45 protein-coding genes and 1 riboswitch (2 of these 46 cut by a window edge) are annotated in these 57,671 nt (G+C 59.9%); of the genes, 13 read left to right on the forward strand and 32 right to left on the reverse strand.

Annotation, left to right across the window (positions count from 1 at the left end):
- Nucleotides 1-1,381, forward strand: partial view of an AhpA/YtjB family protein gene (locus FQ187_RS14835; protein WP_149630056.1) — the 3' portion only. It extends 152 nt beyond the left edge of the window; only the last 1,381 of its 1,533 coding nucleotides appear in the window; the start codon falls outside the window, past its left edge; it ends in the stop codon at nt 1,379-1,381.
- A gap of 238 nt (nt 1,382-1,619) precedes the next feature.
- Here the strand turns inward: FQ187_RS14835 and FQ187_RS14840 are convergent, their stop codons facing one another.
- The 9 genes from FQ187_RS14840 to FQ187_RS14880 all read right to left on the reverse strand — a co-directional run bounded on the left by FQ187_RS14840 (nt 1,620) and on the right by FQ187_RS14880 (nt 11,052).
- A complete protein-coding gene (locus FQ187_RS14840; protein ID WP_149630057.1) occupies nt 1,620-2,333 on the reverse strand; it encodes a membrane integrity-associated transporter subunit PqiC in 714 nt (237 codons plus the stop codon).
- A 176-nt stretch (nt 2,334-2,509) separates the two neighbouring features.
- Nucleotides 2,510-4,777, reverse strand: coding sequence for a DNA topoisomerase IV subunit A (gene parC, locus FQ187_RS14845; RefSeq protein WP_149630058.1), 2,268 nt, complete (start codon nt 4,775-4,777; stop codon nt 2,510-2,512).
- A gap of 7 nt (nt 4,778-4,784) precedes the next feature.
- Nucleotides 4,785-5,309, reverse strand: coding sequence for a TIGR02281 family clan AA aspartic protease (locus FQ187_RS14850; protein WP_149630059.1), 525 nt, complete (start codon nt 5,307-5,309; stop codon nt 4,785-4,787).
- Nucleotides 5,306-6,295 (reverse strand): esterase-like activity of phytase family protein, encoded by a 990-nt coding sequence (locus FQ187_RS14855; protein ID WP_149630060.1) that lies wholly within the window; start codon nt 6,293-6,295, stop codon nt 5,306-5,308. Before FQ187_RS14855 ends, FQ187_RS14850 begins: the two co-directional genes overlap by 4 nt.
- Nucleotides 6,295-8,199 (reverse strand): DNA topoisomerase IV subunit B, encoded by a 1,905-nt coding sequence (gene parE / locus FQ187_RS14860; protein WP_046045699.1) that lies wholly within the window; start codon nt 8,197-8,199, stop codon nt 6,295-6,297. Before parE ends, FQ187_RS14855 begins: the two co-directional genes overlap by 1 nt.
- 55 nt (nt 8,200-8,254) lie before the next feature.
- Nucleotides 8,255-8,863 (reverse strand): YqiA/YcfP family alpha/beta fold hydrolase, encoded by a 609-nt coding sequence (locus FQ187_RS14865; protein WP_149630061.1) that lies wholly within the window; start codon nt 8,861-8,863, stop codon nt 8,255-8,257.
- Between the two features lie 214 nt (nt 8,864-9,077).
- Complete coding sequence (gene cpdA / locus FQ187_RS14870; RefSeq protein ID WP_149630062.1) at nt 9,078-9,893, reverse strand: 3',5'-cyclic-AMP phosphodiesterase; 816 nt, start codon at nt 9,891-9,893, stop codon at nt 9,078-9,080.
- Between the two features lie 98 nt (nt 9,894-9,991).
- The gene (locus tag FQ187_RS14875; protein ID WP_008153350.1) at nt 9,992-10,444 is read right to left on the reverse strand and encodes a DUF1249 domain-containing protein; all 453 of its coding nucleotides are present in this window, start codon (nt 10,442-10,444) and stop codon (nt 9,992-9,994) included.
- The gene (locus FQ187_RS14880) at nt 10,435-11,052 is read right to left on the reverse strand and encodes an NUDIX domain-containing protein (protein ID WP_149630063.1); all 618 of its coding nucleotides are present in this window, start codon (nt 11,050-11,052) and stop codon (nt 10,435-10,437) included. The genes FQ187_RS14875 and FQ187_RS14880 overlap by 10 nt, the downstream gene beginning before the upstream one ends.
- Before the next feature lie 228 nt (nt 11,053-11,280).
- Between FQ187_RS14880 and FQ187_RS14885 the strand changes: the two genes are divergently transcribed.
- A complete protein-coding gene (locus FQ187_RS14885) occupies nt 11,281-12,027 on the forward strand; it encodes an RsiV family protein (protein WP_149630064.1) in 747 nt (248 codons plus the stop codon).
- On the opposite strand, the gene cytX is transcribed toward FQ187_RS14885, so the two are convergent.
- On the reverse strand, nt 11,996-13,288 hold the full coding sequence (gene cytX / locus FQ187_RS14890; protein WP_149630065.1) for a putative hydroxymethylpyrimidine transporter CytX: 1,293 nt from the start codon (nt 13,286-13,288) through the stop codon (nt 11,996-11,998). The genes FQ187_RS14885 and cytX overlap by 32 nt on opposite strands.
- Nucleotides 13,289-13,448: 160 nt before the next feature.
- Nucleotides 13,449-15,338, reverse strand: a complete 1,890-nt coding sequence (thiC, locus tag FQ187_RS14895; RefSeq protein ID WP_149630066.1) for a phosphomethylpyrimidine synthase ThiC — start codon at nt 15,336-15,338, stop codon at nt 13,449-13,451.
- Nucleotides 15,339-15,501: 163 nt separating this feature from the next.
- Nucleotides 15,502-15,607: riboswitch (TPP riboswitch) on the reverse strand.
- 191 nt (nt 15,608-15,798) lie between these two features.
- Between thiC and FQ187_RS14900 the strand changes: the two genes are divergently transcribed.
- Complete coding sequence (locus FQ187_RS14900; protein ID WP_149630067.1) at nt 15,799-17,232, forward strand: TolC family outer membrane protein; 1,434 nt, start codon at nt 15,799-15,801, stop codon at nt 17,230-17,232.
- A gap of 82 nt (nt 17,233-17,314) precedes the next feature.
- On the opposite strand, the gene waaA is transcribed toward FQ187_RS14900, so the two are convergent.
- The gene (gene waaA, locus FQ187_RS14905; protein ID WP_149630068.1) at nt 17,315-18,592 is read right to left on the reverse strand and encodes a lipid IV(A) 3-deoxy-D-manno-octulosonic acid transferase; all 1,278 of its coding nucleotides are present in this window, start codon (nt 18,590-18,592) and stop codon (nt 17,315-17,317) included.
- 11 nt (nt 18,593-18,603) lie between these two features.
- Complete coding sequence (locus FQ187_RS14910) at nt 18,604-19,506, reverse strand: LysR family transcriptional regulator (RefSeq protein WP_149630069.1); 903 nt, start codon at nt 19,504-19,506, stop codon at nt 18,604-18,606.
- Nucleotides 19,507-19,609: 103 nt separating this feature from the next.
- Here FQ187_RS14910 and FQ187_RS14915 point away from each other — a divergent pair, with 103 nt between their 5' ends.
- From FQ187_RS14915 to FQ187_RS14930, 4 genes are all read left to right on the forward strand, one after another.
- Complete coding sequence (locus tag FQ187_RS14915) at nt 19,610-19,942, forward strand: multidrug efflux SMR transporter (RefSeq protein WP_008027887.1); 333 nt, start codon at nt 19,610-19,612, stop codon at nt 19,940-19,942.
- A 67-nt stretch (nt 19,943-20,009) separates the two neighbouring features.
- Entirely contained in the window at nt 20,010-21,185 is a 1,176-nt protein-coding gene (locus FQ187_RS14920) for an FAD-binding oxidoreductase (protein WP_149630070.1), read from the forward strand.
- Complete coding sequence (locus FQ187_RS14925) at nt 21,182-21,994, forward strand: aldo/keto reductase (protein ID WP_149630071.1); 813 nt, start codon at nt 21,182-21,184, stop codon at nt 21,992-21,994. The genes FQ187_RS14920 and FQ187_RS14925 overlap by 4 nt, the downstream gene beginning before the upstream one ends.
- A gap of 32 nt (nt 21,995-22,026) precedes the next feature.
- The gene (locus tag FQ187_RS14930) at nt 22,027-22,995 is read left to right on the forward strand and encodes a metal ABC transporter ATPase (protein ID WP_134419771.1); all 969 of its coding nucleotides are present in this window, start codon (nt 22,027-22,029) and stop codon (nt 22,993-22,995) included.
- A gap of 101 nt (nt 22,996-23,096) precedes the next feature.
- On the opposite strand, the gene hldE is transcribed toward FQ187_RS14930, so the two are convergent.
- The 3 genes from hldE to FQ187_RS14950 all read right to left on the reverse strand — a co-directional run bounded on the left by hldE (nt 23,097) and on the right by FQ187_RS14950 (nt 27,641).
- The gene (hldE, locus tag FQ187_RS14935) at nt 23,097-24,521 is read right to left on the reverse strand and encodes a bifunctional D-glycero-beta-D-manno-heptose-7-phosphate kinase/D-glycero-beta-D-manno-heptose 1-phosphate adenylyltransferase HldE (protein ID WP_149630072.1); all 1,425 of its coding nucleotides are present in this window, start codon (nt 24,519-24,521) and stop codon (nt 23,097-23,099) included.
- 123 nt (nt 24,522-24,644) lie between these two features.
- Entirely contained in the window at nt 24,645-26,453 is a 1,809-nt protein-coding gene (gene msbA, locus FQ187_RS14945; RefSeq protein WP_149630074.1) for a lipid A export permease/ATP-binding protein MsbA, read from the reverse strand.
- Nucleotides 26,454-26,468: 15 nt separating this feature from the next.
- Nucleotides 26,469-27,641 carry an O-antigen ligase gene (locus FQ187_RS14950; protein WP_149630075.1) on the reverse strand — a complete coding sequence of 391 codons (1,173 nt, stop codon included), beginning with the start codon at nt 27,639-27,641 and terminating at the stop codon, nt 26,469-26,471.
- 150 nt (nt 27,642-27,791) lie between these two features.
- Here FQ187_RS14950 and FQ187_RS14955 point away from each other — a divergent pair, with 150 nt between their 5' ends.
- On the forward strand, nt 27,792-28,358 hold the full coding sequence (locus tag FQ187_RS14955) for a toluene tolerance protein (protein WP_256667317.1): 567 nt from the start codon (nt 27,792-27,794) through the stop codon (nt 28,356-28,358).
- Here the strand turns inward: FQ187_RS14955 and FQ187_RS14960 are convergent.
- The 15 genes from FQ187_RS14960 to glnE all read right to left on the reverse strand — a co-directional run bounded on the left by FQ187_RS14960 (nt 28,353) and on the right by glnE (nt 46,762).
- Nucleotides 28,353-29,447: a glycosyltransferase family 4 protein gene (locus FQ187_RS14960; RefSeq protein WP_149630076.1), complete on the reverse strand. Its 1,095-nt coding sequence runs from the start codon at nt 29,445-29,447 to the stop codon at nt 28,353-28,355. The genes FQ187_RS14955 and FQ187_RS14960 overlap by 6 nt on opposite strands.
- 215 nt (nt 29,448-29,662) lie before the next feature.
- The gene (locus tag FQ187_RS14965) at nt 29,663-30,619 is read right to left on the reverse strand and encodes a glycosyltransferase (protein ID WP_149630077.1); all 957 of its coding nucleotides are present in this window, start codon (nt 30,617-30,619) and stop codon (nt 29,663-29,665) included.
- On the reverse strand, nt 30,616-32,046 hold the full coding sequence (locus FQ187_RS14970; RefSeq protein ID WP_149630078.1) for a PIG-L deacetylase family protein: 1,431 nt from the start codon (nt 32,044-32,046) through the stop codon (nt 30,616-30,618). Before FQ187_RS14970 ends, FQ187_RS14965 begins: the two co-directional genes overlap by 4 nt.
- 8 nt (nt 32,047-32,054) lie before the next feature.
- Nucleotides 32,055-32,951: an antimicrobial resistance protein Mig-14 gene (locus FQ187_RS14975; protein ID WP_149630079.1), complete on the reverse strand. Its 897-nt coding sequence runs from the start codon at nt 32,949-32,951 to the stop codon at nt 32,055-32,057.
- On the reverse strand, nt 32,951-34,081 hold the full coding sequence (locus tag FQ187_RS14980; RefSeq protein ID WP_149630080.1) for a glycosyltransferase: 1,131 nt from the start codon (nt 34,079-34,081) through the stop codon (nt 32,951-32,953). The genes FQ187_RS14975 and FQ187_RS14980 overlap by 1 nt, the downstream gene beginning before the upstream one ends.
- Nucleotides 34,065-35,822 carry a carbamoyltransferase gene (locus FQ187_RS14985; RefSeq protein ID WP_111449307.1) on the reverse strand — a complete coding sequence of 586 codons (1,758 nt, stop codon included), beginning with the start codon at nt 35,820-35,822 and terminating at the stop codon, nt 34,065-34,067. Before FQ187_RS14985 ends, FQ187_RS14980 begins: the two co-directional genes overlap by 17 nt.
- A 172-nt stretch (nt 35,823-35,994) precedes the next feature.
- Nucleotides 35,995-36,330 (reverse strand): YceK/YidQ family lipoprotein, encoded by a 336-nt coding sequence (locus FQ187_RS14990; protein WP_149630095.1) that lies wholly within the window; start codon nt 36,328-36,330, stop codon nt 35,995-35,997.
- Nucleotides 36,331-36,571: 241 nt separating this feature from the next.
- On the reverse strand, nt 36,572-38,023 hold the full coding sequence (locus FQ187_RS14995) for a lipopolysaccharide kinase InaA family protein (protein WP_149630081.1): 1,452 nt from the start codon (nt 38,021-38,023) through the stop codon (nt 36,572-36,574).
- Nucleotides 38,023-38,775 (reverse strand): lipopolysaccharide kinase InaA family protein, encoded by a 753-nt coding sequence (locus tag FQ187_RS15000; RefSeq protein ID WP_149630082.1) that lies wholly within the window; start codon nt 38,773-38,775, stop codon nt 38,023-38,025. Before FQ187_RS15000 ends, FQ187_RS14995 begins: the two co-directional genes overlap by 1 nt.
- On the reverse strand, nt 38,772-39,506 hold the full coding sequence (locus tag FQ187_RS15005) for a lipopolysaccharide kinase InaA family protein (protein WP_149630083.1): 735 nt from the start codon (nt 39,504-39,506) through the stop codon (nt 38,772-38,774). Before FQ187_RS15005 ends, FQ187_RS15000 begins: the two co-directional genes overlap by 4 nt.
- The gene (gene rfaP, locus FQ187_RS15010) at nt 39,506-40,312 is read right to left on the reverse strand and encodes a lipopolysaccharide core heptose(I) kinase RfaP (RefSeq protein ID WP_149630084.1); all 807 of its coding nucleotides are present in this window, start codon (nt 40,310-40,312) and stop codon (nt 39,506-39,508) included. The genes FQ187_RS15005 and rfaP overlap by 1 nt, the downstream gene beginning before the upstream one ends.
- The gene (locus tag FQ187_RS15015; protein ID WP_149630085.1) at nt 40,312-41,433 is read right to left on the reverse strand and encodes a glycosyltransferase family 4 protein; all 1,122 of its coding nucleotides are present in this window, start codon (nt 41,431-41,433) and stop codon (nt 40,312-40,314) included. Before FQ187_RS15015 ends, rfaP begins: the two co-directional genes overlap by 1 nt.
- Nucleotides 41,433-42,494, reverse strand: coding sequence for a lipopolysaccharide heptosyltransferase RfaC (gene rfaC, locus FQ187_RS15020; protein WP_149630086.1), 1,062 nt, complete (start codon nt 42,492-42,494; stop codon nt 41,433-41,435). The genes FQ187_RS15015 and rfaC overlap by 1 nt, the downstream gene beginning before the upstream one ends.
- A gap of 1 nt (nt 42,495) precedes the next feature.
- Nucleotides 42,496-43,530 carry a lipopolysaccharide heptosyltransferase II gene (gene waaF, locus FQ187_RS15025; RefSeq protein ID WP_149630087.1) on the reverse strand — a complete coding sequence of 345 codons (1,035 nt, stop codon included), beginning with the start codon at nt 43,528-43,530 and terminating at the stop codon, nt 42,496-42,498.
- 292 nt (nt 43,531-43,822) lie between these two features.
- A complete protein-coding gene (gene glnE, locus FQ187_RS15030; protein ID WP_149630088.1) occupies nt 43,823-46,762 on the reverse strand; it encodes a bifunctional [glutamate--ammonia ligase]-adenylyl-L-tyrosine phosphorylase/[glutamate--ammonia-ligase] adenylyltransferase in 2,940 nt (979 codons plus the stop codon).
- Nucleotides 46,763-47,145: 383 nt separating this feature from the next.
- Between glnE and aceE the strand changes: the two genes are divergently transcribed.
- The 5 genes from aceE (at nt 47,146) to msrA (ending at nt 57,056) form a co-directional block, all read left to right on the forward strand.
- Nucleotides 47,146-49,791 carry a pyruvate dehydrogenase (acetyl-transferring), homodimeric type gene (gene aceE, locus FQ187_RS15040; RefSeq protein WP_149630089.1) on the forward strand — a complete coding sequence of 882 codons (2,646 nt, stop codon included), beginning with the start codon at nt 47,146-47,148 and terminating at the stop codon, nt 49,789-49,791.
- A gap of 11 nt (nt 49,792-49,802) precedes the next feature.
- The gene (aceF, locus tag FQ187_RS15045; protein ID WP_149630090.1) at nt 49,803-51,776 is read left to right on the forward strand and encodes a dihydrolipoyllysine-residue acetyltransferase; all 1,974 of its coding nucleotides are present in this window, start codon (nt 49,803-49,805) and stop codon (nt 51,774-51,776) included.
- Between the two features lie 280 nt (nt 51,777-52,056).
- A complete protein-coding gene (locus FQ187_RS15050) occupies nt 52,057-53,451 on the forward strand; it encodes an alkaline phosphatase D family protein (protein ID WP_149630091.1) in 1,395 nt (464 codons plus the stop codon).
- A 194-nt stretch (nt 53,452-53,645) separates the two neighbouring features.
- The gene (locus FQ187_RS15055) at nt 53,646-56,339 is read left to right on the forward strand and encodes a bifunctional diguanylate cyclase/phosphodiesterase (RefSeq protein ID WP_149630092.1); all 2,694 of its coding nucleotides are present in this window, start codon (nt 53,646-53,648) and stop codon (nt 56,337-56,339) included.
- A 69-nt stretch (nt 56,340-56,408) separates the two neighbouring features.
- On the forward strand, nt 56,409-57,056 hold the full coding sequence (gene msrA / locus FQ187_RS15060; RefSeq protein WP_046045665.1) for a peptide-methionine (S)-S-oxide reductase MsrA: 648 nt from the start codon (nt 56,409-56,411) through the stop codon (nt 57,054-57,056).
- A gap of 150 nt (nt 57,057-57,206) precedes the next feature.
- Here msrA and FQ187_RS15065 read toward each other — a convergent pair whose 3' ends face one another.
- Nucleotides 57,207-57,671: the 3' portion of a 23S rRNA (adenine(2030)-N(6))-methyltransferase RlmJ gene (locus tag FQ187_RS15065; protein ID WP_010464314.1), read on the reverse strand. It continues 375 nt past the right edge of the window; the window shows 465 of its 840 coding nt (coding positions 376-840); its start codon lies beyond the right edge, outside the window; it ends in the stop codon at nt 57,207-57,209.

Consider the following 57,671-nt stretch of genomic DNA (forward strand, 5'->3'; position numbering starts at 1 on the left):
TTTGCAGTTCAAGCAGGCCATGCACGAGCAGGCAGATGCCCTGGGCGAGAGCCTGACCACCCAGACTGCCACGTCCGCCACGGAGCTGTTGGTGTCCAACGACATCCTCAGCCTCAACGTGCTGCTCAATAACCTGACCAAAAACAAGCTGGTGGCTCACGCTGCCATCTACAGCGTGGATAACCGCATCCTCGCCGAAGCCGGTCAGCGCCCCAAGCATAGCCTGCTGGGCGAAGCCGAAGGCATGTACCAGAGCAAGATCACCTTCCAGGACGTGACCGCCGGGCAACTGCGCATCAGCCTGGACATGGATCAGTTCCAGCAGCCGATGACCATCAGCCTGCAAAGCATGGGCATTTTGAGCGCGATTCTGCTGGCGCTGTCCCTGGCCTTGAGCCTGCGCCTGGGTCGGCACATCTCCACGCCGTTGCTGCAATTGCGGGTGTGGCTGCGCCATATCGACGAATACACCCCGGCCACCGAGCGTCAGGATGAGATTGGCGATCTGGCCCGCCAGCTGCACGCCGACTTTGCGCCAGAGCTCGCCGAGCCGGAACCTGTTCCCGAGCCTGAGTACGACGAAAGCGACTACGAAGACGCGGACGATAACGAGCCGACCTTCGAAGTGCGCAATTTGCGTGACCCGAGTTTCGATGAAACCAAACCTGTGGCCGGCCTCAAACCTGCGCCACGGCGCATTGTCAGCACCGTTGAAGACGATGATGACGACGATGCATTTGCCGACCTGCGTGATGAATCAGCTTCGACCGCGCCGAAACCGGTAGCCAAACCGCAACTATCGAACGTGCCGCAGCACAGCGCGGTGCTGGCCGTGCAACTGGGCGCTCAGGATCAACTGCGTCGTCTGCCCCGCACACGCCTGGAAGAACTGCTCAAACGCTATCGCGACTGCCTCGATCAGGCCGCCTCGCTCTACCAGAGCGAGCTGCATACCCTGAACGATGGCAGCACGCTGATGCTGTTCCATACCGAAGACAGCGGCGATGACTACCTGACCAATGCCATCTGTTGCGGTGAGTTGTTGCGGGCTCTGGGCCATCAGTTGCAGATCGAAGTCGCCGACAGCGGCATCACCCTGCAATTGCAACTGGGCCTGACCTTGGGTGACGAGCTGTTCGGTCTGAGCCAGATTGATCTGCTGCTGACCGAAACCGCTCAGGATGCGCTGGCCCTGTCGCAACACAGCCGTAACCTGCTGCTGGTGGAGCGCAAGATCGGTGACGACGCGCTGATCCGCCAGCGCGCACGAATCCGACCGATCGCAAGCCCGGAAGGCGCTTGTTGCGTAGAGCGACTGATGGAGCCTTATCCGTCGATGCTGGAGCGGCAACTGGCGCGGATGCATGAGCGCCGGGCGTAAATAGCCCCGCTATGAAAAAGCCCGCAGACGAGTAATCGTCTGCGGGCTTTTTGTTGCCTGTCCCGACGCCTTCGCGAGCAAGCCCGCTCCCACATTTAATCGCATTCCCTCTGAAGGAACTCAATCGAATGTGTGCGGGCTTGCTCGCGAAGGCGTCAGGACAGGCAACGGAGATTTCCAACCTGCAGAAACAACAAAGCCCGCACATGGCGGGCTTTGTTCTTGGATCAATCCAGGCTTAGAACCTGAACACTTCCATATCGGTCCGGATCGGCGACGCCATCGGGATCTTCGGCTGTTTCTCTTGCTCGGCTGCCGGTGCCACAGGCTTGGTAGCCGGTTTTTTTGGCGCTTCGGCAATCGGCGGCTGATTAGCCAGCGGCTTGAGGGCCACCGAAAGCTGCTCGGCCAGACGCTGCAGCAATACACCCTGAGCCTGAACCTGAGCCGCTGTGCCACCGGCATGCTGTTCCTGCAGGTGAATAATGCGGTTATCACGAACCTGGCCACGACGGTCGATCAGACGCCATTGCGCATCAAGGATCGCCGGTTGCGCCTCACCCGAGTCCAGGCGAGTAATCGTCAGAAGAACCTGCACATCAGGCCTGAAGCCCACTGTCGCTGGCGCCAGCACTACGCGCTGGCTGTCCAGATGACCGGCGACCTGACGCAGCAGCAACTGATCGATATCCGACGACAGGCTACCCGCCCAACGACCATCAGCCGACGCTTGCAGGCTGCCATCCGGCTGTCGCTGCAACAACGTTTCGCGTTGCAGGTAATCAGCGACTGTTACCGGGCCCAGTAATACAGCCATGCCCGCGCTTTGCGCAGGCGGAGCCGGACTTCCGCTGTCCAGCTGATACAGCGACACCGGTTGGTGAACGCTGCAACCCGCCAGGCCAAGAACGCCAGCGAGCATCAAAATAAAAGGAAGGCGCAGAGCAGTCATCGTCCCATCCAGGTGGTTGCCACAAGGCTCACCACAGTGAAAATACTCAATAAATATGAAGAACGCTCGGCCACGCCGGCGCTTGAAAGGCCATATCATCCGTGAATATGCGTTCCGACTCCAGCGCCAAAGCGTCGATCTACGCGTTAAATCGTAGATCGAGCGCTCTAGGACACTTAATTGAGGTTTTCGACGAGCAGCGCATCTACCCTCTGAAAGCCACGTGGCAATTTGTTACCACGACGTCCACGCTCACCTTTGTAGTGTTCGAGGTCGTCTGCTTTCAGTGACAAGGTACGTTTTCCGGCCTGAAGCACCAACGTGGCACCATTCGGCAATACGGCGATGTCCGTGACATATTCTTCGCGACTGGCGACACGCTCACCGGAGATCCCGATGATCTTGTTGCCTTTGCCCTTACCTAATTGTGGCAGATCGCTGATCTTGAAGATCAGCAGGCGACCTTCGGTGGTCACCGAGGCCAGCCAGTTTTGCTCACGATCAGCCACTGGGCGCGGCAGAATCACCTTGGCGTTGTTCGGCAGGCTCAACAGCGCCTTACCCGCCTTGTTCTTGGCCTGCAGGTCTTCACCCTTGACCACGAAACCGTAACCGGCGTCGGACGCTATCACGTACAGCGAATCGTCTTCCGGCATCAGCACACATTCAAAGCTCGCCCCTGGTGGCGGCGTCAGACGGCCGGTCAACGGTTCGCCCTGGCCACGGGCCGATGGCAGCGTGTGCGCGGCCACCGAATAGCTGCGACCGGTGGAATCGATGAACACCGCAAACTGGTTGGAGCGGCCAGGCGCCAAGGCCTTGAAACCATCCCCGGCCTTGTAGGAAAGCCCGGTGGCGTCGATTTCGTGCCCCTTGGCAGAACGAACCCAGCCTTTTTCCGACAGGACGACGGTCACTTTCTCATTCGGCAGCAGATCGTGCTCGGTCAAGGCCTTGGCTTCGGAGCGCTCGACGATTGGCGAACGACGATCGTCGCCGTAGGTTTCGGCGTCTTTGATCAGCTCGGTGCGCACCAGCTTTTTCAGCTTGGCTTCGCTGCCCAGCAGGGCTTGCAGCTTGGCCTGCTCCTTGAGCAGTTCATCCTGCTCGGCACGCAACTTCATTTCTTCCAGTCGCGCCAATTGACGCAAACGGGTATCGAGAATGTAGTCGGCCTGGATTTCGCTCAAGGCAAAACGGGCGATCAGCGCGGCTTTCGGGTGCTCCTCGGTGCGGATGATGTGAATCACTTCATCCAGGTTGAGGTAGGCGATCAACAAACCGTCCAACAGGTGCAGACGACGCTCGACCTTGTCCAGGCGGAATTGCAGGCGACGACGCACGGTGTTGACGCGGAACTCGAGCCATTCCACCAGCAGCGCACGCAGGTTTTTCAGCTGCGGCTTGCCGTCGAGGCCGATGATGTTGATGTTGACCCGGTAGCTCGACTCCAGCTCGGTGCTGGCGAACAGGTGTTGCATCAACGCATCGTGGTCAAAGTTTTTGCGTGCGCCCGGAATGATCACGATCCGGCACGGGTTTTCGTGGTCGGATTCGTCTCGCAGGTCAGCGATTTGCGGGGCCTTGGACGGTTTGGCCTGCATCATGGCCGCGATCTGCTCCAGCACCTTGGCGCCGGAGACCTGATGCGGCAGCGCGGTGACAATGATGTCGCCGTCTTCGATGTGGTAGACGGCGCGCATGCGCACCGAGCCCTTGCCGGTTTCGTAGATTTTCAGCAGATCGGCACGCGGCGTGATGATTTCCGCTTCGGTGGGGTAATCCGGGCCCTGGATATGTTCGCAGAGCTGTTCGACCGTGGCTTTGGGCTCATCAAGCAAACGCACGCACGCCGTCGCGACTTCGCGCAGGTTGTGCGGCGGTACGTCGGTGGCCATGCCCACGGCGATACCGGTGGTGCCGTTGAGCAGGATGTTCGGCAAACGCGCCGGCAACACCAGCGGCTCGTCGAGGGTGCCGTCGAAGTTCGGGCCCCAGTCCGCGGTGCCCTGGCCCAGTTCGCTGAGCAGCACTTCGGAATAACGCGACAGCCGCGCCTCGGTGTAACGCATGGCGGCGAAGGACTTGGGATCATCCGGCGCACCCCAGTTACCCTGGCCGTCGACCAGCGTGTAGCGGTAGCTGAACGGCTGGGCCATCAGGACCATGGCTTCGTAGCAGGCCGAGTCGCCGTGCGGGTGGAACTTGCCGAGCACGTCACCGACGGTACGCGCCGACTTCTTGTGCTTGGAATCGGCGTCCAGCCCCAACTCGCTCATCGCGTAGATGATGCGCCGCTGTACCGGTTTCAGGCCGTCGCCGATATGCGGCAAGGCACGGTCCATGATCACGTACATGGAGTAGTTGAGGTAGGCATTTTCGGTGAAGTCAGCCAGTGACCGGCGTTCTACACCGTCCAGGCTGAGATCAAGGGAGTCGCTCATGCGGGCCTCATTGGTTCGTTGTCTGGCGCAGCAGCATGGTGCCACCGCGCTGGGTAAATTCAAGTTTGTTCAGCGCGCTCATTCCGAGCAGCACTTGCTTGCCATCCAGGCCTGGCACGACGAGGGCGCGCACATCACGCAGCACAATGTCGCCCAGTTGCAGCCGGTCGACGCGGGTTCGGTAACCCTGGGTGCGACCGTTGGCTGTGCTCAGGGTCACCCCAAAGCCTTTTTCCAGTTTTAGCCGTTCGGCCATTTCCGCCGGGATCGACACGTCGGTCGCCCCGGTATCGAGCATGAAATCCACCGGCTGACCGTTGATCTGGCCGCTGGCGACGAAGTGACCCTGTGTGTTACTGGCCAGTTTCACTTCGATAAAACCTTCGCCCTGCTCAGAGCTGACGACGGTGTTGGGGTTCTGCTGACGCACCTCCCACTGACCGAAAAACCGCGTCGCCAAAAACAGCGCCGCGCACCAGGCGAGCACCATAAATACCCGACCGGCGCGATTGCCCGGTGGCTGCTGACTCATGGCTTGGCACTCCAGCCACCTTCAGGTGCGGCAAAGCGCCAGACGATCGGGCGCTCCTCGCCATCGGCGCGGACATCGTTGTTGTTGTCGGTGCCAATCCACGCGCCCTCGGCGTCAACAATCAACGCTTCGGTCAGGCCGTAAGGACTTGAATAGCGGCGATGCGCCTGCAAGGCTTCATCGGCAAACGACCAGCAGCGCTCGACCTTGGCCGTCACCGAATCACGGCGGCAGATCTGGTAAGCGTTGCGCTCAAGGGTAAACAGCTTGCCGTTGAACAGCGACAGGTCGGCAAAGTCTCGGGACACTGCTTTGGCTCGGGGAAACTGCGCCGGCTGCATTTCTTTCCCGGCTTCGCTCAGCAACACACAGCCACCATCGCAATCCCATACCGTTTGTTTGCGCTTGATCAGCAACAAGCCACGGCTTTGACGCTCGGCGGCGAGCCACAATTGATCACCCGCCGGATTGATCGCCAAGCCTTCAAACAACGCATTGAAGTGCAGCAGCATGCCGCTGGCGCGCGCTTCGCGAATCAGAATCGGCGAGACTTTCAGCCAGGACGACGGCCCAACGGGTGGCACTTGCAGAATCGCGGCATGGGATTCGCTGACGATGTAGCGATTACCGGCGCTGTCGCAGGTGATGCCTTCAAAATCCAGATCCCCGCCACGGACAAACGACGCCAACCAGGTCCGCGAACGCAAGCCCCAGGGCAAACCGCTGTCTGGCACCGGTGGCACGCCGATGCCCACGGTTTCGGCTTGCCATACCCTTTCGCGGGTATCGAGCCGGTAAATCTGATCGTCGTCGCGATCCGACACCGTCCACATATCCTTGCCACACTGGGCGAGCCCGGACAGGTTGCCGCCGCGCATACCGTCAACGGGATGCTCGGACAACAGGCGCAGTTCCGGCACCGGTTCGGCAAACACCGAAACCGAAGTCAGAAGTAACGCACACGCCAGGGCAAAGCCAACCCGCATCAGCCAAGAACCTCGGCCAGATTGCCTTTGGATTCCAGCCAGGATTTGCGGTCACCGGCGCGTTTCTTCGCCAGCAGCATGTCCATCATTTCCGAGGTCGCTTCGAAATCGTCCAGCGTCAGCTGCACCAGACGCCGAGTGTTCGGGTCCATGGTGGTTTCGCGCAGCTGCGGCGGGTTCATTTCACCCAGACCTTTGAATCGTGTGACCTGCGGCTTGCCGCGTTTCTTCTCGGCCACCAGACGATCGAGGATGCCATCGCGCTCGGCTTCGTCCAGGGCGTAGTAAATCTCTTTACCCAGGTCGATACGGTACAGCGGCGGCATCGCGACGTAGACGTGACCGGCATCCACCAACGGGCGGAAATGCTGGACGAACAACGCGCACAGCAACGTGGCGATGTGCAGACCGTCGGAGTCGGCGTCGGCAAGGATGCAGATCTTGCCGTAACGCAGTTGGGCGATGTCTGCCGAGCCCGGATCGACACCGATGGCCACGGCGATGTTGTGCACTTCCTGGCTGGCCAACACTTCGCTGCCGTCGACTTCCCAGGTGTTCAGAATCTTGCCGCGCAACGGCAGAATCGCTTGAAATTCTTTGTCTCGCGCCTGCTTGGCCGAACCACCGGCGGAATCACCTTCGACCAGAAACAGCTCGGAGCGCATCGGGTCCTGCCCGGCGCAGTCGGCGAGTTTGCCCGGCAATGCCGGCCCGGCGGTGATGCGTTTGCGCTCGACCTTCTTGCTGGCCTTCAGGCGACGGCCGGCGTTGTTGATCGCCAGTTCCGCCAGCAGCATGCCGGTTTCCGGGTTGGCGTTGAGCCACAGGCTGAACGCGTCCTTGACCACACCGGAAACGAACGCGGCCGCTTCACGGGACGACAGACGCTCTTTGGTCTGGCCGGAGAATTGCGGCTCTTGCATCTTCATCGACAGCACGAAGGCGATGCGTTCCCAGACGTCTTCCGGCGCCAGCTTCACGCCGCGTGGCAGCAGGCTGCGGAATTCGCAGAACTCGCGCATCGCATCGAGCAAGCCCTGACGCAGACCGTTGACGTGGGTACCACCCTGCGCCGTCGGGATCAGATTGACGTAGCTCTCCTGAACGCTGTCGCCGCCTTCCGGCAACCACAGAAGCGCCCAATCGACCGCTTCTTTGTTACCGGCCAGGCTGCCACAGAACGGTTCGTCCGGCAGGCGTTCGAATCCGTTGACCGCGTCGACCAGATAGGAGCGCAGGCCGTCTTCGTAATGCCATTCGACTTTCTCGCCGGTGGCCTTGTCTTCAAAACTGACCAGCAGCCCCGGGCACAGAACGGCCTTGGCCTTGAGCACGTGCTTGAGACGGCTGATGGAGAATTTCGGCGAATCGAAGTATTTCGGGTCCGGCGCGAAGAATACGCTGGTACCCGTGTTGCGCTTGCCGACGGTACCAATGATTTCCAGCTCGGTTTTCTTGTAACCGTCGGCGAAAGTCATCTGGTATTCGTTGCCGTCACGCTTGACGCGCACCCGGACTTCGTTCGACAAGGCGTTGACCACGGAAATACCCACCCCGTGCAGACCGCCGGAGAACTGGTAGTTCTTGTTGGAAAACTTGCCGCCAGCATGGAGCTTGGTGAGGATCAGCTCGACGCCCGACACGCCTTCTTCGGCGTGGATATCCACCGGCATGCCGCGGCCGTCATCGCTGACTTCCAAGGAGTGATCGGCGTGCAGGATGACCTGCACCGAGGTCGCATGCCCGGCCAAGGCCTCGTCGACGCTGTTGTCGATGACTTCCTGGGCGAGGTGGTTCGGCCGACTGGTGTCGGTGTACATGCCGGGGCGTTTGCGCACCGGGTCGAGGCCCGAGAGGACTTCGATGGCGTCTGCGTTATAAGAGCTAGCGCTGGGAGTGGCCATGGGGTCTCGTCGTCCGCCTGTAAAAAGAGTATTCATTGAAAATAGGGGCGAGGACTCACAGTGCAGTGAAATCGATCGCCTGATACAAATCTGCGCCAATACCGGCAAAACTCAGCATTGCCGGAAGTTGCGTGGCAAAACCCTGGAAACTGTGGTCGCCTCCGGCCTGGATGCGCAAGACACAGGCCCGGTAGTACTGCTGGGCGAGGCGATAGTCCAGCGTTTCATCGCCGGTCTGCAACCACACCTGATACCGCTGCGGGTCTCGGGGTGCCGGCACTTCCAGCTCGGCCAGGGCCGTCACGTGGTCGTGGGTCAACTCCCAGGCCTCATCGGTATACAGGTTTTTCTGCGTCCCCAGATACCCGTCGAACATCCGGTGCGGACTGACGGCAGGGTTGATCAACAGGGCCTTGAGGCTATGGCGCTCGGCCAAGTGAGTCGCATAGTAGCCGCCGAGTGAGCTGCCGACCAGCAGTGGCCGCCCAAGCTCCTCAATCGCCTTGTTTAGCTGACCGATGGCCTCACGCGGATGGTGATGCAAGGCCGGAACGCGCAACTGATCGCTCAAGCCCAGACGTTCCATTACTTGTACCAACTGCGTGGCCTTTTTAGACGAAGGCGCGCTGTTGAAACCGTGGATATATAGGATCGAACCGGACATTTGAGCTCCCTGTGCGTCGGGTAAAGAGGCGCAGTTTACAGGGAGTCGAGTGGATCGGGGATATCCTCGGAATTCAAGGCGCCTGCACTGACGCCTTCGCGAGCAAGCCCGCTCCCACATTGGATCTCGGGTGCTCACAAATCTTATGTACGCTGCAGATCTCCTGTGGGAGCGGGCTTGCTCGCGAAGGCCGCACTTCGGTCTTTCTGAGTGATCAGTAGCCGTTCGAGCCGTAATCAACATGAAAATCGAACCCGGTAACGCGTTCTACGCCGGTTTCGAGCTGGCCATCCGGCAAAAGCCGCAACCAGCGGTACCCCGGCGCCTGGTCACTGACCTTGAAATCATCACTGCCCGGTTCGAACTGAATACACGTCGAAGGCGAGGCAATCAGCCGCACACCATTGCGAATCTGGTCGATCTCTTGATGCACATGCCCCCATAAAACTGCACGCACCTGCGGAAACCGATCCAGCACTGCAAACAAAGCGTCTGGATTGCGCAATCCAATGGGCTCCATCCACGCACACCCGATAGACACTGGATGATGATGAAAGCACACCAGATGATGCCGCTCCGGCGCCTCACTCAATGAACGGGCCAGCAACTGTAGCTGCTCATCTTGCAAATACCCCGGCACCGAACCCGGTACGGCCGAATCGAGCAGCGTGACGCGCCAGTTGCCGACATCCATCACCGGCTCCAGCAACGCACTCTGCACGGCAGCCTCAGCCATGATCCGCGGCTCATCGTGGTTACCGGGAATCCAGCGCGCCGGCGCATCGAGCTGCCGCGTCAGGTCGCGAAACTGCTGATAGGACTCCAGCGTCCCGTCCTGAGAAAGATCGCCACTGGCAATAATCAGGTCGATCTGCGGCTGCTGAAGCCGCACCAGCTCGATGACTTTTTGCAGGCTGTCCCGGGTATTCATGCCCAACAACGTCCCGTCCGTCTCGGCAAACAGATGACTGTCGGAAAGTTGCACCAGCAACGCCGAATCGGCGGTGGTCAAAATGGATACGCTTGGCAAGGCGTTCTCCCAGGGCTGAATCACGGGATGGATGAGTGCCGCAATTATGCTGGGGGACGATCAAAAGGGGAAACCTGTGAACCTGACGCAGTTCACATCTACCGCACAACCGCGTACTCGTGTCCGCAGGCCAGGCAATGGCTCAGCCATTCGCCCAGAAACATATTCAGCTGGGCCTTTTCGTCCGGCTGATGCATTGAGGCATTCGGGTAAGGATAGATGCCGCGAAAGCGTCGTGCATGTTCGGCGCTGACGACTTCGGCCATGCAGGCGTCGTGATAGACCTGAACTTCCAGTTGCGGCACCGGCAGCCACGGCAGGCTGTGTTCCTGACGCACTTGCAGGGTTGTGGTGTATGGGCAGACCTGCAGCACTTCGAGGGCCAGTACGCCGAGCATCTGGTCGCCGTGGGTCACGGCAATGCGCCGAGCCTCAGGCTCGTTGCGCATGTCCGGTAGCAGTCGCATCAGGCGCGCGTAGTTGGCCTCGCAGGAGGCTTGCAGCCCCACGAGATCAACCCGATAGCGATCGCGCAGTTTGTTTACGACCATAACCCCCTCACTTCAGCGCGGTTCAAAGCTAGCCATTGCAAGGCAATGATGCTGGCCGCGTTGGCAATTCGTCCGTCGCGTACGGCCTGCAGGGCATCTTCGAACGCCCAGACCGTGACGCGGATATCTTCTGCTTCTTCCTCCAGCCCATGCAGGCCGCCGACGCCGGTGCTGTCGCAACGCCCCAGGTACAAGTGCACAAACTCATTGCTGCCGCCCGGCGATGGAAAATATTTGGTCATCGGCCAGAGCGCCCCGAACACAAGCCCAGCTTCCTCCTGCGCTTCGCGGTGAGCAACTTCTTCCGGCACTTCATCCTTGTCGATCAGACCGGCGACTAGTTCGATCAACCATGGATTGTCAGTCTTGCCCATGGCGCCGACGCGAAACTGCTCGATCAACACCACTTCATCGCGCTGCGGATCGTACGGCAGCACGCACACCGCATCGTGGCGAACGAACACTTCACGATTGATCTCGCGACTCATGCCACCGGCAAACAATTCGTGGCGCAAGTGCACACGATCGAGCTTGTAAAAGCCCTCGTAGCACCTTTCACGCCGGACGATATCAACGGCGGTAGGAATGGCGTTGGCAAAATCAGTCATGACAATCCTCTTTACTGCAAATCCGTTACGAGGCTCCTTTTTGTTACTTGCAACCTCGACTTCGCGCCATCCTAACGCGCCCGCGACCTTTGATGCAGCCCCTTTCCAGTCAGCGGGATAGACGGTGAGGGCGAAACCAACTCTAATTAGCTTAGTGGCGAACTGACTGCTTCGTTGATAGTCGAAGCGGATAACTTTTCGCCTTTCCCTGTTTTATGAAGGACGCCCATGTCGCTTTTTAAAATCGCCTCCGTGGCCGCAATCGCCCTGACTCTGGGCGCGTGCCAGAGCTTGTTCCAACCCAACTACCGGGCGCCGCTGGAAACTACCCGCGACGCTTCCGAGCAGCTGAAACCGGGTTGCACAACACCTGACTGCCCGCTGGTGAACATCGATACGCTGCGCTTCCCTGCCGAACCGCAGTTGGACGGCATTATCGAAAAACGCCTGCTGCAAATGACCCGCACCTCGCCCGATGCCCCGGTAGCGCCGACGCTGGCAGCGTATCGCGAGCAGTTTTTGAGCAGTGCCGGCCCGCGCTACAGCAGTTATCTGCAAGCCAAGGTACGTGAGCAGCATGACGGCTTGGTGATCGTTGAATTCTCCAGCTACCTGGACACCGGCGGCGACCATGGCACGCCGGGCCGCAGCTTCATCAACTATTCGCGCCAGCAACACAAAGTGCTTACGCTGTCGGACATGTTGGTGCCTGGGCAGGAAGAGGCGTTCTGGAAAGCTGCGCAGGTGGCGCACAACAGTTGGCTGATCAGCACCAAGCTCGATCAGGAGCCAGAGTTCGTGAAGAGCTGGCCCTTCGTCAAAACCCAGAACGTGGCGCTGACGTACGGAGGGGTGATCCTCAAGTACGAAGTGAGCACCATCGCGCCTTACGCGCTGGGTCACGTCGAACTGAAGATCCCTTACCCTCGCCTGAACGGCATTATCAAGCCCGAGCTGTTTCCTGGCCGTAACTGAAGGCCCGACCCAGCACGAGTTGCAGCAGCCCTGCCAGAATCAGTGACGGCAGGGTTGCACCGATGTCCGGATACAGATTAGCCAGCAAATGATAGGTGCTCACCCCGCCCAACCAGGCGAGCAACGCCGGCCAGCGCAATGCGGCTGACGCCACGCGAGCACGGCGTTTGCGCAGGATGAAGTGATCCACCAGCACCACGCCGAACAGCGGTGCAAACACCGAACCGATCAACAGCAGGAAGTTTTGATACTGAGCCAACGGCGCCAGGCACGCGATCAGTGTGCAGATCACGCCGATGGCCAGCGCGAGATGCTCAACTTTCAAGCGCAGCAAAATCCCGCTGGAAACGGCTGCCGAGTGAATGTCGGCGAATGCATTTTCCGACTCGTCCAACAGGATCAGCAGCAGCGGAATCCCGAGGCCAGCACCAGCCAGTGCCAACAGCAAGGCATTCACTTCACCGCTCGGCGCAAACGCCAAGGTGTAGGCCACGCCCAGGCTCATCAGCCAGAAATTTCCGATGAAGAAACCCACCGCTGTACCGCCGAACACGTTTTTCGCACGCTTGCCGAAACGCGAGTAGTCGGCAATCAGCGGCAACCACGAAAGCGGCATGGCGATGGCAATGTCGAAGCCCACGGCGAACGGCATCGAACCATCACCGGCCTGCGCCCACAACGCCGCCAGATCAGCCTTGGCGAACAGGTTCCAGGTCAGCCAGATGCACGCGGCCAGCAGCAACCAGATGCCCCACTTGCGCAGGATCTGCCGCACGAATGTCAGCGGACCACTGACGGCCAGCAAGGTTGCCAAACCACCAAAGAACACAGTCCACAGCAGCGGATTGGACAGCAGACTGCCTTCGCTGAACGCACGCGCGCCGAGCAGGCTGGCGGCATCACGCATGACGATGATTTCGAACGAGCCCCAACCGATCAGTTGCAGCAGGTTCAGCACGGCAGGCAGGCTCGCGCCTTTTGCGCCGAGGCTGAGTTTGAGCGCGGCCATCGATGACAGGCCGGTGTCGCTACCGATTACGCCGACCGCGGCCAGCAACAGAACACCGACCAACGTGCCGAGGAAAATGGCCAGCAGCGAGCCGGACAGGCCCAGACCTGGCGCGAGCAGAGCACCGGTCTGCAGGACCATCAGGCCAATGCCGAGGGAAAACCACAGAGAAAACAGATCGCGGCCGCCGAAGACACGTTTGTCTGTGGGCACCGCGATATCAGGGGAATACGTGCTGGGTTGAATGCTCAAAGGTGTTATCTCAGAGGGATAAGTGTGTCATTGAGATACTCGGTACCTGGTCTGCCGTCTTCGCGAGCAAGCCCGCTCCCACAGGAGGAATGCATTCCAAATGTGGGAGCGGGCTTGCTCGCGAAGACGGCAGCACAGGCGCCGTCAATCTCAGGTCAGATCAAACCTTCTTGTACAGCTGACTGCCTTCCTGTTTGAACCGCTCGGCCTGTTCCGCCAATCCCTGGGCGACTTCGGCGTCGACGGTTTCGATGCGCTGGTTGGCCGCGTATTCACGGACTTCCTGGGTGATCTTCATCGAACAGAATTTCGGCCCGCACATGGAGCAGAAGTGCGCGACCTTGGCCGAATCCTTCGGCAGGGTCTCATCGTGATACGAACGAGCCGTGTCTGGATCAAGGCCCAGGTTGAACTGGTCTTCCCAACGGAATTCGAAACGTGCCTTGCTCAGAGCATTGTCGCGGATCTGTGCGCCCGGATGCCCTTTTGCCAGATCGGCGGCATGCGCGGCGATCTTGTAGGTGATGATCCCGGTCTTCACGTCATCCTTGTTCGGCAGACCCAAGTGTTCCTTCGGCGTCACGTAGCAGAGCATGGCGCAACCGAACCAGCCGATCATCGCCGCACCAATACCCGAGGTGATGTGGTCGTAGCCTGGCGCGATGTCAGTGGTCAGCGGGCCGAGGGTGTAGAACGGCGCCTCGTCGCAGCATTCCAGCTGCTTGTCCATGTTCTCTTTGATCAACTGCATCGGCACGTGGCCCGGGCCTTCGATCATGCATTGCACATCGTGCTTCCAGGCGATTTTGGTCAGCTCGCCGAGGGTTTCCAGCTCACCGAATTGCGCGGCGTCGTTGGCGTCGGCAATCGAGCCCGGACGCAGGCCGTCGCCCAGCGAGAAGCTGACGTCGTAGGCCTTCATGATTTCGCAGATGTCTTCGAAATGGGTGTAGAGGAAGTTCTCTTTGTGGTGCGCCAGGCACCACTTGGCCATGATCGAACCGCCACGGGAGACGATGCCGGTCACGCGCTTGGCGGTCAGCGGCACGTAACGCAGCAACACGCCGGCGTGGATGGTGAAGTAGTCGACGCCCTGCTCAGCCTGTTCGATCAGCGTGTCGCGGAACAGCTCCCAGGTCAGGTCTTCAGCGGCGCCGTCGACTTTTTCCAGGGCCTGATAGATCGGCACCGTACCGATCGGCACCGGCGAGTTACGGATGATCCATTCGCGGGTTTCGTGAATGTGCTTGCCGGTGGACAGGTCCATGACCGTGTCCGAACCCCAGCGAATGCCCCAGGTCAGTTTCGCCACTTCTTCTTCGATGGACGAACCCAAAGCGCTGTTGCCGATGTTGCCGTTGATCTTCACCAGGAAGTTACGGCCGATGATCATCGGTTCCAGTTCGGTGTGGTTGATGTTGGCCGGGATGATCGCGCGACCGCGGGCGATCTCTTCACGGACGAATTCGGGGGTGATGATTTTCGGCACGCTGGCACCGAAGCTGTAACCGGCGTGTTGCTGGTCCAGCAGGCCAGCGGCGCGCGCCACTTCGAGCTTCATGTTTTCGCGGATGGCGACGTATTCCATCTCGGCGGTGATGATGCCTTTGCGGGCGTAGTGCATCTGGCTGACGTTGGCACCGGCCTTGGCCCGGCGCGGGTTGTTCACGTGGGCGAAACGCAGCTTGGTCAGCTCCGCATCGGCGAGGCGTTCCTGGCCGAAGTTGGAACTCAGACCCGGCAGGCGCTCGGTGTCGCCACGGGATTCGATCCACGGCGAACGCACATCGGCCAGGCCTTTGCGCACGTCGATGATGACGTTGGGGTCGGTGTACGGGCCCGAGGTGTCGTACACCACCACTGGCGCGTTGATCTCGCCGCCGAAGTCGGTCGGGGTCACATCAAGGCTGATTTCGCGCATCGGCACGAGGATGTCCGGGCGAGAGCCCTGAACATAGATTTTTTGCGAGCGGGTAAACGGCTGAACCGATTGCTGATCGACTTGGGCCGAATCACTCAGGTTCGTCGTATTTTTTAGTTTTATCGTCATCACGGGCTCTCCAAACACATCCAGGCAGTGGATTTTTGTCGGAGCGAACCTGTAATCGAATGGACGCACGGGCGCTGGGAAAACCAGCAGTGCTGTGCTCAGTGCTCGAGGGGTGTTCGATTGTCGAACAACATCCCGGACGAAGCACAAGAGGACTCGCCGGGTGACGAGAAATCTTGTTCCCTACGCAGGCGCTAACCTGATCAGGTTCAACGGGATCCGAAATTATTCGATCTCAGCCTCATAGCAAGGCACCCCGACAAGAACCCGGCCAGTCTAGACACAACTGGCAAAGAACGCCAACACCGCAGTAAACACCATGATGAATGGCGTAATTACAGGATTGTTGCCATGCGGATGCCCAACTACACTCGCAACCCATGCCACGCCTTGACGCTGTGCGGGCTGCGCCGTACCTTTGGCGCTCAAATTATCAGCGTAATTTTTTAGGGATCGCCTCATGCTGCGCAAACTTTCACTGGCCCTTGCCGTGTCTTGTGCGTCCAACGGAATGGCCTGGGCAGCAGAAGCGCCCTTATCGACCAAGAACGACCTGGTCAGCGTGTACCAGGAAGCCAAGGACAACAACGCTGACCTCGCCGCCGCCGTCGCCCAATATGGCGCGCAGAAAGAAGTCGTGCCTCAGGCTCGCGCCGGGCTGCTGCCTAATCTTTCGGGCGGCGCCGAGCTGGCCAACGTGCGCACAGCGCTCGACCAGCCTTCGGCCACCGCCAACCGTAATGCTCATTCGTATCAAGCGACTTTGGCGCAACCACTGTTCCGCGCCGATCGCTGGTTCCAGTTCCAGGCCGCGAAGGACGTCAACGAGCAGGCCGCGCTGCAACTCTCGGCGACCGAGCAGAACCTGATCCTGCAAACCGCCAATAGCTACTTCAACGTCTTGCGTACCCAGGACAACCTGGCCTCGACCAAGGCCGAGGAAGCCGCGTTCAAACGCCAGCTCGATCAGTCCAACGAACGCTTTGACGTCGGCCTGTCGGACAAGACCGACGTGCTGCAATCGCAAGCCAGCTACGACACCGCACGCGCCAACCGGATCGTCGCGCAGCGCCAGGTGGATGATGCCTTCGAAGCCCTGATTACCCTGACCAACCGTCAGTACAACTCGATCTGGGGCATTTCCCATACGTTGCCGATCCTGCCGCCCGCGCCGAACGACGCCAAGGCATGGGTCGATACGGCCGCCAGACAGAACCTTAATCTGCTAGCGAGCAACTACGCCGTCAGCGCCGCCGAAGAAACCCTCAAGCAGCGCAAGGCCGGACACGCGCCGACCCTCGACGCCGTGGCGAAGTACGAGAAAGGTGACAACGACGCGCTGGGCTTCAGCAACCCGAACGCCTTCGGCCAGCCTTACGGTGGCAATGTCGAGCAAACAACGGTTGGCCTGCAACTGAACATCCCGATCTACAGCGGCGGTCTGATCAACTCCCAGGTGCGCCAGTCGTATGCACAACTGGATCAGTCCGAGCAGCAACGTGAATCCCTGCGCCGGCAAATCGTCGAGAGCACGCGCAATCTGCACCGCGCGGTGAACACCGACGTCGAGCAGGTGCAAGCCCGCAAGCAGTCGATCATCTCCAACCAGAGCGCGGTGGAAGCGACCGAAATCGGTTATCAGGTGGGCACGCGAAACATCGTCGATGTGCTGGATGCGCAGCGTTCGCTGTACACCTCGGTGCGCGACTACAACAACACGCGCTACGACTACATCCTCGACAACCTGCGCTTGAAACAGGCCGCGGGCACGTTGAACCCAGGGGACTTGCAGGATCTGGCGCGTTACCTCAAGGCTGATTACAACCCGGATAAAGACTTCCTGCCGCCGGATCTGGCGAAGGCTGCGGCGGAGCAGCTCAAAGCCAGACCTTGATCGCAAAAAATCTGTAGGAGCACGGCTTGCCGGGGATGGCGTCCTTGAAATCGCCATCGCCGGCAAGCCGTGCTCCTACAGGTTAGCGCTGAATCAACCTGTCCAACCCATCCAGCAACCGCTGCAACGCGCCCTGATTGGTGCGCATCACTTTCAACCCCGCCTCCGCCATCCGCTGCGCATCCCGTGGCAACTCGAACAGTCGCTGCACCGCCAGCGCCAGACCTTCGGCATCCTCCACTTCCTGCAACGCCCCGGCACTGCGCAATTGCGCGGCGATTTCGAGGAAATTGAACAGGTGCGGCCCGCTCAACACCGGTTTGGCCAGCGCTGCCGGTTCCAGCAGGTTGTGCCCGCCGTTCGGCACCAGACTGCCGCCGACAAAAGCGCTGTCGGCCAAGGCATACAGAAACAGCAACTCTCCCATGGTGTCCCCCAGCAGCACCGACGTACCGGCGGTGACGGGTTCGCCAGTGGAACGACGGACCGTGGCGAAACCCTGCTGCCGACACAACTCGAACACCGGGTTGAAACGCTCCGGATGGCGCGGCACCAGAATCAGCAACGCATCGGGATGATTGGCCAGCAACTGACGATGAGCCGCCAGCACCACTTCGTCTTCACCTTCGTGAGTACTCGCGGCGATCCACACCGGGCGCTCCTGCGCCTGCCATTGCGCACGCAACTCGGCGGCACGCTGAAGCAGTGCCGGGTCGATGGTCAGATCAAACTTGATCGAGCCGGTCACTTCCACGGTTTGCGAACGCGCACCCAAATCGCGGAAGCGCTGGGCCTCGGCCTCGGTCTGCACCGCGAACAGGCTCATCTCGGCGAGCATCGGCTGGGTCAGTTTGCCGAAGCGGCCATAGCCCTTGGCCGAACGTTCGGACAATCGAGCGTTGGCCAGGGCCACGGGAATCCCGCGCCTGGCGCACTGATGGATATGGTTCGGCCAGAGCTCGGTTTCCATGATCACCGCCAGTTTCGGCTGGACCCGATCAAGGAATCGCTTCGCTGCGCAAGGCAAGTCGTAAGGCAAATAGCAGTGCTGGATGCGCGACTCATTGGCGAACAGCGCCTGGATGCGCTCCGACCCGGTCGGGGTCATGCAGGTCACGGTAATGGGCAGCTGTGGATAACGTTGCAGCAAAGCGCGAATCATCGGCGCCGCGGCAATGCTTTCGCCCACCGACACCGCGTGTACCCAGATGCCGCCCGTTTTCATCGCCGGGAACCCGAGGGAGAAACGTTCGCCAATGCGCTTGGCGTACGCGGGCGCCTTGCGCGCCCGCAGCCAAAGCCGAATCGCTACCAGTGGCAGCCCCAGGTAAAACAGCGCGGTGTAGAGAGTTCTATTCATGGCGGCGGAGTTTATCGGCTTTTTTCACCGATCGTCTGCAAGTGCACGGCAAAACGTTCCGCCAGCCAACGAGCCGCCGGCCCCAGAGGCTCATCACGGCGCCAAACCAGCTCCACCACCAGCGCTGGCGGGGTCCATTCACTGACCAGTTCGACCATCAGATCCTGATACGCCGGGTACTGCACCACGTGGCGCGGCAGCCAGGCCCAACCGAGGCCGCGCACCAGCCATTCAGCCATCACGTAAAAGCTGTCGGCCCGCCAGACCTGCGGGCTGGCGGGTTCGCTCCCGGGATAGACACTCGACTGTGTGGACATCAACAACTGTCGATGCTGCGCCAGTTGCTGACAATCGACCTGAGCCTGTTGCGCCAGGGGATGGCCGACGCCACACACCGTGACCATTTCGACGCTGCCCAACACCCGCCGCTCAAGCGCTTCGGGAATCTGGTCGTGATAAAACAGCAACCCCAGATCGGCCCGACGCTCCACCAATTTGCGCGCCACATCGCCTTGGGCGGCGCTGGTCAGCTGCACTTCAAGGCTGGGAAATTGTTGAGCCAGGGCTTCGAAGCTTTCGATGATCGGCTGATAGGGCATCGCCTCATCCTGAGCCACACGCAAACGCGCCTCCTGGCCGCGCATCATTGCCAGCGCCCGACCGTTAAGGCGTTCGCATTGGCGCAGCACTTCCCGTGCCTCATCCAGCAATGCGTTACCGGCCTCGGTGAGTTTCGGCTGGCGGCCGCTGCTGCGGTCGAACAGGCTGACGCCCAGGTCCTCTTCCAGCAGCGCAATCGAACTGCTGACCGCCGACTGCGCCTTGCGCTGATCCCGCGCCACCGCAGAAAACGAAAGCTGCTCCGCTACGCTGACAAACAGCCGCAGCTGCTCCAGATTCCATTGCGTGTTCATGGCCCAACCCATCTTCAGAACAGATAGGTAATGACTTTACCGCATCTGGAGAATCGCTAAAATGCCGACCTCAGAAAGCAACACTTCACACGAGGATGCACCCATGACCGCTTACTACTACCTGGCCATTGCCATCTGCGCCGAAGTGATCGCCACCGTTTCGATGAAAGCGGTCAAAGGTTTCAGCACGCCACTGCCGCTGATTCTGGTTATTGTCGGCTACGGCATTGCCTTCTGGATGCTCACGCTGGTGGTGCGCAGCGTTCCGGTGGGCGTGGCTTACGCGGTGTGGGCTGGCATGGGGATCGTGATGGTCAGCGTCGCGGCGCTGTTTATCTACGGGCAGAAACTGGATGTGCCGGCGATGCTGGGGATGGCTCTCATTGTGCTGGGTGTTGTCGTCATTCAGCTCTTCTCCAAGACCGCGGGGCATTGACGAACGTCTTAGCTGCGATCCACGAGTCTGTATACTGCGCCCTCGTCTTGAACACTGAGGTCGCTGCATGCCATCCGTTATTTCCACCGACGTTCTGATTGTCGGCGCTGGTGTCGCCGGCCTCTGGCTGAATGCGCGCCTGCGCCGCCAGGGTTTTTCGACCGTGCTGGTGGAAAGCGCCAGCCTCGGTGGCGGGCAAAGCGTGAAATCCCAAGGCATCATCCATGGCGGCGCCAAGTACGCATTGCATGGCGCCCTGACCGGTGCCTCGGAAGCCATCGCCGACATGCCTCGGCGCTGGCGTGAAGCCCTGGCCGGTGACGGCGAACTGGATCTGACCGGTGTGCGCCTGCTGTCCGAAGCCCATTACCTCTGGTCCCCCGGCACAATCGCCGGCAATCTCACCAGTTTCTTCGCCAGTAAAGCGGTGCGCGGCCGTGTCGATCAGGTCAAGGGCGAACAACTGCCGCCCGCCCTGCAAGACAAGCGCTTCAAGGGCAAGGTCTACCGATTGGCGGAACTGGTGATCGACGTTCCGAGCCTGATCCAGCGCCTGGCCGATCTGGCGGGTGATGGCCTGCTCGCCGGTCAGAACATCGAACCGCTGCTGGAAGGTGGAAAACTGGTCGGCCTGAAGGTTGACGAGCGCGAGATTCACGCCCAACGCATTGTCCTCAGCGCCGGGGCCGGTACGGCGGCATTGCTCGAAGCACTGGGGCTGAGTCAGCCCGCCATGCAACGCCGGCCGTTGCACATGATCATCGCCAAAGGTCCGGGTCTCAAACCACTGTATGCCCACTGCCTGGGCGGCGGCACCAAGCCGCGCATGACCGTGACCACCCATCCGGCCGCCGATGGTCAATGGGTCTGGTATCTGGGCGGTGATATCGCCGAAGCCGAAGGTGTCGCCCGCGAACCCGCCGAGCAAATTGCCACCGCGCAGAAAGAACTCGGCCAGTTGCTGCCATGGATCGACCTGAGCACAGCGCAATGGGCCACCCTTCGAGTGGATCGCGCCGAGCCACTGCAATCGGGACTGACCCGTCCTGACAATGCATTCCTTGCCGAAGAAGGCCGGCTGCTGGTCGGTTGGCCAACCAAACTGGCGCTGGCTCCGGACTTTGCTGATCGCGTCATCGCCTCCCTGCAGCGCGACGGCATCCAGCCAAGCCATCCGGCGCCACTACCCGAGCTACCAAAACCGCCGATGGGCGTCCCTGCCTGGGAGCAACTGCTGCCATGAGCCAACCGACCTTGCACGACCTGCATCGCCCTTTGGGCAGCACCGGCCTGCTGGTTTCGCCACTGGGTCTGGGCACGGTAAAACTCGGTCGCGACCAAGGCGTGAAGTACCCCAACGGCTTTCAGATCCCTGACGATGACGAAGCGCGCATGCTGCTCAAACTAGCGCGCGACCTGGGCATCAACCTGATCGACACTGCCCCGGCCTATGGCCGCAGCGAAGAACGCCTCGGTCCGTTGCTGCGTGGGCAGCGCGAGGATTGGGTGATCGTCAGCAAGGTCGGCGAAGAGTTTGCCGACGGCCAGTCGAGCCACGACTTCAGCGCCGCTCATACCCGGCTCTCGGTCGAGCGCAGCCTCCAACGTCTGGAAACGGATTTTATCGACCTGGTGCTGGTGCACTCCGATGGCAACGACCTGGCGATCCTCAACGACAGCGAAGTCTATGCAACCCTCGCGGCGTTGAAGAGCGAAGGCAAGATTCGCGGCTTCGGTTTTTCCGGCAAAACCGTCGAAGGCGGCTTGAAGGCTCTGGAACAAGGTGATTGCGCGATGGTCACCTACAATCTGAACGAGCAGAACGAGAAGCCGGTCATTGACTATGCTGCTGCCCACGGCAAAGCCATTCTGGTCAAAAAAGCCCTCGCCAGCGGTCATGTTTGCCTGAGCCCGGGCGTGGACCCTGTTCGCGCCAGCTTCGAGTTGTTGTTTGAACATCCGGGCGTTGCCAGTGCTATTGTCGGGACCATTAATCCGCTGCACCTCGCCCATAACGTCGCGACCGTTGCCCAGGTCCTACGTAGAAACTGATGCCGCCCACGCGGCCTTAAGCAGGAGCCGACATGCCGCGTACGCTCATAAGAAAGAACCCGAGCAACTTCAAGACCCTGCCGTTATTCGTCGAAGCGACTCCCGAAGGCCTGAGTTATCAAAGCGTCGGGATGCCGCTCAATTTCTCCCAGACGTTGCAACGTCGCCGCCCGGTGACGGTCGCCGACACTCAGCGGTTTTCGCTGGAGCTGGCCAACCTCGGGGTTTCGGTGCGCCTGACCCTGCATTGGCAGAATCGCGATTACTGGGTGTTGGTGCGTCAACGTCGGCAAGACCGTGGCGACGTGGTGCTCAAGCTGATCTCCGGCTACGTGCCCGCCCATGAGCTGAACCTGCCACTGCACACGGCGATTCAGGAAATTGCCGAAGAGTGCCTGCTGGAAACCCCGGAAGGCTGGCTCGGCGGGCGTTTCAACGACACCTGGCTGCCGGCGCCCTACTCGTCCGCGCTGCATTATCGCGAAGCCCTGCCGTTTCGCCTGACGCCGCTGTCCGGTTCGGCGCGACCGGTGCGTTGCGCCAAGATGCAGTTGATCGAACGCCCGCGGGCTTACGTGCATTTGCCGACGGCCTCGCTGCAATTGATCTATGACTTGCGCCTGGACGTGCCCAAGGAGGCCAAATCCCTGAGCCTGTTCCATGTCGACGAACGACTGGAAGGCGATCAACTGGTGGCCCGTCTTGATCGAAAACGTCCCGATTTGTATCTGATGCCATTGCAGGACGGCCAGCCGATGGCCGAGCTCTATACCTTGAAAAAGGATCAGCTGTACCCGGCGAGTACTCGCGGGTTGTACCTGGCAGAGAGTTTTGCCCAGCAGGAAGGCTGGCTGGTGAAGGATGAGCGAATTCGCTGGAAGGATTGGGTGCGGCAGCAGGGCTTGAGCCCGCCGGGGAAGGATTCAGGTTTGGCGCGGTTGCGTGGGAAGGCGAAGCAATTGCTGAAGAGAATCGTACCGCGTAAGAAAGTTAGCTCTTAAAAGCAAAAGATCGCAGCCTCGTTTCACTCGACAGCTCCTACATTGAAATGCGATTCCCGTAGGAGCTGTCGAGTGAAACGAGGCTGCGATCTTTTATGACTTCACTCGGACTTGCGGATCTTCTCGACAATCGCAGTGGTCGAGCTGTTAGCTACCAGCCCCAGCACTTTCACAGTTCCGCCGTAAGCGGTCACGATGTCCGCGCCGACGACCTGCTCGATTCCGTAGTCCCCACCCTTGACCAGCACATCCGGCTTGACCTCGCGCAGCAGGTTTTCCGGGGTGCCTTCAGCGAAGCTGATCACCCAATCCACGGCGCCTAAACCTGCCAGTACGGCCATGCGACGGTCGACGCTGTTGATAGGACGACCCGGCCCTTTCAGGCGGCTGACCGACGCATCGTCGTTGACCGCAACGATCAAGCGATCGCCCTGGGCTCGCGCCTGCTCAAGGTAGGTCACGTGGCCGGCGTGCAAAATGTCGAAACAGCCGTTGGTGAAGACGATCTTCTCGTTGTGCGCACGCGCATCGTCGACCGCCAGCAACAACTGCTCAAGGCCCAGCACACCACGCTCCGAACCTTCCTCACGCTGAATGGCGCGACGCAGTTCCGGCGCGCTGATGGCCGCCGTACCGAGTTTGCCGACCACAATGCCCGCCGCCAAGTTGGCCAAGGCCACCGCGTGAGGCAGTTCTTCGCCAGCGGCAATCGCGGCCGCCAGGGTGGAAATCACCGTGTCGCCGGCACCGGTCACATCGAACACTTCACGGGCACGGGCCGGCAGGTGCAGCGCCGGATGATCCGGACGCAACAGGGTCATGCCGTGTTCGCCGCGGGTCACCAGCAATGCGCCGAGGTCGAGGTCGTGCATCAACTGCGCGCCCTTGCTCACCAGCTCGTGCTCATCCGCGCAACCGCCGACGATGGTTTCGAATTCGCTGAGGTTCGGGGTGATCAGGCTCGCACCACGATAGATCGAGAAGTCCTTGCCCTTGGGATCGGCCAGCACCGGAATACCGCGGGCACGGGCCGCCTGAATCAGCACCTGATGGTTTTTCAGCGCGCCTTTGCCGTAATCGGACAGCACCAGCACTTTGATGCCTTCGAGCAACTCGTCGACTTGCTCGCCCAACGCCAACGCGTCGGTGGCGAAAGGTTCTTCGAAGTCGATACGCAGCAGTTGCTGGTGACGGCTCATGACCCGCAGCTTGACGATGGTCGGCTGGTGCGCGATGCGTTGGAACAACGCGCGTACGCCAGCGCCCTTGAGGCTATTGGCCAGGCTGTCGGCAGCTTCATCGTCGCCGGTTACGCCGACCAGCGAGGCCGGTGCGCCGAGGGCGGCAATGTTCAACGCAACGTTGGCGGCACCGCCCGGGCGGTCCTCGATTTGCTCGACCTTGACTACCGGTACCGGCGCCTCAGGGGAAATCCGTGAGGTACCACCATGCCAGTAACGGTCGAGCATGACATCGCCGACCACCAAGACAGGGGCTTGATCGAATCGCGGCATGGACAACTTCATGGAGCAACCCACATACAAAATGAACAGGGGCGCGATATTAACACAGGGTTGGCGTGGGCTTGCGCATGGCATCAATGAGAGGATTTTTTGCGGCCGCCACCCCTCGGTGGCGGCCAGCGGGGGTCAGGCGATACCCGCAGTAACCGGCTCGTCCAGGCCCATCGCATGCAAGCGCGAGTAGTAGCCGTTTTGCGCCAACAGTTGAGCGTGGGTGCCGCGCTCGACGATTTCGCCATGGTCCATGACCAGGATCAGATCGGCCTTCTCGATGGTCGACAACCGGTGAGCAATCACCAGGGTGGTGCGACCTTTCATGACCTGATCCAGTGCCGCCTGAATGTGCCGCTCGGACTCGGTATCGAGCGCCGACGTAGCCTCGTCGAGAATCAGCAACGGTGCGTTCTTCAACAAGGCCCGGGCAATCGCCAGGCGCTGACGCTGGCCACCGGACAGCAACACGCCGTTTTCCCCGACCTGGGTGTCCAGGCCCTGCGGCATTTCCGAGATGAAATCCATCGCGTAAGCATCCGTCGCGGCCTTTTCAATGTCGGCACGCGGTGCGCCGGCCAAGTCACCATAGGCAATGTTGTTGGCGATGGTGTCGTTGAACAGGGTCACATGCTGCGTCACCTGCGCCACGTGCCGACGCAGATTGCGCAGACGATAGTCTTCGATTTCCACGTCATCGAGCATGATTTCGCCGGTTTCGTGGTGATAGAAACGCGGAATCAGGCTGGCCAGGGTCGACTTGCCGCTACCCGAGCGACCGACCAGGGCGATCATTTGCCCCGGCGCCGCCGTGAAGCTGATGTTCTTCAGCACTTCACGCTCGGTCCCTGGATAGGTGAAGCTCAGGTTGCGCACTTCCAGGTGGCCGCTGACGCGATCGCGCTCGACGGTACCGTGGTCAATCTCTGGCTCGACGTCCAGTTGCTCGAAAATGCTCTCGGCACCGGCAACGCCTTTCTGGATTGTCGAGCTGACTTCCGACAGCTGCCGAATCGGCTTGGGCAACAGGCCCGCCGCGGTGATGTAGGCCACCAGGTCACCGGCGGTGGCATCGCCGCGCAGGAACAGCACCAGGAACATCAGCACCGCCATGGCGGTGTAGATCACCAACTGCAGCATGGGCGTGTAGACCGCACCGGTCTTGGTCATGCGCAGTTGCTTGTCGGTGTTGCCTTGGCTGGCTTCGGCGAAACGACGCTCTTCATAGCTCTCGCCGCCGAAGCTGCGCACCACGCGATAGCCCTGGATGGTTTCGGAGGCCACGTGAGTCACGTCGCCCATCGCCACCTGGATTTTCTTGCTCTGCTTGCGGAATTTTTTGCTGGTGCTGCTCACCATGATCGCGATGATTGGCAGGATCGCCAACATAACCAGGGTCAGTTTCCAGTTCATCCACAACAGGTAAGCAAACAGGAACACCACGGTCAGGCCTTCACGAATGACCACTTTGATGGCGTCCGTGGCAGCACCGGTGACCATGGTCACGTTGAAGGTGATGCGCGAAATCAGGTGCCCGGAGTTATGGGTGTCGAAATAACGGTTGGGCAATACCAGCAACTTGTTGAACAGTTCGACACGCAAGTCGTGGACCAGCCCAAGGGAGACTTTGGCCAGGTAATAGTTACCCAGGAAAGACCCCAGGCCTTGCCAGGCGGCGATCAGGATGATCAGCAGCGGCACGGCCATCAGCAACTGCAAGTCTTGCAGATAGGGAACAGTCGGGAAGAGCACCGCTTCGGGGTTGCTCAAGCCATCGACGAAATATTTGAGAATCCCCGCGAGCATGGGCTGCGTCGAGGCAAAGATCACGAAGCCGACGATACTCACCAGGAATAGGCCGATATAGGGTTTTACATAACCCAACAGCCGCAAATAGATTATCAGGCTGGAATCCTGTCCCGCTTTGGGCGGTGCGTCACTCATCGTAGAGCTCACTCGTTAGGAAGAACGCGAAATTTTATCACAATCGCCGGAATTGACCCGCGCCCATACCAACACACTGGCCAGGCCAACGGGCAACCAACTGATGAACCACTCGGCCCTTGGCGTTCCAGTCAGACTGGCGGCATCGAATTGCATGGCCAGGGATGAAAATACCCATATGCCGATAATGCCTTGACCATATAGCGTTTCCCGGGCTTTCCACGCCTCGCGTAAAACTGCAAGCCAGACCGAGCACCACAACAACAGCCCCGGCAGACCCAGTTCGATGGTGACATGAGTGAAGAGGTTATGGGCATGGTCAAAGGACAAGCCGTCGGCGAGCACTTTATAGTTGCCGCCAAGGCCCAGACCGCGCCATGGGTGCTCGGCAATCATTTGCAAGCTTGCCATCAGGATTTGCGGACGATAGGAAACACCGCGAGCCATGACCAAAGGTTCCAAGAACCAGAAAGCCAGCATCGCCACTGTCAACGCAGATACCGCAACGACGCGGCTGCGTCGATCGCGGCACCAGATCGGCATGACGAGTAACGTCAGGAACAACGCCAAGGCAGCACCACGACTCTGGCTAAGCACGACAAACACGCCAAGAAAACCCAGCGCTACGACCCAGGCCGCCTGCATCCAGAGCGTGCGCGGTACCCAATGAACAAGCCACACGGCCGCCAACCCAATAACGTAGCCCCCCAGAATCGGGTGAGACAACTCGCCCAATCCTTCAACGCGCGCGTACCAGACGTTGCCATTGACCCCATAAAATTTGATGGTGGCAGCCAACGCAGTCAATGCAAGCCCAATACCGCCCCATTGCATGATACGAATGACTCGCTCGGGCCGGGTATTGGCAAAAACCGGAAAAAAAAGCAGGAATACAACAATGTACAACAAACGCTTGGCTTCGCGACCCGGATCATCGACGTTCGTCCAAGAGAGACTAATCAATGACCAGACCAGCAGACCGAGCATCGGCAGGTAGACCCAGCGCTGCTCATACAGGAGTTCTCTGATCCGGGCCCGCGCTGACCAGCTGAACACCATGGCCGGCAGCCATAGCAGTGCGACCAGCCCTTGCTGATAAAGTTTGTTGGTAGGCGCAACGGCGATAGCCAGCAGAAACCACAACAGACCTGACGTCATCCATGCTTGCACCCAACGTGTTTCTTGCATCAAATTGCTCCTTAGACAGCCCACCCTGCCTAACCCGGCATGGTTAAAACCGAAACTTTTCGGCATCATTGCCCGCCACAGTGCCCCGCTATTCCAACAAGGCTTTCTATGATGCAATGCTCCCGGCTTCCGCAAGACGCTTTAAATCAAATGATTGAAGCCGCCAGAGTACTGGAGGCCGACAGCTACGGCCCGAAAGTTTACCTGTTGCAGGATGGGAATATCCTGAAACTGTTTCGTCGCAAGCGTATTTTATCTTCCGCGCTGTTTCGTCCGTACTCGAAACGCTTCATCGACAATGCCGCCGAACTGCACAAGCTTGGCGTACCCACCCTTCAGGTCCTGCACTTCTATCGGCTGCAAACCCCAGGCATGACGGCGGTGCTTTACCAGCCCCTGCCGGGAGAAACCCTGCGCCAGATCGCCAGCAAGGAAGGGTTCGACTGGCAGCAGACACTGCCAGCTCTGGCGGGGCTGATACGTAGCCTTCATATGTCGGGGATCTACTTTCGCTCACTGCACCTAGGCAACATTGTGGTCACGCCGGACAACCGGATGGGCCTGATCGATGTGGCGGATATGCGTTTCTTGCGGGCGCCACTGCCCAAGCATCTGATCAAGCGCAACCTGCAGCATTTCGCTCGCTATATTGCGCGCGAGAACCTGAACGACAGCTTTCCAATGCAGGCACTCGAGCAAGCTGTTCTGCCATCATGAAAGCAATGCACGGGCCGTCTGACTGAAGTTCAGCCAGGCCTGGTCAGGGGCCAGCTCCTGATATTGGCCTGCCGCGATTTCTTTCGCAGAGACGCTGGACGCTCGCACAATAACATCGCTCCAGGCGCTGACATCCTCTATGGGGGCATACCAACCCGTGTCGGCCAACTGCTCGCGAAACACTGGCAGCTCGCTGGCAATGACTGGAACACCCGCCATCACCGCCTCTTGCATAATCAGTCCAAGACCCTCGTCCAGTGAAGGAATAGCGACCCAGTCGAATGCCCTGTAAAGCCGCGCGGCATCATTCAGATGGCCGGGCAAGGAGACACTCGCGCGCAACCCCAGGTGATCAATGCGTGCTTGCAACGCTTCTCTGGAAGACCCTTCACCGACAATCACCAATCGCAGATCGGGCCACTGCTTCGATGCAGAAGCAAAGGCCTCGATCAGACAGGCAAACCCCTTATCCTCCACCAATCGCCCCACCGCACCGAGCACAGGCGTGTCGCCCAGGGGCAACCCCAACCGGGCGCGGGCCTCCTCGCGAGGGAGTACCGCGGAGCGAAACGCGACAGGGTCGAACGCACTACGCAGTGTCATGACCGGCATTTGAAGATCTCGGCCCAGCGAGGCCGCCAAGGTGTTCGACACTGCGACCAATGTCAGTTGGGACGGCGAGAGCTGGTGGAAGAGGGCTCGATCTGCCGCACGAACTCGCGTGGAACCATGAACAATCACCACCGCGCGGATGTTTGGCAATGTTTTGAGAAGGGGTAAAAGTGCGCGAGCTACTCCCAAGCCATCGAGCAGCAAAAGGTGTGCCCCACTTTGCTTGAGGGCTCTCTTGAAAGAGGCCTGCATCCACGGCCTCATCAGCCGCCAAAAATGCTGCCCTTTCAAACGGGCAGAGGACAGTTGCCATTCCCGGGTTTCGCCAACATTCACTCCAGACCCTGACGCGCAGCCCTGAAGCAACCAGGTCTTGGCCGATGCGGTGGCGCCGACCTGCGACAGTATTTGCTGATGAACCTTGTGAATCGATGCGAACGGCGCACCACCGGACCACATAACGTTCAGGATACTCATAAGGCAACAAGCCAACGCATGGAACTATGCAGGTACGCTGCGGCGCACCTATTGGATAAAACAGCCAATGCAGACTCCCGGCATTAGAGACAATGCAAACTTGATGTGTTCGCGTCGACTGCGCGCCTTGCGCTGATGCTCAATCGACAGCTGTACGTAGAGGCCCAAACCGGCATGCCGAACGACATCTCCTTCCAGCGTCACAGAAACCCTTGTCAAACGCCCAGTTTCAGACGCACTTTTTCCAGCAGACTCAACGGCGCGTGAGGACGCAATGCTGGTTCGAGTTCCTCGACGATACGCTTGCCGATACGCGCAAAGCTGAACTGGCCGACCACCAGTTCGCGACCATTGCGAGCGATACGCTGCGCCAGCTCCGGGTCAGCCCGTAGCCTCGCGAGCTTTTCCTGAAGCTGCGGGATACTTTGATAGAAAACAACGTTGTGCATATCGTGCAAACCCAGCGCGCTGCTTTCAGCCGCGCCCTGATCATAAGCCAGGAGCACACAACCACACGCCATGGCCTCGAAATTCTTGATCATGAATTCGCCCATACCGACGTCGGCACTGACGAAGTAGCGAATACGGTTAAGCGTATCGCAGTATTCCTCACCCGACTTGGTACGCGTCACCACTAGAGGTTCGACGTGCGCCAACTCATCGAGCAGTGCTTTGCGGCCGCTATAGGCGACGCTGTTGGTACTGCCGACAAAGGCCAGTTCGATATCTCGCTCACGACCTTGGTCTTGCAGCAGCGACTGGTCGTATCCCTTGGGAACGAACACAGCATCGAAACCTTCCTCGCGCAAGCGAGCGGCGACCATGAAGCCCGAGCTGATCACCCGTGCCCAAGGCAGCTTGCGGTAATGGGCGCTGAACTTTCCGGTGTACTTGCACGGGATGTAATTCTGGTACGCATCGTGTTCCAGAATAACCAGATTGGGCAGGGTTTGGATGAACCTCACCTGTCTGATTTCTTTTTTGAAGCGCAGGAAAAAAACAATCCGGTCGTAGCGGGTCACATCGACATGCTTGCGAAAGTATCCACGCAAGTCGTCCTGCTCCGCGCTGGTCAGCTCGCGCTTGTCGCAGTCGCAGTGCTCGGCGATACCGTCATACAGTCGATCAAGGATCGCTCGCTGCTCTTTCTGCACCAGAAACAGAACTTTCAATTGGTCTCTCTCTTTCCAGACAGCTCTTGGACCCAGAATAATTCGTGGCGTCGCACCGTTTTACGGAAGAATTCGTTTTCGCCGAAAGCTGGCCAGTGTCGGGCCGCCAGACAACGTTGGATCGCCCGGCGAATTAGACGCTTGAGGGGAAGTCGGGGCTGAAGGTCGTGCATCATGCCCAACGACATAGCCTTGTGCCACTGCTTTTCGGCCGACAGAGAAAGAGCCCAAGGACGTAACGGCTCGTGATTATTGATCTGTGGCGGCAGTGTTACACCGGTACCGGCATCACCCATAGGCCAGCGATCGTTGTCGTGTAGATGATTGGCGTAATGCAACAAGGTTTCGGGCTGCCAGGCTGTACCGCTCAGTGCCTGCATCACCGCTTGCTGTGAGCATAGATGGTCTGGGTGCGGGTCGAAACGCGGATGTGGCAAAACGATGACCTGGGGCTGGATACGCTCGATCAACTCACTCAGGTCGGCCAGCAGATTGTTCCAGGACGGTATGCCATCGACGTCACTGCCCAGGGCAAACGGATTGAACCGTCGAAAATATCGGGTATCACCAAGCTGCGCCTCACGGGACACCACGGCCTCGGCCGGCGCGCTTTGCATGGCGGACAATTGCAGGCAGAAATACCCCAACTGAATACAACGCTCCTGAGGTACGCCGCCCCACAGCGGGACGCTGAGACTGTCCCAGGCGCGAAGCGAGCCTTTCAACCGGGACGCTTCGACGCCATTGAGCCCCATTTGCTGATAGTGCCCGGCCTCGACTTCACCGGCGGTCAAGGTCACGATCCAGCTTTGGCTGGCGCTGCTGTACAAACCGAATGCGGCCAACTCGGCATCGTCGGCGTGGGGCGCGATCACCATCACCCGCTGACGACTGTAATCCGGATGCTCGAACGCCCTGAGCACCGGCTCACCCAGCAGTCGGCAGAAACGCCCACGCAGGCGTAACTCACCTTGCGACAGAACCTGCGCCTGACCACTGAGGTTGAGGTAACGCAGGCCGTTCACACCACGCTCGAAGGTTTGTCGGTCCGGGTTATCCCCCCCCGACAACTCGACCACAGGATCGATGAAGCGTCCCAGCCAGGTGCTTTTAATCCGCAGCGCCAACACCAGGGTGGCGTCGTCAACCAGCATGACGCCGTCGTCCAGGCGCAAACGCTCACCGTCAAGGTGAACCTTGGGCTGCTGGGTGTACGGTGGAAAGCTGTACTGGTAGTCGTCTTTTGGCGAATAAAACAGGTGGTCGGCGAACCAGGCCTCGTGGGCAATCCAGCCCAGAACCGCGAGCACCAACGGCAGCCACCAGGTCACCAGCACACCCATGGCAATCAATAGCACCAGCGCGATGAGCAGACCAATGCGTTTGTTGCGCCGATGGCGCTTGAGCAATTGCTGTTTGCGGTTCATGGGCTGACTCATACGGTGAACACCGGCACAGGATTGCACCAGCGATCCTTGTATTCACGATCGGCGCGACCGAAAGAAAAGCGCAACGGTTTGTCCAACGCCCGGGCATGCTCCCAGGCGCTTTGCGTATTGAGAAAGCTCAGCACGCTGCCCGGACTGAATTCGCGGGTTTCAGGATCGACGCCGCCATTGATGTACTCGACGCTGATCCACTGCGGTGTCTCGACACGGTAGACCAGTTGAATCGCTATCGGCGCATCGTTGAGAAAAATCACCGAGCCGATCAGCAAATCACGCAGCAACTCGATGACCTCAGCCATGCGCTCGGCCCCCGTCGCCGGGAAGCCCCAGCGACGCTGGAACAGGTCGCAATAGATCGCCGCCAGTTCACTGCTGGAAAACTCGGCGACCGGCCGGACCACTCCGCCCGCTTCTTCCAGCAATCGCAATTCACGACGCTGGTTGTAGCGAAACTTCTTCGACAGTTCTTCGGGAGTGCGGGCCATCGCCAGCTGTTCAGCCTGCAACTTGATACCGGTAAAGCGGCCCTCATTCAGCGCCGACAGGTAGCGTCCGCGATGACGCAGCGGCGCTTGTGCATCGACAGCGGCCGGCAGGATGAACTCGGCATTACCGAGGTCGAACAAGCCTTTCTTACCGCAGCGCTTGAGCACGTCCTTGGACAACGCGAGGTCGCGGCCCCAGGTCGGGATCGCGGCTTTGACTTCACCGTTTTGCTCCCAGGCCAGGTAGCGCACGGGAATGTCGGCCAACTGCGCCAGCCGCTCGACCACCATGGGATGAGTGGCGACGCTGCCGCCGTAACGTTGCCAGGCCTCGGCATATGTCGAGGCGTCGACTACCGCCCAGCCACGTTCGCGCCAGCCTTGAAATCGGTTGAGCATCAGCCCCTCGGCGCCAGTTCGGTAACGTGCGGCAAACGCCAGAAAGCATCGCGCACCGCGCGGTCGGAGAAGCGCTCACGCAAGCGATCGAGCATCAGCTCGGCGCACTGGTGACGTTGCTGCTCGTCCATCGCGGCCAGATGTTGCAGCCCTTGAGCCAAGTGTTCAGCATCGCCCAGCGGGAACAGAATACCGACGCCCTCGACCACTTCCTTCGCCCCGCCACACGCCGTGGCGAGCAACGGCACGCCAGCAGCCATGGCCTCCAGCAGCACCATGCCGAACGGTTCGTGATCGGAACTCAGGGCAAACACATCGAAGGCCCGGAAATAACGCCGAGCCTCAGGCACCTGACCGAGGAACAGCACGCGGTCGCCGATACCCAGCTCACGGGCCAGGGCCTTGAGGTCCTGCTCCAGTCGACCGGCACCGAGAATCACCAATTGGCTATTGGCCGGTAAACCCGGCAAAGCCGCGGCAAAACCGTGCAGCAGCGTGGCCTGATCCTTGTCCGGATGCAGCCGTCCGACATTGCCGACAACCCAGGCATCCGGCGCCAGACCGAGGGTTTCCCGGGCCTCCCGAACCGACACCTGACTGTCCTGCAAGGTCTGCACATCGATACGGTTATAGAGGGTCTGAATCCGCGCCGCCGGCCACTTCGGCAGGCAATGGCGCATGTCGTCGCGCACGGCATCGGAAACCCCGAGCAGGCTCAGGCGCTTGCGGAAAATATTCGCGAAGAGTTTGCGGGTGCCGCGCTTGTAATCGTCAAACGCGTGATGCACGCCAATCACCGGCAACGACGTGCCGAGCAAGGCGATATAAATAGGCTTGAAACGGTGAGCGATGCAAAAACTGAAATTGCGCGAGGCGGCGATCTTGCGCAGATCGCCGATGGCGCCCAGCTTCAGGCCACGAATGGCCTTGGAGCTGTATTCCATGAACAGCACTTCATCGGAAGCACAGCCCGCGGCGACTTCGGCATCGGCAGCCCCGGTCAGAAACACCGTGGTCACTCGATAACCGGTCCCCGCGAACAGGCTGGCGTACTGCCGGGCGCAGTCCAGAAACGGCCCGTCATAGCCGTGACAGAACTGCAGCACATGGCGTTCAGCCGAGCGTGTCATATGCGTCCGCGCCCTCTTTGACCACCAGGATGTCTTCCATGATCAGATACTGTAGATCGGAACCGAAGAACATGTTCAGGGCATCCGTCGGCGAGCAGATCATGGGTTCGCCACGACGGTTGAGCGAGGTGTTCAGCGACACGCCGTTACCGGTCAGCACTTCCAGTGCCTTCATCATGTCGTAGTAGCGCGGGTTGTATTCGCGCTTGAGCACCTGGGCCCGGGACGTGCCGTCTTCATGGACGACTTCCGGCACGCGGGTTTTCCACTCCTCCGCCACTTCAAAGGTGAAGGTCATGAACGGCGCCGGATGATCGACCTTGATCATTTGCGGTGCAACGGTGTCGAGCATCGACGGGCAGAAAGGCCTCCAGCGCTCGCGGAACTTGATCTGGTGGTTGATGCGGTCAGCCACGCCCGTCGCACTCGGGCAACCAATGATCGAACGACCGCCCAAGGCGCGCGGACCGAATTCCATGCGGCCCTGGAACCAGGCCACCGGGTTGCCGTCGACCATAATCTTGGCGATGTTCTCCGGCATGTTCTCAAGCTTGCGCCATACCGGCTTGCTCGGGTGACGGGCGCATGCAGCGAGGACGTCTTCGTTGGTGTACGACGGACCGAGGTAGACGTGTTCCATCTTCTCGACCGGCACACCACGGGCGTGGGACACATAGGCCGCCGCGCCAACCGCGGTGCCGGCATCGCCGGACGCAGGCTGCACGAACAGTTCTTTGACGTCATCGCGGGCGATGATTTTCTGGTTCAGCTTGACGTTCAACGCACAGCCACCGGCGAAGGCCAGCTTGCCGGTTTCCTTGAGCACGTCGCCCAGGTAGTGGTCGATCATCTGCAGCGAGATCTTTTCGAACAGCGCTTGCATGCTCGCGGCGTAGTGGATGTACGGCTCGTCGGCGATGTCGCCTTCGCGCTTGGGACCCAGCCACTCGATCAGCTTCGGCGAGAAGTAGAAACCTTTGCCCTTCTCTTTATAACGACGCAGGCCGATGACGTTGGCGTAGTCGGTGTTGATCACCAGCTCGCCGTTCTCGAACGAAGCCAGGCGCGAGAAATCGTATTTGCTGGCATCGCCATACGGCGCCATGCCCATGACCTTGAACTCACCGTCGAGCATCTCGAAACCGAGGAACTCGGTGATCGCGCCGTACAGTCCGCCGAGGGAGTCCGGATCGAAGAATTCCTTGATCTTGTGGATCTTGCCGTTTTCGCCGTAACCAAAAAAGGTCGTGGCGTACTCACCCTTGCCGTCGATCCCGAGGATCGCGGTTTTCTCTTTGAAACCGGAGCAGTGATAAGCGCTGGAGGCGTGAGCCAGGTGATGCTCGACCGGCTCGATCTTGATTTTCTTCGGATCGAAACCCAATTGCTCGAGGCACCAGACAATCTTGTTGCGATAGCGCTTGTAGCGACGGTTACCCATCAGGATCGCATCGAGCGCGCGGTCCGGGGCGTACCAGTAACGCTTGGCGTAATGCCAGCGAGCCTTGCCGAACAGGCTTATCGGCGCGAACGGAATCGCTACCACATCAACGTCGGATGGCTTGATGCCGGCCTGCTCGAGGCAGAACTTCGCCGACTCGTAAGGCATGCGGTTCTTTGCATGTTTATCGCGCACAAAGCGCTCTTCCTCAGCCGCCGCGACCAGCTTGCCGTCGATGTACAACGCTGCGGAAGGATCATGGCTAAGGGCGCCGGACAGGCCAAGAATCGTCAATGCCACAGGGGTCTAGCCTCTTTAGTCTGCATGCAGGCGCAAAGCGCCTCAAAGATTAATGTGCCCTCGCAAAGGGCGAGTGGCAGCTAAAGGGCGGGATTATAGCGTAAACATGGCGGGAATGACCCAGCGCATATTGCCCCCGCAAAGTGATCCGGGCGAAAGCAGGCGACATCGCTCATCCGCGGCCTGACCTCCAGTAAATACTCATATTGCCGTCGGTAGCTTGTCGGTAAACCGTATAGGGCAGGAGGACGGTATCGAAAACACCCGACAGGGTGAAATCCACCAACACGAACGGTAAAAGAATACCCGTGGGATCAGGCGCTGCATTTAATACGCAAAAGTCGTAGGCCAGGCCGCTGTAGATACGCGGTATGGATTGACAGTAAGTCTTTTGCTTCCTGAGGCTACGAGCCGCATCCTCGTCATCCTGCAGCACCGTAACAGCGGTCCCGCAGCCTGATAAAACCAGTGCAAAAGTGCTCAGTAACACCGTCATTTTTATCGTCAAAGTCTGCCCTCCGTGAACGTCAGGCAAACTAGCATCGCGGCCATTCAGGGCACAGTTCATGGGGTCTGTGGATCGTGTAGGACGATTCACAAGAATGTGCCCCCTTAATCTCGGGTGACTCGTCTGGCCCCTTCGCGAGCAAGCCCGCTCCCACATTGTTTTGGTGTCGCACACTTAATTTGTGTGCGACCGAGAACTATTGTGGGAGCGGGCTTGCTCGCGATAGGACCGAAGGTCCGATTCAGGCAGCGCTAGAGATATCTTTGGGAACGCGCTGATCAATGACCCGATACAGCGCACTGCTCTCAGGCCAGTTACGCATGAACCTTGCCCGATCCCGCGCGTAGGCCGGGGCGAAGCTGTTGAGCGAGGCATGCTGACACATCGAATCCAGATCAATCAGCGCCCAGCGATCGTGCTGCCAGAACAGGTTGTGTCCCTTGAAATCCCCGTGACTGATCCGCTCGCCAATCAGCTCGGCAAACAAATGATCCAGCGCCAGCAATTCGGCTTCCGGTGCCTCACCACTTTCAACGTAAGGTGCAAACCGCTCGATGATGTCCGGCCCCGGCAAATACTCGGTCACCAGATAAGCCCGACCGCGCAACCAGAGAAAACGCGTCTCCAGCAACGCCAACGGCTTGGGCGTGGCGATGCCGAGAAACGCCAGGCGATTGCCTTCACGCCAGGAATGCCAGGCACGGCTCGGACGCCAGAAGCGTTTGAGCCAGTGTGCAAAACCTTTGATGTTGTAGCGCTTGATCACCAGCGTACGACCAGCCACCTCGACCTTGCCGACGCTCGCGGCGCCGCCAGTCTTGTACAGATGGCCCTGATCGAGCAACGCATCGGCCTGCGCCAGCACCGGCAGCATCGCCGTTTCTTCCTCGCGGCGAATCGCCCGCAAGCCGAACGCTCCGCGCTGGACACTGAACAGCGTGCATTCGCGGCCGACCTTGATTAGGAAGTCCTTCAGGCGCCAGCTGCGCACCTTGCTGATCTGCTTCTGCAACGCTTCCATGGGCAAGGCATGCTCGCCGTTGCTCAGCAGGTAGTACACCAGCAACTCTTCGGTGCAGGGTTCCAGCGACTTGGGCAACTGGGCAAAAAACACCCCGAGGTTTTCCAGGACTTTCTGCCGCGAGAGCGGCTTGCCAGCCGTCTCCACGCAGATCCCGGCACCGTCGATCAAATACAGCCGACCGCCCTGGCGCAGCAGGTTGTCCAGGTGCAGGTCTTCCTGCCACAGGCCCTTGCGGTGCAATTGACCAATCGCACCCAGCGCATCGGCCAATACCGCCGATTGCTCATCCGCCAGCATCGGCAAATGTTCGACCTGCTTCCAGGCATCCCCAAGGCTTTCGGCGCCTTCAAGGAAATCAAACAGCAGCCAACCGCCCTCGCCGTCCTTCAGGCCATCAGCCAGCAGCAACGGCGTGGTCAACCCCTGGGCCGCCAGCAACCGCACGCCATCCAGCTCACGCTGAAAATGCCGCGCCGCTTTGCTGCCGACCAACAACTTGGCCAGCACCGGCCGCCCGCGCCAGACACCGGCACCGACATAACGCTGCCCCGGCAACACCCGCAACAGACTCAGCAACTGCAGCTCGGCAGGGCCGGCGGCATCGGCCAGTGGAATGTTCAGCGGCAGGCTCGGGCTGCGGCCAGCGTTTTTCAGCTCGGACAAACGCATCAGCGCGCCTCCTTATGACTGCGCCGCGCGGTCAGCCGCGCCAGCCAGCTGTCGATCAGCGAACTGTCTTGCGATTGATCCAGATAGGCGGCCAGCAGCTCGCGCAACTGCGCTTCGCTCCACTCAGGCGCCCGACGCAGCAACGGCTCCAGGTCTTTGGCCCGGTCGCGCAAACCAAACAGCAACGGCCGGGTCTTTTCCAGGTCGATCAGCTGGGCCAGGTAACCGTCGCGGGTGGCCTGGAGAAAAATATGCTTGGGGTAGAAGCACCCGTGAACCTGACGCGCGCCGTGCAGGCACCGAGCCAGTTGTCCACAGGCCTGCAGAATGGCCGAATGCTGCGCCGAACTCAGGTCCGACCAGCGCTGCAACAGCGAATCCAGGTCATCCCAACCGTCCAGGGCACGGGTCAGCAGAATCGCCCGGACTTCGCCGTTGACCTTGCGCTCACCGAAGAATGCCGCCTTCAGCGCTGGAATACCGAACTTTTCATAGCGACTGATATTGCGAAACTCACGGGAAAAACTCGGCTCGCCAAAGGGCGCATGCAAGGTGCGCATCTGGTAGTTGCTCTGGCGTTTCAGGTAGTAGCCATGGCCTTCCAGATCCAGCCGAAACACGCTGCTCCAGCCACCGCGAGCGGTATTGGGCTCGTCCACAGCGTCGAGCTGCTTGGCCCAGAGTGCGTCGAAGGTGCCGAGGCCGTGACGCTCAAGCAGCGCACGGTCTTCAGCCGCCAGGAAATCAGTCATTCGCGTCCCTCGAAAAATCTCACCACGTGCCGGATCCGTTTTTTGTCGGCGGCATTCAGCCGATCACGCTGGCGATATTGCAGGTAAAAGCGCAGGCGCTGGGTAGCCGACAAGTGATACTTGGCGACCTTGTCCAGACAGGCCAGGTCCTTGGTGATCCGGTATTTGAGCCAGAAGCCGCGCCAGAAATCACCATTGGGGCAGTCGATCAAAAACAGTCGGGCCTCATCGTCGATCAGCAGGTTGCGCCACTTCAAATCGTTATGGGTAAAACGATGGTCGTGCATGGTCCGGGTATAACCCGCCAGCTGCCGGCTGACGTTGTCGACCCAGGCGTGGTCCGCCAGCTTTGGATCATGCCGCTCGGCCAGGGCCGACAAGTCTTCGGTATGCGGCAGCTCACGAGTGATCATCGCCCCGCGATCGTACGCCGCACCGCGACGCTCCAGGCCCCAGGCCACCACTTCGGCGGTAGGAATGCCCCACTTGGCGAAGCGCTTGAGGTTCTGCCACTCGGCTTTCACCCGAGGCTTGCCCAGGTAACGGCGCAGACCTTTGCCCGCACCCACGTAGCGTTTTACGTAATAGTTGACGCCATTGCGCTGGACGCGAATGACCTCGGACAACAGGTCGCGCGTCAGGCGTTCGCCCTCAAGCGCAAACACAGCCTCAAGACTGCCGAAATCTTCTGCAAGATCACTGTACGCAGGCTCCAGTTTCCAACCCGCCATCAGAGCGCATCTCCGTATCGCTGTTTACGGTCGTAGAGTTTGTTGGCCTTGCCTTCGAGCCAGGCGAGCAACCCGGCTTCCTCACCCAGTATCTGGCGCAGGGGCTGCTGGAAATACCCCTTGAGGAAACGCAATTTGTCGCGACGGGTCAGACCGATGTCCAGGGCCGAAAAATACAGCGCCGCCAGGTCCTTGTTGCGCCAGCGCTGGGTAATCGTCGGACGGGTCTGGGCGCGGTGCAGGTCGATCACCGAGAGCCTGAAATCGTCGGCCGTCACCGGCTTGTCGGTGTGCAGCAGAAAGTGGCAGATGTAGCAGTCGCGATGGTTGACGCCGGCGCGGTGCATCATGCCGGTCATGCGCGCGACTTCGGCGATCAGCGCGCGCTTGAGTTTTGGCTCGGGCGGGCGCTTGACCCAGTCGATACTGAAGTCTTCAAGGCTGACAGTCGGCGCCAGCTCTTCGGTGACGATGAACGAATGCTGGTCCGCCGGGTTGCTGCCCTTCTCGCCATAAGCCACGGCGGTCATGGTCGGCACGCCGACTTCTTGCAGGCGCTGAATGGCCTTCCATTCCTGGCCGGCACCGAGCACCGGCAACTTGGCAGTGAGCAGGTTCTTGAAGATCTCGCCCCAGCCAATGCCACGGTGGATCTTCACGAAAAAGCCATTGCCATCGACTTCGGTACGCAGGGTTCGGCGCGCTTCAAGTTCGCGGTATACCTCGCCCTGGAGGCCCTCGACTTCAGCGAACGGGTCGCGTCCGGCCCAAAGGCTCTTGAACGGTTCAGCCAGCATCAACTTCATTAAGCGTGCTCCGCCAGAATCACATCGGCCGCGTGCTGCGGCATGCTGTAGAGGTCGGCCGTCTCGGCGAAGGCCAGACCATTGCGGCTCCAGGCCGCCCGTGCTTGAGCGTCGTTCAACATACCGGTCAGGTACTGGGTCAGCTGCGTCTGATCGAAAGGTTCATCCAGCACCAGACCGGCGTCGGCCTCGGCGATGTAATGGGCGTAACCACACACCGCACTCACCAGCACCGGCAACCCGGCCACCAGGGCTTCGAGCAACACAGTCCCGGTGTTTTCGTTGTACGCCGGGTGAATCAACAGATCGGCGCCGAGCAGAAAACGCGGGATGTCGCTGCGGCCCTTGAGGAACGTCACGTTATCGCCAAGCCCCAATGTGGCGCTCTGCATCTGGAATAATTTGGGGTCGTCCTGGCCAATTACAAACAGCCGGGTGCGTTTCTTCAGATCAGCGGGCAATGCGGCCAGCGCCTTGAGGCTGCGATCCACACCCTTGGTCTTGAACCCGGAGCCGATTTGCACCAGCAGCAGATCATCGTCTTTCAGGTTGAATTCGAGACGGAATTCGGCACGGATCTCGGCGGCATTGGCCGGCGCACGACGATCCTGGGAAATGCCCGGCGGCAGCAGATGAAAGCGCGCAAGCGGCGTGTCGTAATGCTTGATGAACAGCGGCTGCTGGACTTCGGAAATCATCAGCACTTCGGTCTTGGCATCCTTGGCGAACACCGCGCGCTCGTACTCGGCGAAGTGCCGGTAGCGGCCCCAACGACGGTACAGCGAGTTACGCAGGTTTTGCGCCTTGTCTTCGAAGCAGCCATCGGCGGCGTAGTAGACGTCCAGACCCGGCATTTTGTTGAAGCCGATCAAACGGTCCACCGGACGCTTGGCCAGATCCGCTTCCATCCATTCGCTGAGCTTCTCGTTGCGTCGATGATTGAAGAACGCCTTGACCGGCGCCACCAACACTTCGAACCCCGGCGGAATGTCGCCTTCCCAGATCAGCGTGTAGACTCGAATCTGATGGCCGCGTTGCTGACATTCCAGGGCGATGCGCATGAAATCGCGCTGCAAGCCCCCGAATGGAAAGTACTTGTACAAGACGAATGCCAATTGCATCAGCGCAGCTCCTCAGCCAGTAACAATGTGCTCAGTCGGGTCGCGACACGCTCGGGATTCAGACGCGTGAAGCACAGGGGCCACTCGCGTTTAAGGTCAAACTGACGGGCATCTTCGGCCGTCGGTTGATACGTACATTTCTTTTGCATACACGGCGCACAGGGGAAATCGCTGGCGATGTGAATCTGCGCTTTACCGTAGGCGCCGGTCAGGCCCGGGTTGGTCGGGCCGAACAGCGACAGCGTCGGCACGTCCAGCGCAGCGGCGAGGTGGCCGAGACCGGTGTCCACCGCCACGCAGGCTTGCGCGCCGGCCAGTACTTTGCCGACACCCGCCAGATTCAGCTTGGGCAGCACTTCGACGTGCCTCATGTCTTTGGCGATGCGCTCGGCCCGGGCTTTCTCGATCGGATTACCCCACGGCAGCTTCACCGCGACACCGAGATAACCGACGCGCTCGGCCAACTCGCGCCAGTAGGCTTCAGGCCAATGCTTGGTGTCCCACGTGGTGCCGTGCAGGAACACCACGTAAGGATTCTTGCGCGGCAATTCCACCAGTCGTTCGACGTTCAGGCCGTAATCGCCCAAGCCTTTGGGCAGGTCGTAACCCAGGGCCACAGCAAACAGCTGACGCACCCGCTCCACCGCGTGTTGCCCACGGGCCACGGCCAGACGCCGGGAATAAAAGCGTGCGGCAATCGGCTCACGGGCCGAGTTTTTATCCAGCCCGGCCACCGGGGCGTTGGCATATCGGGTCAGCAACGCACTTTTCAGGAGGCCCTGGGCATCGATCACCAAATCGTATTTGTTGGCGCGAACGCTTTGCTTGAAGCGCTTCCACTCGCCACTTTTGATGGTCTGCCAGATGTTTTTGCGCCAGCGACGGATCGCGACGGGAATCACCTTGTCCACGGCCGGGTGCCAGGTCGGGATTTCGGCGAAGCCCTCTTCCACCACCCAATCGAACTGGATGCCGGGGATCGCCCGTGCCGCGTCGGTCAGCGCCGGCAACGCGTGAATCACGTCACCCAGCGAAGAAGTCTTGATCAGCAGTACCCGCAAACTATTTGACCTCGACCACAGTGCCCTGCAAACGCTGCAAGGCTTCGTTCACCGCTTGCGGCATGAGCTGGCGCAGGCAGTTGTAATGACCGAAACGGCACGTGCGATCGAAGCAGGGGCTGCATTCGATGCCCAGGCGCACGATCTCGACGTGCTCGGCCAATGGCGGCGTGAAACCCGGCGACGTCGAGCCGTAGACTGCCACCAACGGGCGATTCAGCGCAGCGGCGACGTGCATCAGGCCGGAGTCGTTGGACACCACTGCGTCGGCGCAGGACATCAGGTCGATGGCTTCGGCCAGGGAGGTGCCGCCGCTGAGGTTCACCGACTCTTCACGCAAACCGGGAATCAGCCGCGAACGGATGTCTTCGCCGACGGCGTGATCGTTTTTCGAACCGAACAGCCAGACTTGCCAGCCTTCGCGGATCTTCGCTTCGGCAACCTTGGCATAGTGCTCGGACGGCCAGCGCTTGGACTCGCCGAACTCGGCACCGGGGCACAGCACCAACACCGGGCGGTCGAGGGCCAGGCCGAACTTGGCCATTGCCGCCTCGCGCGTGACCGGGTCGATTTGCAGGCTCGGCCGTGGATAAGGTGTCGGCAGCTCGGCACCGGGCTCGTAAGCCAGGGCCATGAAGCGTTCGATCATCAGCGGGTAACGTTCTTTATCCAGCGTGCGCACGTCATTGAGCAGGCCGTAGCGGAATTCGCCACGCCAGCCGGTGCGTTTCGGGATGCCGGCGAAGAACGGCACCAATGCCGACTTCAGGGAATTGGGCAGCAGGATCGCCTGGTCGTACTGGCCGGCCAGGGATTTGCCGATGCGCCGACGCGTCGCCAGCTCCAAAGCACCGTGACCGAGCGGAAAGCTCAAGGCCTGGCGTACTTCGGGCATGCGCTCAAGAATCGGCCGGCTCCACTCGGGGGCCAGCACGTCGATTTCGCATTGCGGGTGGCGCTGCTTGAGACACTGAAACAGTGTCTGCGCCATCACCATGTCACCGACCCAACTGGGCCCAACGATCAGAATTTTCATGTGGTTTCCATAAACGAGCCGGGGAGGCATACGCCTCCCCGCCTCGAGAATCACTGCGGGAGCAAGGCTGCTTGCGATGGGTCATCACCTTCAACATTATTGTCGACTGTCATTCCGCTATCGCGAGCAAGCTCGCTCCCACATTGGGATTTGGTGTACATCGATCTGCGAAACAATGCAGATCTACTGTGGGAGCGGGCTTGCTCGCGAAGGCGGAGTGTCAGTCACTATAGAGGCTGAATGTGACGGCATCTTCGCGAGCAAGCCCGCTCCCACATTTGAATTGTGTCGCTTAACTCAATCCCAGCTCGCGCCAGATCCGCACTACCTGCCGCCGTTCGTCCACGAACTGGTCGCCCGGTATCACCCCGGCGTCCTTCTGCAAGGCCTGCCGGTGAGCGGCTGAACGGTAGGCTTTATAGGCCTCGCGCAACAGGCTGGCGTCTTCGGCGGGCATCAGCCCTTCCTCCTCCAGCCCTTCCAGAATGCGGATATTGTCAGTCCAGCGCAGCAATGGCGGGTGCGATTCGGACCACGCCAGGGCCGCGTATTGCACCATAAATTCAATATCGACGATACCTCCAGCGTCTTGCTTGAGATCGAACGGCGCCGTGGCCTCGAAGGCATTTGCTCCGGTGCCGGCCGCGGTGCTCTTGCTGCCAAGGTTATCGCGCATTTTGGCGCGCATCTCGCTGACCTCCTGGCGCAAGGTCGCCAGGTCCCGCGGCTTGCCCAATACCGCCGCGCGGACTTTCTCGAACGCCTGGCCGACGTCCGGGCTGCCCACCAGCACCCGCGCCCGCACCAGCGCCTGATGCTCCCAGGTCCAGGCTTCATTTTCCTGATACCGGGCAAACGCACCGAGCGAACTCACCAGCAACCCCGACGCACCGGATGGCCGCAAACGCATGTCCACTTCGTACAGTTGACCGGAGTTGGTCTGGGCCGTCAGCAGGTGAATGATCCGCTGCCCCAGCCGGGTGAAAAATTGCGCACCGTCGATAGGCTTCGCCCCGTCGGTTTCCGCCTGCGGGTCACCATCGTGGATGAACACCAGGTCCAGGTCCGAACCATGCCCCAGTTCCAGACCACCGACTTTCCCATAACCGACAATGATGAAGCCGGGATCGCACAAGGTGCCGTCGGTGCGCTGCGGCGTACCGTATTTGCTTACGGTCTGGCGCCAGGCCAGGGCCAGCACTTGTTCCAGGATCGCTTCGGCGAGCCAGGTCAGGTAATCACTGACCTTCATCAACGGCAGGCTGCCGGCGATTTCCGAAGCGGCGACCCGTAAACGGTGCGCCAGTTTGAAATGCCGCAGGGCTTCCATTTGCTGTTCGAGGTCGTCTTCGGGAATCCGCGTCAAACGCTCGCGTAACTCGGCAGCCAGTTCCGGCGCCAGCGGTGGCTTGAACAGCCGACCTTCGTTGAGCAATTCGTCGAGCAGCAGCGGGAAGCGGGTGATCTGTTCGGCGATCCACGGGCTCGCGGCGCACAAGGTCAGCAAACGTCGCAGCGCGCCGGGGTTTTCGGTCAGCAACACCAGATACGCGGAACGGCGAGCCACGGCTTCCACCAGTGGCAAAACCCTTTCCAGCACCAGATCCGGATTGGCGTGCTCCACGGCCTGAGCCAGCAGCCGCGGAATAAAGGCATCGAGGCGCTCACGCCCCAGTCGTTGCATCGCCCGCAACTGCGGGCTGCTGCGCAAACCGGCCAACGCTTTCAGGGCTTTGGTGGCATCAGCGAAACCGCCCTCTTCCAATTGACGGCAACCGGCCTCTTCATCCTGAGCCTCTTCCCATAACGGCAGCCATTCGCCGCCGACCACCACTTCGCTTTCGGCGCCTTCCTCTTCGTCGGGATCGGCGATCACCTGGCCGAAGTGCCAGGCCACACGACCGCGCCAATACATAAGCTGTTCATGAAAAGCCGCCCAATCGGCAAAACCCAACATAAAGGCGATGCGCGCCTGATCCTGAGCACCGTCCGGCAACATCTGGGTCTGGCGGTCGGCAATCGCCTGGATCGCGTGCTCGGTGTACCGCAGAAACTCGTAGCCTTCGCGCAATTCGCTGATCACCGCCGGCGGCAGGTAACCCTGACCTTCCAGCGTGCTCAGTACTTTTAATAGAGGTCGTTGCTGCAAGCTCAGGTCGCGGCCGCCATGGATCAGTTGGAACGCCTGGGCGATAAATTCGACTTCACGAATGCCGCCGGAGCCGAGTTTGATGTTGTCGGCCATGCCCTTGCGCCGGACTTCCTGCTGAATCAGCTGCTTCATGGTGCGCAGCGCTTCGATCGCCGAAAAGTCGAGGTAACGCCGGTAAACGAACGGCCGCAGCATGTCTTGCAATTGCGCGCCGGCCACTTGATCGCCGGCCACCACCCGCGACTTGATCATCGCGTAGCGTTCCCAGTCGCGCCCCTGATCCTGGTAATACTGCTCCAGCGCGTTGAAGCTCAGCACCAATGCGCCGGCCGAACCGTAAGGCCGCAGGCGCATGTCGACGCGGAATACAAAACCGTCGACGGTCATCGGGTCCAACGCCTTGATCAGACGCTGGCCGAGACGAATGAAAAATTCCTGGTTATCCAGCGAGCGTTTGACGCCGACGGTTTCGCCGCCCTCGGGATAGGCGAAGATCAGGTCGATGTCCGACGACAGGTTGAGCTCCACCGCGCCGAGCTTGCCCATGCCGAGAATGACCATCTGCTGCGGCTCGCCACTGCGCCGGCCAGTCGGCACGCCGAACTGCTGGCAGTGCCGCGAGTACAACCACTGATAGGCCTGATCGATGCTGGCATCGGCCATGTCCGAGAGGTCGCGACAGGTCTGGGTCAGATCGCACTGACGCGTCAGGTCGCGCCAGATGATCCGCACTTGATGACGGGTACGTTGACGACGCAGGGCGCGACCGAGCCCATCGTCGGTTTCTGCTGCATTCACCGCTGCCGCAATCTGTGCGCACAGCTCGCCGGGAGCAAAACTTCGGTCCAGCTCACCGGACTGCACCAGCTCCAGCAACATCAATGGGTCACGGACACTTTGTTCAATCACGAAGTCGCTGGCAGCGGTGACGCGGGCAAATTGTGCCCAGCGCTCAGGCGTCCATGCGGCCAGGCCATGATCGTCAGGAAGCACGGCGACGGCCGCACGGAACGACTGCTCGGCGCGGGTGACAAACGGCAGGAGGATGCCAGGCAGTTCGGCAAGCGAAGGGAGGCTCATGGTCTATCCTTGATCGGCGTGTAGAGGGCTGCATGTAGTGATTCGCGAGAATGCACTACCTGATCGACTGTCGAACAAAGGTTAGAAATAGCTGAAATTTCTTTATTTTTGGCAGACAGCATCAAGCTTTCACCTTTTCTGGTTGGCAAAAGACCAACCTTAACGATTATTCTCACAACGCAGCTGGAGGCCACAAGCCGCTCATCTGTAGTTTTACTACTCGTATATACATTCGAAAGGCTGAAATGCCCGAAGATTTGTAGTAAAACTACACGCCGCCGGAACAACCTCTCGGCAATCCAAGAATTTATATCGTCTGCCCACAAGGCCAGTCGCAAACTCAGGCAACCGATTCTGGAAGCCTTTCCGCCCTGGAGCAAGCCATGCAAGACCTCGATCCCGTCGAAACCCAGGAATGGCTGGACGCCCTGGAATCGGTTCTCGACAAAGAAGGCGAAGACCGCGCTCACTATCTGATGACCCGTATGGGCGAACTCGCAACCCGTAGCGGTTCGCAATTGCCTTACGCCATCACCACGCCATACCGCAACACGATCCCCGTTACCCACGAAGCACGCATGCCTGGCGACCTGTTCATGGAACGCCGCATTCGCTCGTTGGTACGCTGGAACGCGATGGCCATGGTGATGCGTACGAACCTGAAAGATTCTGACCTGGGCGGTCACATCTCCAGCTTCGCCTCCAGCGCAACCCTGTACGACATCGGCTTCAACTATTTCTTCCAGGCCCCGACCGACGAACACGGCGGCGACCTGATCTACTTCCAGGGTCACACCTCGCCAGGCGTATACGCCCGTGCGTTCATGGAAGGCCGCATCACCGAAGACCAGATGAACAACTTCCGCCAGGAAGTCGACGGCCAGGGCTTGTCGTCCTATCCGCACCCTTGGCTGATGCCTGATTTCTGGCAGTTCCCGACCGTATCCATGGGTCTGGGCCCGATCCAGGCGATCTACCAGGCACGCTTCATGAAGTACCTGGAAGCCCGTGGCTTCATCCCTGAAGGCAAGCAAAAAGTCTGGTGCTTCCTGGGCGACGGCGAGTGCGACGAGCCGGAATCCCTGGGCGCGATCTCGCTGGCTGGCCGCGAGAAGCTCGACAACCTGATCTTCGTTATTAACTGCAACCTGCAGCGCCTCGATGGCCCGGTTCGCGGCAACGGCAAGATCATCCAGGAACTCGAAGGCGTGTTCCGCGGTGCGCAGTGGAACGTGACCAAAGTCATCTGGGGCCGTTTCTGGGACCCACTGTTGGCCAAAGACGTCGACGGTATCCTGCAACGCCGCATGGACGAAGTCATCGACGGCGAGTACCAGAACTACAAAGCCAAAGACGGCGCGTTCGTTCGTGAACACTTCTTCAACTCGCCAGAACTCAAGGCGATGGTTGCTGATCTGTCCGACGACGAAATCTGGAAACTCAACCGTGGCGGTCACGACCCGTACAAGGTCTACGCGGCATACCACGAAGCGGTCAACCACAAAGAACAACCGACCGTCATCCTGGCCAAGACCATCAAGGGTTATGGCACCGGTGCCGGCGAAGCGAAGAACACCGCGCACAACACCAAGAAAGTTGATGTTGAAAGCCTGAAGCTGTTCCGCGATCGTTTCGACATTCCGGTCAAAGACGAAGAACTGGAAAACCTGCCGTTCTTCAAACCGGAACCAAACAGCGCTGAAGCCCGTTACCTGAGCGAGCGCCGCACTGCACTGGGCGGTTTCGTGCCACAGCGCCGTGCCAAAAGCTTCGACATCCCGACGCCACCGCTGGATACCCTCAAGGCAATCCTGGACGGCTCGGGCGACCGTGAAATTTCCACCACCATGGCTTTCGTGCGGATCCTCGCGCAACTGGTCAAGGACAAGGAAATCGGTTCGCGCATCGTCCCGATCATCCCGGACGAAGCCCGTACCTTCGGTATGGAAGGCATGTTCCGTCAGTTGGGCATCTACTCCTCCGTCGGCCAGCTCTACGAGCCAGTCGATAAAGACCAGGTGATGTTCTACAAAGAAGACAAGAAGGGCCAGATCCTCGAAGAAGGCATCAACGAAGCGGGCGCCATGAGCTCCTTCATCGCTGCCGGTACTTCGTACTCCAGCCACAACCAGCCAATGCTGCCGTTCTACATCTTCTACTCAATGTTCGGCTTCCAGCGTATCGGCGACCTCGCCTGGGCCGCTGGCGACAGCCGCACCCGTGGCTTCCTGATCGGCGGCACCGCCGGCCGGACCACGCTGAACGGCGAAGGCCTGCAACACGAAGACGGTCACAGCCACATCCTGGCTGGCACCATCCCGAACTGCCGCACCTTTGATCCAACCTACGGCTACGAGCTGGCGGTGATCATTCAGGACGGCATGAAGAAGATGACCGAAGAGCAGCAGGACGTTTTCTACTACATCACCGTGATGAACGAGTCCTACCAGCAGCCAGCCATGCCGGCCGGTGTCGAGGAAGGCATCATCAAGGGCATGTACCTGCTCGAAGAAGACACCCGCGAAGCGGCGCACCACGTTCAGTTGATGGGCTCCGGCACCATCCTGCGTGAAGTCCGTGAAGCAGCGAAGATCCTGCGTGAAGAGTTCAACGTCGGCGCTGACGTGTGGAGCGTTACCAGCTTCAACGAACTGCGTCGCGATGGCCTGGCCGTCGAGCGCAGCAACCGTCTGCATCCGGGCCAGAAGCCTAAACTGAGCTATGTCGAAGAGTGCCTGAACGGCCGTCAAGGTCCGGTCATCGCGTCTACCGACTACATGAAGCTGTTCGCTGAGCAAATTCGTCAGTGGGTCCCGTCCAAGGAATTCAAAGTCCTGGGCACCGACGGTTTCGGCCGCAGTGACAGCCGCAAGAAGCTGCGTCACTTCTTCGAAGTCGACCGTCATTTCGTGGTGTTGGCAGCCCTGGAAGCCTTGGCTGACCGTGGTGATATCGAACCTAAAGTGGTGGCTGAAGCCATCGCCAAGTTCGGGATCAACCCGGAAAAACGCAACCCACTGGACTGCTGAGGAGACACTCTGTGAGCGAACTCATTCGCGTACCTGACATCGGCAGCGGTGAAGGTGAAGTAATCGAACTATTTGTGAAGGTCGGCGACCGTGTGGAAGCCGACCAGAGCATCCTGACGCTTGAGTCGGACAAGGCGAGCATGGAAATTCCTGCGCCCAAGGCCGGCATCGTCAAAAGCATCAAAGTGAAGCTGGGCGATCGCTTGAAAGAAGGCGACGAACTGCTGGAGCTGGAAGTCGAAGGTGCCGCTGCTGCGGCCTCTGCACCGCCCCCTGCGGCTGCCGCTGCGCAGGCGCCAAAGGCTGAAGCGAAATCGGCTGCTGCTCCTGCTCCGGCAGCAGCTGCACCGGCCGCTGCTCCCGCTGCTGCAACTATCCAGCAAGTGCACGTGCCGGACATCGGTTCGTCGGGCAAGGCCCAGATCATCGAGATCCAGGTCAAGGTCGGCGACACCGTCGAGGCTGATCAGTCGCTGATCACCCTGGAATCCGACAAGGCCAGCATGGAAATCCCATCGCCTGCCGCTGGCGTGGTCAAGAGCATCAGCGTCAAGCTCAACGACGAAGTCGGCACTGGCGACCTGATTCTGGATCTGGAAGTGGCGGGTGCTGCGGCACCCACTGCGGCCGCGCCAGCTCAGGCGGCGGCACCTGCTGCCGCTGCTCCAGCGCCAGCCGCTGCGGCCCCGGCGGCACCGGTTGCTGACAGCGTTCAGGACATTCATGTCCCGGACATCGGCTCCTCGGGCAAGGCCAAGATCATCGAAGTCCTGGTCAAGGCCGGCGATACCGTTGAAGCTGATCAGTCGCTGATCACCCTGGAATCCGACAAGGCGAGCATGGAAATTCCATCGCCTGCCGCTGGCGTGGTGGAAAGCGTTTCCATCAAGCTGGATGACGAAGTCGGTACCGGCGACCTGATCCTGAAGCTGAAAGTCAAAGGTGTTGCGCCTGCTGCTGCCCCGGCTCCGGCCGCTGCTGCTCCTAGTGCTCCAGCTCCAGCCGCCGCTGCGCCTGCTGCCCCGGCTCCGGCCGCACCGACTGCTGCACCGGCCAAACCGGGCGCCAAGGTTCACGCTGGCCCGGCAGTACGCCAACTGGCTCGCGAGTTCGGCGTCGAGCTGAGCGCGGTCAGCCCAAGCGGCCCGCACGGTCGTGTGCTGAAAGAAGACGTGCAGGTTTACGTCAAAGCCATGATGCAGAAAGCCAAGGAAGCACCGGCCGCTGCTGCTGGCGCAACCGGCGGCGCGGGCATCCCGCCAATTCCGGTCGTGGACTTCAGCCGCTTCGGTGAAACCGAAGAAGTGCCGATGACCCGTCTGATGCAAATCGGCGCGTCGAGCCTGCATCGCAGCTGGCTTAACATTCCGCACGTGACTCAGTTCGATTCGGCTGATATCACCGACCTGGAAGCGTTCCGTATCGCTCAGAAAGCCGTGGCAGAGAAGGCTGGCGTCAAGCTGACCATCCTGCCGCTGCTGCTCAAGTCCTGCGCGCACCTGCTCAAGGAACTGCCGGACTTCAACAGTTCGCTGGCACCAAGCGGCAAGGCGATCATCCGCAAGAAGTACGTGAACATCGGCTTCGCCGTCGACACCCCTGAAGGCCTGCTGGTACCGGTCATCAAGAACGTCGATCAGAAGAGCCTGCTGCAACTGGCAGCTGAAGCCGCCGTGTTGGCCGCCAAAGCCCGCGACAAAAAGCTCACCGCTGACGACATGCAAGGCGCCTGCTTCACCATTTCCAGCCTCGGCCACATTGGCGGCACCGGCTTCACGCCGATCGTCAACGCGCCGGAAGTGGCGATCCTCGGTGTTTCCAAGGCAACCATCCAGCCAGTCTGGGATGGCAAAGCCTTCCAGCCGAAACTGATGCTGCCACTATCGCTGTCCTACGATCACCGTGTGATCAACGGCGCCGCTGCTGCACGCTTCACCAAGCGTCTGAGCGATCTGCTGGCGGACATCCGCACCATCCTGCTGTAACACCGATCGGCCCTCCTTCACCGGAGGGCCCGTCGCGTTCCACGTTTTCCGAGCGCCACGCTCGTACCTCAACCCCGCCAGTTTGGCGGGGCTTTTTTTGCCTGCAAGAAAGCCACCCGACTCCCCTTTCCTACATTCGCGGCTTACGTCGCCCACAACTCCAGTCCACTTCTGCTCGATATTTTTTGCGAACCCATAACTAAGCTTATTTCAACTAATTATCGTTAAACCTTCATCATCCAATTTTGCTTAGTTAGCACCAACTCGAATGGATTCGAACATGTTCAAACCGACTGCCGGCCCTATTATTGGCCACACAACAACTAACCACACACGCATCTTCTTGCGTGGCGAACTTCAAAACAATGCGCCGGCATTTGCAGGTATTCGTTATCGCCGGCCTGGCGAAGAGCGCTGGTCCCAAGGTGTATTTGCAAAGTTGACGATCTTGCGTGATATGTCCGATGTCATAGCGCTCAACGACCTTGTCACCGATACCGAGTACGAATACCAGGCGGGCTGGTTCAGCCCCATGAGCCCGGCGCACACCGTGGAAACCATTCAGGAACTGCCGCTGCAATGGCCGCGCGATATCTACCGGTTTCGCACACAGTCCAGCAAAGCCACGATTCCACGGGCCTATATCGTCGGTTCATGTCGTTACCTGCGCATGACCGCTGGCGTCCCGTCTGCACCGCATCTGGGGGACAGGATTTTCGCCTCGATCACGAATCTGGCGCAGCAGGCCGAACCGCCCATCAGCGCCATGTTGATGACCGGCGATCAAATCTATGTCGATGACCTGAACGTCATTGCTCCCGACCGGGAATACAAGGAAATACTCAGTAAGTACCGCGCAGCTTTTTCCCAACCCAATATTGCCAAGTTAATGTCCGGCGTGCCGACTTACATGATCCTCGATGATCATGAAATTGAAGACAACTGGCCCGCCAACAAAAATAAGGCCGACACCTATTTATACAAAAACGCCATCGCGGCGTATGAGTTGTATCAAGCCAGTCATAGCCCGGCGCATGCACTTCTTGCCAGCGGGCAAATAAATAGAAAACTGGAACAGTATTGGTATCAATTCGCCGAAGGCGATATCGAATGGTTTGTCACTGACAGTCGAACCCGACGCAACCTGTCGGCCAATGATCGACGCATCCTCGACGAAGAGCAGGAACAGGCCTTGTGCAAATGGTTGATTCACAGTCCGGCCAGGGTGAAGTTCGTGGTCACCAGCGTGATGTTCTACCCCGACCGCAAAGCCCACGGTGATGACGCGTGGAAGGCCTTTCCCGAACAACGTCTGCGGCTGCTGGAGGCGATTCGTACACACCGCATCAAGAACGTCTTCTTCGTTTCCGGCGATGTCCATGGCTCCCTGACCAGTCGTCTGACCCACAGCGAAGACCCGGACTTCGAGGTGCACACCATCGTCTCCTCACCCTTGTGCAACAGCAAACTGCTGCCGTACGCCAAGGCATCCACCTTCATCCTCGATCAACCGTTGGAGCGAACAGCCGCCGGCGACTATCAGCATGAACTGACCAGCAAGGTGGTCAGCGAGGACAACTTTGCCCATTTGATCGTCGATGCCGAACAGGTTCGTGTCAGTTATCACGACCGGGACGGCAAGCCTTTGCAGTCGACCAGCATCCCGCTACATTGAGCCCTTGAGGGCCAATTGCATTAGTTTCGGCCGTTTGTTGGAGAAATCTTCGCGCCGGCCGACATATTCTTATAGCACTTGGCCTTCATGTCTCTTGTCAGTCAGTGTCGCAATGATGCAACCTTGCCGCAGGTAACAGTAAAGAGGGCGAGAGCCCGGCGCGATCAGTCTATTCGAAGTGAGTTTCCCTCCATATGAAGAGCCAACCCGATGCCGCCAGCCGTATGGTGGCCGAGGTAGTGACGCAGTTGCCTGTGCCCTCGCGGCTCGGCATGCTTCGTTTCGAACGGCTGAATGAAGCGAGTTGGGCGCTGCTGTTTCTCGATCCCAATTGCGAACGACAGTTCGGCCTGCCGGCGGTGGAGCTGTGCGCTCTGGTCGGCTCGCCCTACGCCAGCCTGATGGAGCCCGAAGCGCGCTATCAGCTGCATGACGCGGTTCAGCAACAACTCACCGAAAGCCCGCATTACCTGATCCGCTACACCCTGCACACCGCCGCAGGCTCCTTGAACCTGCTGGAACTGGGCGAAGCCTACAAACAACACAATCGACACTTGCTGCGCGGCTATTTGCTGGTGGTCGACGGCCTGTTCGAGGGCGAGCATCTGCTGCCGGCCCTGGACCTCGAAACCCAGAACTCTCGCCTGCAAATCGCCCTGGAACTCAATCAGCGCGCCCAGCAGGAACAGCTTCTGCACCTGGACCGGGTGCGCGCCCAGCAAGACTTGATCCTGCTACTGACCCGCCAGCGCTATAGCAGCAACAAATCCCTGCAAGAAGCCGCCGAACTGATCACTCGCAGCGCCTGTGACATTTACGAAATCGACTGCGCCAGCCTGTGGAACCTCGAAGGTTCACTGCTCGTGCCGATTTCGGCCTATCACCGCGCCAGCCAGGAATACCTGCTGCCAGAGCCGATTGACGTCAGTCTCTTCCCTGATTATCTGGATGCCTTGCACACCGGCCGCGCCATCGACGCCCACAACGCCATGCGCGACCCGCGCACCCGGGAAATGGCCGAACACCTGCGCTCGCGTGATGTGAACGCCATGCTCGACGCCAGTATCCGCGTCGACGGCCAAGTGGTCGGCGTACTCTGCCTGGAGCAGACCGGTACGACCCGCGCCTGGCAATCGGACGAAATTGCTTTCGCCGGTGAGTTGGCGGATCAGTTTGCCCAAGTCATCAACAACCACAACCGCCGCACCGCCACCAGCGCCCTGCACCTGTTCCAGCGCGCGGTCGAGCAAAGCGCCAACGCCTTTTTGCTGGTCAATTGCGATGGCGTGGTGGAATACGTCAACCCGAGCTTCACGGCGATCACCCAGTACACCACCGAAGAAGTCCACGGCCAGCGGCTGTCGGAACTGCCGGCACTGGAAAACCTCAGCGAACTGTTGTTCGACGCGCCCTCGGCGCTGGCCAAGAGCAACAGTTGGCAGGGTGAGTTCAAAAGCCGCCGCAAAAACCTCGAACCCTACTGGGGCCAGTTGTCGATTTCCAAGGTTTACGGCGACAACCGCGAGCTGACGCATTACATCGGCATTTACGAAGACATCACCCAGACCAAGCTCGCCCAGCAACGCATCGAGCGTCTGGCTTACACCGATAACCTGACCAACCTCGGCAACCGCCCGGCCTTCATCCGCAACCTCGATGAACGTTTCGCCCGAGACAGCGATACCCCGATCAGCTTGTTGCTGGTGGACATCGACAACTTCAAGCGGATCAACGACAGCCTCGGCCACCAGACCGGCGACAAACTGTTGATCAGCCTAGCCCGACGCCTGCGCAACAGCCTGAGCCCTAGCGGCAGCCTGGCGCGGTTCGCCAGTAACGAATTCGCCGTGCTGCTGGACGACACCGACCTGCGTGCGGGCCAACAGATTGCCAATCAATTGCTGGCGACCCTCGACAAGCCAATGTTCGTCGACAACCAGCTGATCAGCGTCACCGGCTCCGTGGGCCTGGCCTGCGCACCGTTGCACGGCCGTGACCCGCAAACCCTGATGCGCAACGCCGGCCTCGCGCTGCACAAGGCCAAGGCCAACGGAAAACACCAGGTTCAGGTGTTCACCGAAGCGCTGAACGCCGAGGCCAGTTACAAACTGTTCGTCGAAAACAACCTGCGCCGCGCCCTGACCCAGAACGAACTGGACGTGTTCTACCAGCCCAAGCTCTGCCTGCGCAGCGGTCGCCTGCTCGGGATGGAAGCGCTGCTGCGCTGGAACCATCCGGAAAAAGGCATGATCCGCCCGGACCAGTTCATTAGCGTCGCCGAAGAAACCGGCCTGATCATCCCCATCGGCAAATGGATCGCCCGCCAGGCCTGCCGCATGAGCAAAGACCTGACCGCCGCTGGCCTGGGCAATCTTCAGGTGGCAATCAACCTGTCGCCCAAGCAGTTCTCCGACCCGGACCTGGTGTCGTCCATCGCCAACATCCTCAAAGAAGAAGCGCTGCCGGCAAACCTGCTGGAACTCGAACTCACCGAAGGCCTGCTGCTGGAAGCCACCGAAGACACCCACTTGCAGCTCGATCAGCTCAAGCGTCTGGGCCTGACCCTGGCCATGGACGACTTCGGCACCGGCTACTCATCGCTCAGTTACTTGAAAAAATTCCCGATCGACATCATTAAGATTGATCGAAGCTTCATCCACGAAATCCCGGACAACCAGGACGACATGGAAATCACCTCCGCAGTGATCGCCATGGCCCACAACCTGAAACTCAAGGTCGTGGCTGAAGGCATCGAAACCGCCGAGCAGTTGGCTTTCCTGCGCCGTCATCGCTGCGACGTCGGCCAGGGCTACCTGTTCGACCGCCCTATCCCCGGCGTAGAGCTGATCGAAAAGCTCAAGCGCTATCCGCGTGGCCCGATCGCCTGACAGCGGCGTAACACTCGGGCAAACTGCGTGTCTGACAATTTACATTCAACCTGACTGAGGGGACTGATCATGGTCTTGCGCTCGGAAATTCTGGTGAACAAAAACGTGCTCCCGACTAAAGAACAAGCTCTGCCTGGCCGTGAAACCCCAATGACGGTGCCGGAAAAACACTTCGTCCACGACGCCCCGCTGCTGGGCCCGTTCGCGATGGACGTGGATTTCGCGATCTTCGGCCTGGGCTGCTTCTGGGGCGCAGAGCGCAAGTTCTGGCAGCGCGAAGGCGTGGTCAGTACGGCGGTGGGTTACGCCGGCGGCTTTACGCCGAACCCGACGTATGAAGAAGTCTGCTCGGGCCTGACCGGCCACAGCGAAGTGGTACTGGTGGTCTACGAGCCGGCGAAAGTCAGCTACGAAGAGCTGCTGAAAATGTTCTGGGAGCTGCACAACCCGACCCAGGGCATGCGTCAGGGCAACGACATCGGCACCCAATACCGCTCGGTGATCTACGCCACCAACCCGACTCAGTTGGCAGCCGCCAAGCACAGCGAGCAAGTGTTCCAGGCCGAGTTGACCAAGGCTGGCAAAGGCACGATCACCACTGAAATCGACGAAGCGCCGACGGTCTACTTCGCCGAGGCTTACCACCAGCAGTACCTGGCGAAAAACCCTGAAGGGTATTGCGGCATTGGCGGTACAGGCGTGACTTGCCCGATCTGATCTCAGGGCCCAAAAAACTTCGCGAGCAAGCCCGCTCCCACATTGGATCTACGCCTGACCACACTCTTGTGATCGACATAAATCTACTGTGGGAGCGGGCTTGCTCGCGAAGGCGTCTTGTCAAACACCATCAAAACATCTGATCAGCAATCAACTCTCAGCAATCAACCAATCCATCTGCCAACCACCCTGGGTCTGCCCAAGCTTCTTGGACAACCACGGCAGCAACTCACGCAATTCCTCTTCCAGACCCCACGGCGGATTCGCAATCGCCAGCCCCGAACCATTCAGACTGTTCGGAGTATCCAGCGGATGCACCAGCAACTCGACACGCAACAACTTCGGCGCGCCCGTGCCCGCCAGATCCTGATAAAAACGACGCAACATGCGCTGGTCCTTCACCGGGTACCAAATCGCCGCCACGGTTTGCCGCATCCGGCCAATCGCCTCTTTCAGCGACGCCGCACAGCGCTGCATCTCATCCAGCTGCTCGAATGGCGGATCAATCAACATCACCGCCCGCTTCTCCTGCACCGGCAACATCGCACGCGGCACATGCCAGCCTTCACCCAGATGCACCTTCACCCGACGGTCACCGGCCATGTTGTCCTTGAG

Origin of the sequence: Pseudomonas sp. ANT_J28 (assembly GCF_008370005.1) — a bacterium.
GTDB lineage: Bacteria > Pseudomonadota > Gammaproteobacteria > Pseudomonadales > Pseudomonadaceae > Aquipseudomonas > Aquipseudomonas frigoris.

Coding starts and splice junctions, on each gene's coding strand:
- FQ187_RS14865 (WP_149630061.1), bottom strand. CDS start 8,863: ATGTCCGGTTCGATCCTATATATCCACGGTTTCAACAGCGCGCCTTCG.
- hldE (WP_149630072.1), bottom strand. CDS start 24,521: ATGAAGTTGTCCATGCCGCGATTCGATCAAGCCCCTGTCTTGGTGGTC.
- FQ187_RS15005 (WP_149630083.1), bottom strand. CDS start 39,506: ATGGCGGGTTGGAAACTGGAGCCTGCGTACAGTGATCTTGCAGAAGAT.
- FQ187_RS14910 (WP_149630069.1), bottom strand. CDS start 19,506: ATGAACACGCAATGGAATCTGGAGCAGCTGCGGCTGTTTGTCAGCGTA.
- FQ187_RS14885 (WP_149630064.1), top strand. CDS start 11,281: ATGTCGCTTTTTAAAATCGCCTCCGTGGCCGCAATCGCCCTGACTCTG.
- FQ187_RS14970 (WP_149630078.1), bottom strand. CDS start 32,046: ATGAACCGCAAACAGCAATTGCTCAAGCGCCATCGGCGCAACAAACGC.
- FQ187_RS15000 (WP_149630082.1), bottom strand. CDS start 38,775: ATGACTGATTTCCTGGCGGCTGAAGACCGTGCGCTGCTTGAGCGTCAC.
- parE (WP_046045699.1), bottom strand. CDS start 8,199: ATGGCCACTCCCAGCGCTAGCTCTTATAACGCAGACGCCATCGAAGTC.
- FQ187_RS15050 (WP_149630091.1), top strand. CDS start 52,057: ATGTTCAAACCGACTGCCGGCCCTATTATTGGCCACACAACAACTAAC.
- FQ187_RS14880 (WP_149630063.1), bottom strand. CDS start 11,052: ATGACTGATTTTGCCAACGCCATTCCTACCGCCGTTGATATCGTCCGG.
- FQ187_RS14920 (WP_149630070.1), top strand. CDS start 20,010: ATGCCATCCGTTATTTCCACCGACGTTCTGATTGTCGGCGCTGGTGTC.
- FQ187_RS14955 (WP_256667317.1), top strand. CDS start 27,792: ATGATTGAAGCCGCCAGAGTACTGGAGGCCGACAGCTACGGCCCGAAA.
- parC (WP_149630058.1), bottom strand. CDS start 4,777: ATGAGCGACTCCCTTGATCTCAGCCTGGACGGTGTAGAACGCCGGTCA.
- FQ187_RS14900 (WP_149630067.1), top strand. CDS start 15,799: ATGCTGCGCAAACTTTCACTGGCCCTTGCCGTGTCTTGTGCGTCCAAC.
- FQ187_RS14930 (WP_134419771.1), top strand. CDS start 22,027: ATGCCGCGTACGCTCATAAGAAAGAACCCGAGCAACTTCAAGACCCTG.
- msbA (WP_149630074.1), bottom strand. CDS start 26,453: ATGAGTGACGCACCGCCCAAAGCGGGACAGGATTCCAGCCTGATAATC.
- FQ187_RS15015 (WP_149630085.1), bottom strand. CDS start 41,433: ATGCAATTGGCATTCGTCTTGTACAAGTACTTTCCATTCGGGGGCTTG.
- aceE (WP_149630089.1), top strand. CDS start 47,146: ATGCAAGACCTCGATCCCGTCGAAACCCAGGAATGGCTGGACGCCCTG.
- FQ187_RS14960 (WP_149630076.1), bottom strand. CDS start 29,447: ATGAGTATCCTGAACGTTATGTGGTCCGGTGGTGCGCCGTTCGCATCG.
- FQ187_RS14875 (WP_008153350.1), bottom strand. CDS start 10,444: ATGGTCGTAAACAAACTGCGCGATCGCTATCGGGTTGATCTCGTGGGG.
- thiC (WP_149630066.1), bottom strand. CDS start 15,338: ATGACGATAAAACTAAAAAATACGACGAACCTGAGTGATTCGGCCCAA.
- FQ187_RS14980 (WP_149630080.1), bottom strand. CDS start 34,081: ATGACACGCTCGGCTGAACGCCATGTGCTGCAGTTCTGTCACGGCTAT.
- FQ187_RS14915 (WP_008027887.1), top strand. CDS start 19,610: ATGACCGCTTACTACTACCTGGCCATTGCCATCTGCGCCGAAGTGATC.
- FQ187_RS15055 (WP_149630092.1), top strand. CDS start 53,646: ATGAAGAGCCAACCCGATGCCGCCAGCCGTATGGTGGCCGAGGTAGTG.
- glnE (WP_149630088.1), bottom strand. CDS start 46,762: ATGAGCCTCCCTTCGCTTGCCGAACTGCCTGGCATCCTCCTGCCGTTT.
- FQ187_RS14850 (WP_149630059.1), bottom strand. CDS start 5,309: ATGAGTCAGCAGCCACCGGGCAATCGCGCCGGTCGGGTATTTATGGTG.
- FQ187_RS14975 (WP_149630079.1), bottom strand. CDS start 32,951: ATGCTCAACCGATTTCAAGGCTGGCGCGAACGTGGCTGGGCGGTAGTC.
- waaA (WP_149630068.1), bottom strand. CDS start 18,592: ATGAATAGAACTCTCTACACCGCGCTGTTTTACCTGGGGCTGCCACTG.
- waaF (WP_149630087.1), bottom strand. CDS start 43,530: ATGAAAATTCTGATCGTTGGGCCCAGTTGGGTCGGTGACATGGTGATG.
- FQ187_RS14995 (WP_149630081.1), bottom strand. CDS start 38,023: ATGCGTTTGTCCGAGCTGAAAAACGCTGGCCGCAGCCCGAGCCTGCCG.
- FQ187_RS14855 (WP_149630060.1), bottom strand. CDS start 6,295: ATGCGGGTTGGCTTTGCCCTGGCGTGTGCGTTACTTCTGACTTCGGTT.
- msrA (WP_046045665.1), top strand. CDS start 56,409: ATGGTCTTGCGCTCGGAAATTCTGGTGAACAAAAACGTGCTCCCGACT.
- FQ187_RS14950 (WP_149630075.1), bottom strand. CDS start 27,641: ATGCAAGAAACACGTTGGGTGCAAGCATGGATGACGTCAGGTCTGTTG.
- rfaP (WP_149630084.1), bottom strand. CDS start 40,312: ATGAAGTTGATGCTGGCTGAACCGTTCAAGAGCCTTTGGGCCGGACGC.
- FQ187_RS14925 (WP_149630071.1), top strand. CDS start 21,182: ATGAGCCAACCGACCTTGCACGACCTGCATCGCCCTTTGGGCAGCACC.
- FQ187_RS14840 (WP_149630057.1), bottom strand. CDS start 2,333: ATGACTGCTCTGCGCCTTCCTTTTATTTTGATGCTCGCTGGCGTTCTT.